Genomic DNA, 56,311 nt, shown 5'->3' with positions numbered 1-56,311 from the left:
AGTCGAGAACACGCGCTTCACTGCGACTGGCCCGCGCGGCATGCAGATCGAGGCATGCTTTCAGCAGCATCAAGATCCCGACCCGTTGCCCGGCCATCCTGCGCAAGGAGCAATATCGAATCTGCTGAACATGACCTTCGTGACCCGCAATTCATCGGGCCGCATGTTCTACAACGCTTTCGACTTGCAACTTGATCGTGCTTATGTCGCCCCGGTTTCAGCCCAGATCGAGGTTAAAGACCCGGATCCACTAGGTTTTCCGACAACAAAGTTTGACGCCGCCCCATTACAGTTGCAAACTGGGGAACGCCTTCCCGGTGCGTTCCGGGTTTGGTGCTCATGGGCGATGACCAACCCGTTGGATTCAAAACGGGTACGTCATGCGGCCATGGCGAGGGAGTGGGTTCGTCAAAGATCGATGAGGTAAGAATGCAGGCCACCAACTGTTTGTCATGCGCAGAGCCACTTGTTGAAGGGGCCCGGTTCTGCAGCAGTTGCGGGGCTGAAGTCATCGCGAATGCGGACAATCCTGAACTTCGGATTCTGACCATTCAGTTCATCGACCTTGTCGGCTCGACCGCTTTTGCCAGCTCGACCGAGCTTGAGACCTATGACGACACAATCGCCGCGTTTCACCAACAGGTAAATGACACCGTTGAAACCTACCGTGGGCGTGTACTGCAGCGCTATGGCGATGGTGTGTTGTCGTGCTTCGGTCTGGATCACGATGGAGAAGATTCAGCCCTTTCCGCAATCGCCTCTGGCCTGTCCATCGCGAAAACCATGCCCGAACGCGTGAACGGACAGCAAGTACGCGTTGGGATTGATACCGGGCAAATCATGTGTCGCGTCGGCCAGCAGGGCACTTTGTTCCCGCAACTGACCGGGCTGCATGTGAACAGAGCCGCCCGTTTGCAGGAACAGGCCAAAACCGGCGGCGTCGTGATATCGGGGCAAACGAAATCCTTCTTGTCGCGGCTGGCCCGTCTGGATGAGGCTTCACAAGATACCCGCAAGCTAAAGGGGATCGATGAACCTGTTGATTTGATCGAGGTTACCGGCTTCCATTTCGAAGAGGATCACACCAAGCAGTCGGAGCTGCTGGAGCGCGATAAAGAGCTTGCTCTGCTACAAGATGACGACAACCGCGCGCATGCGCTGATTGGCCCTGCTGGCATCGGAAAATCAGTTCTTCTGGATGCGTTTGATCGGGCGCAGACGGGTGCAAACGCAATCAAAGTTGATGCGCGTGCAAACCTTCAGCAATCAGCCCTATTCCCGATCACCGAAACCCTTCGCCACGAGCTATGCCTAAAGGGCCAATCCGCCCTGTCCGATCTGAATGCGAAACTAAAATCCATCGGGATCACCCTGTCAGACCAGGACCAGATGGTGATGGCGGGTCTTCTTGGCCTACAAGCGGCCCAACCGGTTTTGCTAACCCCAGAACAGTTGCAATCTCGTCGGGTTATGCTGGCGACCCGTGCACTTGCAGGTCTTGCAATCACACGTCGCGCCGCAATCACCTTTGATGACTTGCACTGGTTCGATGATGACACGATCACGGTGCTTGAAGCGCTTTTGAAAGCAGAAGGTGGCGCTCAGCGTATCGTGGTAACAAGTCGCCCTTCGGACAAGATCGATGCCTTGCTGGAGACTACCTCCATCGAAGCGGTCCACTTGTCACCACTGAGCGACGAAGCGGCGCAAACTGCGCTTTCGTCCTATCCAGAATTTGATGATACCCAACGCCGTCAGATTATTGATGCAGCCGAGGGGAACCCGCTGTTCCTGTCAGCCCTCGCCACCCACGCCCGACAGTTTGGGTCTGGTGACGCATCACAGCAGCTTCCACAGACGATTGAAGCGACGTTCCAAGCGATCATCAACGGGTTCGGGGCACTCCGCGACGTCATCCAATGTGCATCCGTACTGGGGCGCGAGTTCAGATCCGATCACGTGGCACATCTGTTAACGGATCGCCAGAACCTGGAAGATGAGCTTGGGGTTCTAACCATTCGCGGCATTTTCAACCCCCGCGCTGATGGGCTGTCATTCGATCACATCCTCCTGCGGGATGCGGCCTACGAAATGATACCAGGCAAACGCAGGCGTACCCTTCACAAGCAATTCGCCGATGCCATGCAGGTGCAGGACCCGGCCTATTGTGCGACCTACCCTCACCTTATGGCAGACCACCGCATCGCGGCACGGGACCATGAACAGCTTCCGGCGGCATGTATGCATGCAGGGATTCACATGCTGATGGCCGTGAATTTTGATCAATCCATGGCTTATCTGGATCACGCCCGGACCGATATGGAGGCGCAGGCCGCCCCTGAAAAAGTAACACGTATGGAGTACCTTCCGGTTCTGTCCCTTCTGGCCAGCGCCACAGTGCAACGCATGGGGTTTGCGCACCCCATAGTTCTTGAACGCTATCAGCTTTTGGAAGATGCGGTTGGTCATGCCGAGGGCACCGACCGGCAACGGATGACCGCGCTTTACGGCCTGTTTGCCCACCGCATAATCAATGGGCGCGTGCGCGAAAGCGGCGAATACGCCGATATGATGAAGGCCTTGGCCGAAAACGGAGATGACGAGCTTAAGGTCATCTGGCTGGTGAACGAAACTGCCCACGCTTTGTACTCGGGTCAATTTGATCGGGCTGCCATTGGTAGTGCTATGCTCAAGTCGCTTTACAAAACAGAAGAACATGGCCGCTTGTTCCTAGAACTTGGCGCCGACCCGCTTGCGTCGGTTCTATCCGCCGACGCGCATGTGCTTGCACGTAAGGGTGATCTGGATGGTGCTTTGGCGGCGATGTCAAAGGCACACGAACACCTAAATGCCATCGGAGCCGTGGCACAAATTCCGTGGATTCATATCTTCGGAGGTCAAGCGCTGCTTGCAGGTGGGCATCTGGACCTCGCGGAACGTGAAATCCAAGCAGGCATCGAGGTTGCGGACGAACAACAGGCGCAGTTCTGGTCGCTGAACGGTCGGCTTTGGCTGACAATCGTGCAAATCTATCAAGGCCACACCGCGGAAACTCCAGCCGCGCTAGAAATGATGGTCGAACAGGCCAGTATGATTGGCGCGGGTTTGAACGCCCCATTCTACAAAGCGGCTTTGGCGAAAGCCTATTTGGCGAATGGTGATCTGGAAACGTCACAATCACTTCTCGATCAAGCAAAAATTTTGTCTGATGAAGTGGGAGAGTATGAGTGGGACCACTCCATCCGCGAAATACGGACAGAGTTATCACAAACTCAAACTGGTGTGTCGGCGCCTCCGGGCCTGAGTTCCCAGAGCTGACGTAGCGCCTCACCACTCACGGCAGCCAATAATGGCACAACCAAACCCCGTCCGTCATCTGACAGGGGAAGACACTTAGGCGTCCCGGAAACCGGGTACAATTCTCACTCCAAAACGCCGTAAACAGCGCCACCCAAAGCGAGCTTTTAGTATCTAAGCGTGCTAAAATAACTTTCCCCAAAAGCTTTCAGCGTCTTCCCCTTTTGAATAGCACGCGGCATGCACACCACATGTGACGCACATCACAGTTAGGAAAATTACTTCACATTTTCACTATTTTCTACCTATGGGTGATTTTCAATAAAGCTCATGATTTGAGCTATTTATCAGTCTTCACCCTGCGACAGCTCTTCAAGGCGTGCCCGATCTTCGATCACAACATTACCCTTCTCAAACCGAGCAATTCCCTCTCGCGCCCATGCCTTAAGCTGCCTGTTTACGTTCTCTCGTGTCAGCCCCGCATAGGCGCCCAACCAGCTTTGACTGGCCTTAACCGAATTCTGTTCCGGGTTGTCACGCGCCGTGGATGCCAGAAGCCTAAGAAGGCATGCCGCCAAACGCGCCTGACCGCTTTGCATCGTTTGAACTTCGAACATCTCGGACGCATTGCGGGCCTTTTGACACAGGGCTTCAATCACCAGAATTGCACTGTCAGGGTCTTCTCGGAACATTTGCAAGACGTCGCCGCGCTGAACTTCTATGGTTTCCAGCTTTTCGAGCGCCACTACATCCGCGCTACGTGGTCCGCCATCCAAACACGCAATGTCGCCCAGAACGTCCCCCGGCGCGGCCAAACCAAGAATGGACTTCTGACCAAGCGCTGTTGTCACGCTGACTTCGGCTGTCCCCTCTTCTACAATCAGCAACGTCAGCCCGGGATCACCGAACCGGAACACCACATCCTTCTTCTTGAAGACGCGGCTATGACCACGCTGACGCAGCCGCTCAAATGCACCTGCTCCAAGAGAATTAAATACCATGTGTTCCTCACTACAAACCCAACCAGCCTCGCCCGATTGACCGTGTCTGACCCCTCCGCTACGCGCTCAGGGAACTGAAAGCAAATAAAAAGGCCTTGAGCGTGTTCCGCTCAAGGCCTTTTTGTGTGTCTGTTTGTGATCTTACGGGCGGTTTAACCGCCGAAATCATCCAGCATAATGTCTTCACGGTCGACGCCAAGATCCAACAGCATGTTGATCACCGACTGGTTCATGATGGGCGGACCACACATGTAGTATTCGCAGTCTTCGGGGTTCGGATGATCCTTCAGATACTCGTCATAAAGCACGTTGTGGATAAAGCCGGTGTAACCGCCCCAATCATCCTCGGGCAGCGCATCTGACAGGGCCACATGCCATGTGAAGTTCGGGAACTCTTCTGCCAGGCTGTCGAAGTCCTCGACAAAGAACATCTCTTTTTTCGAGCGTGCGCCATACCAGAAGGTAATCTTGCGATCTTTGTTTTTGAGACGCTTCAGCTGGTCAAAGATGTGCGAGCGCATGGGGGCCATGCCGGCACCACCGCCGATGAACACCATTTCCTTCTCGGTCTCGCGCGCGAAGAACTCGCCAAACGGGCCCGAGATGGTGACCTTGTCGCCCGGCTTCAGGTTGAAGATATAGGACGACATCTGACCGGGCGGAATGCCCTGCGAACCCGGCGGCGGCGAGGCCACACGCACGTTCAGCATGATCAGGCCTTTTTCATCCGGATAGTTCGCCATCGAATAGGCACGTTCGATCGGCTCTGCCACAGTGCTTTCGTACTGCCACAGGTTAAACTTGTCCCAGTCTTCATGATATTCATCGCCGATGTCGAACTCTTTATAGTTCAGTTTGTGCGAAGGCGCTTCGATCTGAATATAGCCACCCGCGCGGAAGTTCACGTCTTCGCCTTCCGGCAGCTCTAGAACCAAGTTCTTGATGAAGGTCGCGACGTTGTCGTTGGAACGCACGGTGCATTCCCACTTTTTCACGCCGAAGACCTCTTCCGGGACTTCGATGTCCATGTCCTGCTTCACGGCCACCTGACAAGACAGTCGATCGCCACAGGCCGCTTCACGCTTGGTGATGTGGCTTTCCTCGGTGGGCAGGATTGAACCACCGCCCGAGTGGATTTTCACCCGGCACTGAGCACAGGTGCCGCCGCCGCCGCAAGCCGACGGAACGAACAATTGCTGTTCAGCCAGCGTCTGCAAAAGCTTGCCGCCTGCCGGAACCGAGATCGTTTTTTCGCCATTGATGGTGATGTTCACATCACCGGTGGACACGAGTTTCGAACGCGCCGCCAAAATGATCGAGACAAGCGCCAGAACGATCAGGGTGAAAAGGATGATGCCAAGGCTAAAGGTTGCCATATCTTTCTTCCCTTACAGTTTTACGCCAGAGAAGGACATGAAGGCCATCGCCATCAGTCCAGCGGTGATGAAGGTGATCCCCAGCCCTTGCAGGCCGTCAGGGATGTCCGAGTATTTCAGCTTTTCACGCACACCAGCCATCGCGGTGATGGCCAGCGCCCAGCCGAAGCCCGACGAGATGCCGTAGGTCACCGATTCCGCGAAGTCATAGCTGCGTTCCACCATGAATAGCGAGCCACCAAGGATGGCGCAGTTCACCGTGATCAGCGGCAGGAACACACCCAACGCGTTGTAGAGCGGCGGGAAGTACTTATCCAAAACCATCTCGAGGATCTGCACCAGTGCAGCGATCACACCGATATAGGAGATCAGACCAAGGAAGGTCAGGTCCACATCCGCGAAACCAGCCCAGCTTAGCGCACCGGGCGCCAGCAGATAGGTCAGGATCAGATTGTTGGCCGGAACAGTGATCGCCTGCACGACCATGACCGAGATGCCCAGACCGATGGCAGTCGAGATCTTCTTCGAGACAGCGATGAAGGTACACATGCCAAGGAAGAAGGACAGGGCCAGGTTTTCAACGAAGATCGCCTTCACGGCGAGGGATAGGAGCGCTTCCATCAGTGGGCCTCGACCGTTTGAATTTTGTATTCACGTTCTTCCACCTGACCAGGTTTCCATGTGCGGAAGGCCCAGATAATCAGACCGATGATGAAGAACGCCGACGGGGGCAGAAGCAGCATGCCGTTGGGGACATACCAACCACCGTTGTTTACGGTTTCCAGAATGGTGATGCCAAACAGGCTGCCCGAGCCGAAAAGCTCGCGGATCACGCCGACCAGCATCAGGATCAAGCCATAACCCAGACCGTTTCCGACGCCGTCGATGAAGCTGTCGATGGGGCCATTCTTCATGGCGAAAGCCTCGGCGCGGCCCATCACGATGCAGTTGGTGATGATCAGACCGACGAAGACTGACAAGGTTTTCGAGATCTCATAGGCGAAAGCCTTCAGCACCTGATCCACCAAGATCACCAGCGACGCGATGATCACCATCTGAACGATGATGCGGATCGATCCGGGGATCTGGCTGCGGATCATCGAAATGAACAGCGACGCGAATGCCGTCACCAAGGTCACCGCGATGGCCATTACGAAGGCCACCTGAAGCGACGAGGTCACCGCGAGCGCCGAACAAATCCCCAGCACCTGCAAGGTGATCGGGTTGTTGTCGACCAACGGGTCGATCAGCATCTCTCTGCGTTTATGGGCCATTAGATATCCCCCGCTTTCAGATTTGCCAGGAAGGGCGCGTAGCCGCTTTCACCCATCCAGAAGTTCAAAAGGTTATGCACACCTACCGTGGTCAGGGTCGCCCCTGCCAGCGCGTCGATGTGGTAATCCGCACCCGCTGCCGGAACCGCTTTGGTCACGCTAATCTGCAGGTTACCGTTTTCGTCGGCCAGTTTCTTGCCGTTCCAAAGCGACTTCCAACGTGGGTTGTCCACTTCGGCGCCCAGACCCGGGGTCTCGGCGTGGTCATAGAATTGCAGTGCGAAGATGTCGTTGCCGTTCTCTTCCAACGCAATAAAGCCGTAAAGCGTCGACCACAGGCCATAGCCGTGGATCGGCAAGATCACCTTGTCGATTGCACCTGCGTCGTCGCGCAGCAGATAGACGGTAACAAATTTCGCCTGACGCACGATACCCGCCGGATCTTCATCCAGTGCAACCGAAGTTGCGGGATCGTCCGCAGCGGCGCGGTCATCAAAGCTGGCCACGTCAAACGCGTCGGAGAAGGTGCCCGTTTCCAGCTCAAGAATGCGTGGTTCGAACGCTTGGAAGCTTTCGACCACATCTTTGTTGGGATCGTAGATGCCTGCGACTTGCAGAATGTTGATCTGCTTGTCCTTCAGCGCGTTGACCTCTTGCAGCGGGCGCAAGGCCACGGCTGCGGCCGACACGATCATCGAGGCGACAAGGCAGAGCGTGACAGCCACGAAAACCGTTTTGCCAACCGAGTCAGCCGGCGCATCAAGAAAGCGGCGGATGGGGCCTTTGTTGGTGTTCAGATCGTTATCAGACATGGCGTTTTGCCCTGCGTTTGATGTTGGCCTGAACGACGAAATAGTCGATCAGCGGTGCGAAAACGTTGCCGAACAGGATCGCCAGCATCATGCCTTCCGGGAAAGCCGGGTTGATGACGCGGATCATCACGACCATGAAGCCGATCAGCGCGCCATAGATATAGCGGCCCATGTTAGTGTGTGCGCCCGAAACAGGCTCGGTCACCATGAAAACCAGACCGAAAGCATAACCGCCCAGCACAAGGTGCCAGTACCACGGCATCGCGAACATCGGGTTCGTTTCAGAGCCGACCCAGTTCAGAAGCAGAGAGAAGCCGATCATCCCGGCCAAACAGCCCACGACCATGCGGTAGTTGGCGATCTTGGTGATCAGAAGGAAGATCAAGCCAAGGATACAGGCTAACGTCGAGGTCTCGCCCATCGAACCGGGGATGAAGCCATAGAAACTGTCCCACCAAGTGATGCCGCGTGCGGCCAGGGCTTGTACGCCATCTGAAGCGGATACTGCCAGCGCGGTTGCGCCGGTAAAGCCGTCCACCGGCACCCAAACGCTGTCACCTGACAGCTGCGCCGGATAGGCAAAATACAGGAACGCACGGCCCGTCAACGCTGGGTTCAGGAAGTTCTTACCGGTGCCGCCGAAGACCTCTTTGCCGATCACAACACCAAAGATGATGCCCAGCGCGACCTGCCAAAGCGGCGTGGTTGCGGGTACGATCAGTGCATAAAGCATTGAGGAGACAAGGAAACCTTCGTTTACCTCGTGCTTGCGCACGGTGGCGAAGATGACCTCGAAAATACCGCCAGCGACCAGCGTGACGATATAGATCGGCAGGAAGTACAGCAGCCCGTGTGCCATGTTGGCGAAGACGCTGGCGGGATTAAACCCGATGCCCAGCGCCGAAATGATCGCCGCACGCCAGCCCGAGGGACCGAACTCGGCAATCGCCATGTTGGTCTGGAAGCCGGTGTTATACAGAGCCATCAGGATACAAGGGATCGTCGCGATGACCACATAGGTCATGATCCGCTTCATATCCACGTAAGACCGCGCATGTGGTGCAGCGGTCGTTACAGTCTTCGGCGTGTAAAGGAAGCTTTCCACCATCTCGTAGATGGGGAAGTACTTTTCCCATTTACCGCTCTTTTCAAAGTTCGGTTCGATCCGATCGAAAAAATTACGCAAGCCCAAAGGTCTACCCCTCTTTCTCGATCTTCGTCAGGTTGTCGCGCAGCGCCATCCCGTATTCATATTTCGCAGGACAGGCAAAGCCGACAAGACCGAGGTCTTCTTCGTCCAGTTCAAGCGCGCCCAGCGCCTGTGCCTGATCCGTGTCCATCACCAGAAGCGCACGCAGAAGCTGCGTGGGCAGGAAGTCCTGCGGCATCAGCTCTTCAAACGTGCCGGTAGGCACCATCGCGCGGCGACCGCCATTCATATTCGAGGTCAGCGGGAACTCGCGCTTGGCAAAGGCCGAGCCCAGAACTGGCTGAACCGCGTATTTCGCGAACATCGGGCGGATCCAACCCATCGGGATCTGCTTCGTGTCCTCTTCTATCAACGTGATCTGGCGGGCATAGCGGCCAAGGTAGCCATCAGCCCCTTCACCTGCCCGTCCACTGAGGACCGAGCCCGAGATCATGCGCACCGGCAGATCGGCGGGTTGGTCCCCTGCTGTCAGATCGGCCATCGACGCACCAGCAATAGTGCGGATGAGGCGCGGATTGGCGCATGCGGGGCCCGCCAAAGAAATAATGCAAGACGCATCATATTTTCCGGTCATCAGCAGGCGCCCAATGACGATCACATCCTGATAGCCGATGGTCCAAACGATCTTGTCCGCGCGCGGCGGCTCAAGGAAATGCATATGCGTGCCGGACAGACCCGCGGGGTGTGGGCCGGCAAATGCGGCAGCCTCGACACCGGCGACGTCCTGACCCGGCAGGGTCACACCATCGGCCTGACACAGATAGGTCTTGCCTTCGCTCAAGGATGCGACGGCTTCCAGACCCTTGGCAAATGCCTCGGCATCCTCGGCGATGATCACCGCAGGATCGGCGGCCAGCGGCTCGGTATCCATGGCGTTCACGTAGATCGCAGCCGGACGAGTCGCCGGATCGGGTGTTTTTGAATAGGGGCGTGTGCGGAAAGATGTCCAAAGACCGGCCGTACAAAGCTTCTGCGCCAGCCCTTCCGCGGTAGACGCATCCCCGACCTTCGAGAAGTCAACGGGCTTGGCCGCGTCATCCGCCACTTCAATCTCGACACTGATCAGCTTGCGCCGTGCGCCGCGATTGATGGCCTTAACGGTGCCTGCGACCGGGGAAACAACCTGTACGTCAGGCAGATCCTTGCTGACCAGAATCGGTGTGCCCGCGCCGACCACATCACCTTCGGCGACCGAGATTCGCGGTTTCCAGCCGATGTAATCATCCCCAAGAATGGCAACCGACTGCAGATTCGGGCCGTTCTCCACATCCGATCTGGGTGCGCCAGAAATCGGAATGTTCAATCCTTTGCGTAGCCTATACCGCTGCACAGTGTTCACCTCTTCAGATTGACTTGCCGCTATATGCAATGTGTACGCGGCGGACGAAAGGCCCTTTTTACATTGTGAATGCCATTTTCTTGTTGAAAAGACCATTATTGTCTAAGACAAGCCTGATTGAATTCAAATCACAGACCCTTCAAAGACTGAAAGAGGTTCATCCAGTGCCCGATCTGATCAAATTCTCACGCCGTTCCGTAATGTTCATGCCGCTGGCCTTGGCCGCGTGCAAAGGGGCTGCCCGTGTATTCAACCTGTCGGGCCTGACAATGGGGACGACTTACAACGTTGTCGCGATCGAGCCTTCGGGCGGTGCGGTCGAAGCCGATGTGAAAACTGCGATTGATGCGGCATTGGCTGAAGTGAATCAGCAAATGTCGAACTGGGACCCTAAATCCGAGATCTCGCGCTTTAACGCGTCGGCAAGCACCGAAGCTGTTTCCATCACCCCGGCGCTGGCCCATGTGATGAAAGCCGCTGATTCTGTGCATGCCGCCAGTGATGGCCGTTTTGACACAACAATGGGCCCACTGATCGAGCTGTGGGGCTTCGGTGCCCCCGGCGCGCAGTCCATGCCCAACGATGCTGAGGTTGCACAAACGCTGGCCTCCGTTGGTCACAACAACACGATCAGCGTCGATGGCGACATGCTTCAGAAAAAGCAGACAGGCGCACAAGTCTATCTGGCCGCGATTGGCAAGGGATATGGTGCGGACCGTGTTGGCCAAGCTCTCGAAGCCTTTGGTATCACGGATTATATGGTTGAAATCGGTGGCGACATCTATGCGTCGGGCCGCAACCCCAACGGCCTGCCTTGGCAGATTGGTATCGAAACCCCTGCCACTCTGAACAACGCTGTATTTGACGTTGTGGGTATTTCGGGTCTGGGTCTGGCCTCGTCCGGGGATTACCGGAACTATTTCGAAAAAGACGGCGAGCGCTATTCGCATGTGATTGATCCAGCAACCGGCAAACCCATCACACACCGCACCGCTTCGGCAACTGTCCTGGCAGAAAACGGAATGTTGGCAGATGCTTGGGCAACTGCGATGCTTATTCTGGGCCGCGAGCGTGGTCTGGAAGTGGCGGCAGCGCATGATGTGGCTGTTCTGTTCGTCGAGCGTGACACCGATGCGGCGTCACTTCAGTTCAAATCGGCCGCAAGCGACGCGTTCAAACGCCTTTCGGCATAACATTATCGGAGCACTGGCATGGCCACCTTCCTTCTGACCTTTGGCGTTCTGCTTGTCATCATGCTGGGCATGGCCCTTGGCGTGATCATGGCGGGCAAGACGATCAAGGGCAGCTGTGGTGGCCTGAACGCCATCAGCGATGCAGATCAATGCCTTGTGTGCAGCAAGGAAATTGATCCCAACAGCCCGCTGCGCGAGCGCCTATCGCAATGCCCGCGCAAAAAGAAGATGATGGAACAGGCGCAGGCCGAAAGCTGACCAAGCCTACTGGGCTGACGCCAATGGTACAAAGCCCAGTATCAGCAGCCCAACGGCTGCCAGCAGCCCGTAAATCCAAAGTAAATACCGCGGCCCCTCGGCTTTCCAAACACGCCGATATTGATAGCCGCAAAAGCACGCCAACACGAAGATCACCGTTGCCACCGGGGATGAAAGCGTAAGTGCGACCATTTTTTGTCTCCTGAAATCGATAAGCTGCGTTATGCTACCTATGTGTGCGAACAGCAATCCATTCAGGGAGGACAGCAGATTATGCCAACGTCGTATCAGGCCCCTATGCGCAAGGATCGCAAAGGATCCCAGAGCCACAGCCAAGACACTGCCAGCAACCTAAAGGCAAAAACCGCCGTGGTTGGTGATATTCTTGACAGCAAAGGCAGCAATGTGATCGCCATCCAGCCCGGTGAAACACTTGGACGCGCAGTTGAGATCCTACGGGACAAGCGGATTGGTGCTTTGGTTGTCACCGATGACACAGGCGCGTTGTGCGGAATCCTGTCCGAACGTGACATCGTACGCAAACTGGCGGACACACCGGGACAAACCCTGCCCCAACTGGTCGAGGACGTCATGACGAAAGAAGTTGAAACCTGCGGCATGAATGATCCGCTGGTCTCTGTCCTGAAACGGATGAGCGACGGTCGCTTCCGCCACATGCCTGTGATGGGCGATTCTGGTCCGATTGGTATGGTGACCATCGGCGACGTCATCACCCACCGCTTGAACGAGGTTGAGCACGAAGCCCTACAGCTAAAACAGCTGATCGTCGGTTAATTCAAGGCCACAGCGACTGCCAACACCAACCGTGTTGGCAGATCCAACCAACTGCCGCAGGTACTGAACCCGCGTAAGGTCAAAAGCAATCATGGGTTTTGGGGAATGGATGGTGCTGTGAGGGAGGATTGAACTCCCGACCTCGTCATTACCAATGACGCGCTCTACCACTGAGCTACCACAGCATCCTGTCGTGGGCGGCTGATTAGCCCTATTCTCAGATGGACGCAAGCGTATTCTGGACCCTTTTTTCAATCCACGTTACAGAAGACCCCATGGAGCGGAACAAGTCATCTCAAAAGCCCGCAAAAAAAGGGGCTGATCGTGAAGCGCGGCTGAAAGCTGCGTTAAAAGCAAACATGGGACGGCGCAAAGCGCAGGCCAAGGCACGTGCAGCGTCCGAGGGCGAAGCTGCGGAAAACACAGAGAATAAAAGGTAAGGCAGGCAGATGGATTCGATTGTAGTAACGGGTGGCGGAGAGCTGCGTGGCGAAATTCCGATCGCGGGGGCCAAGAATGCATGTTTGACGTTGATGCCCGCGACGATTCTCTCGGAAGAGCCTCTGACCCTGACCAATGCGCCGCGCCTGTCGGACATCAAGACAATGACGCAGCTTCTGGAAAGCCTTGGGGCTGAGGCCGCATCGATGCAAGAGGGTCAGGTTCTGACCCTGTCGAGCCATAACCTTGATAACCACGTGGCGGAATATGACATCGTGCGCAAAATGCGCGCGTCAAATCTGGTGCTTGGCCCAATGCTGACGCGCCTGGGACATGCGGTTGTATCGCTTCCCGGTGGTTGCGCCATTGGCGCGCGTCCGATGGATTTGCACATTCACGGGCTGGAAAAACTGGGCGCTGAGATCGAGCTGAAAGACGGTTATCTGCACGCCAAAGCGCCGCGTGGCTTGAAAGGCGCCGAGATTGAACTGGCTTTCGCCTCTGTTGGCGCGACTGAGAACATCATGATGGCGGCCACTCTTGCGAAGGGCACCACCGTACTTCGAAACGCCGCGCGTGAACCTGAAATTGTGGATCTTGCGGATTGCCTGCGCAAAATGGGCGCGCAAATCGAAGGCGATGGCACGTCCGAGATCGTCATTCAGGGTGTGGACCGACTGCACGGTGCGACCCACCCCGTCGTCACTGACCGGATCGAACTTGGTACATATATGCTTGCCCCCGCCATTGCAGGCGGCGAGGTTGAATGCATCGGCGGGCGTATTTCGTTGGTGGAAAGCTTCTGCGAGAAACTGGATGCAGCAGGCATTCAGGTGGAAGAAACCGCAAAGGGCCTAAAGGTCGCCCGTAAGAACGGTCGTGTATCCGCAGTGGACGTCACCACAGAACCCTTCCCCGGCTTCCCAACCGATTTGCAGGCGCAAATGATGGCGATGCTTTGCACGGCCGAGGGCACCTCGACCCTGCACGAAACCATTTTTGAAAACCGCTTCATGCACGCCCCGGAACTGATCCGTATGGGCGCGGATATCGAAGTGCATGGCGGCACTGCGACCGTACACGGCGTCGACAAGCTGAAAGGTGCGCCTGTCATGGCAACGGATCTTCGCGCGTCCGTGTCGTTGATCCTTGCTGCGATGGCTGCGGAAGGCGAAACCGTGGTCAGCCGCGTCTATCACCTTGATCGCGGCTACGAGAAAGTCGTGCGCAAACTGTCATCCATTGGCGCCAAAATCGAGCGCGTGAAGGAGTGAGCGATATGCAAGACGCCCGGTTCGAAGATGGAGGCGAAAGCGCACTGAAGCTTGTTGCGCTGGATGGCGAAGACCTTTCAGTCGTTTCGGCACTGGTTCAGGACGCTGTATTTCCCGCAAATGAAATGTCGTGGAATCCCAGCCGCCGCCGCTTTGCACTGCTGCTCAATCGCTTCCGGTGGGAGGACAAACCCGCCGCTGATGCCCGCGGACGTGATGTCGAACGGGTGCAATCAGTGCTTTCCGTCTCGGATGTTCTAAAAGTGCAAAGCCAAGGCGTTCATAAGGGCGACAAGGATATGATCTTGTCGGTTTTGTCTCTGTCGTTCACTCCGGGTGAAGACGGAATGGGCCGTCTTGAGCTGGTGTTGGCAGGTGATGGTGCCATTGCGCTGGATGTCGAGGCGCTGGATGTGACCCTTCAAGACGTCACGCGCCCCTATATCGCGCCCTCAAAACACACGCCGGAGCATGACCTGTCCGAATAATCCGCGACCCAGTGGCGCTTGAAGCCCTGTCGTACCGCCGCTAAGACCCGCTCAAAGGAGAGCGCCATGCCCCAATTTCTGAATAGCACCGACAGCGATTTCGAAGCGCGTTTCACTGAACTTTTATCCATGAAGCGCGAAGACAGCCCGGATGTGGACGCTGCTGTGGCTGGCATCATTGCTGACGTGCGTGCGCGTGGGGATGTAGCCGTAATCGAGCTAACCTCGAAATTCGACCGGCTGGACTTGACGCCAGAAACATTGCACTTTTCTGAGGCCGAGATCGAAGCGGAATGCGCGAAGGTTTCAGATGAAGACCGCGCTGCACTGGAGCTCGCCGCAGATCGCATCCGCGCGTATCACTCGCGCCAGATGCCGGAAGATCAGCGCTGGACTGATGAAAGCGGCGCTGATCTGGGCTGGCGTTGGAGTGCAGTTTCCGCTGCGGGGCTTTATGTACCGGGGGGGTTGGCCAGTTATCCGTCATCCGTCCTGATGAATGCCATCCCGGCCAAAGTTGCCGGGGTCGAGCGTCTTGCGATCACTGTTCCCACACCAGATGGGGCCACGAACCCTCTGGTTTTGTTGGCCGCCAAAATCGCAGGTGTGGACGAAGTCTATCGCATCGGTGGCGCACAGGCGATCGCAGCACTTGCCTATGGCACCGACACCATTGCGCCCGTGGACAAGATCACCGGGCCGGGCAACGCCTTTGTGGCCGCCGCCAAACGTCGGGTGTTTGGCAAGGTCGGCATCGACATGATCGCGGGTCCTTCGGAAATTCTGATCATCGCGGATGCCGATAATGACTCCGACTGGCTGGCCTTGGATCTGATGAGCCAAGCCGAGCATGACGAAAGCGCGCAATCGATCCTGATCACGACCGATGAAACCTTCGGCCACGACGTGGCCAAAGCGGTTTCCGCACGCCTTGAAACGCTGGAACGACGCGATATTGCAGGCGCAAGCTGGCGCGATTTCGGCGCGGTGATCACCGTGCGCGATTTGGACGAAGCCGCCGCGCTGTCCAATCGTATCGCACCCGAGCACCTAGAGCTGTGCGTGGCAGACCCCGAAGCCCTGTCAGACAAATGCGTCCACGCTGGTGCGATTTTCTTGGGCCAGTTCACACCCGAAGCCATCGGCGACTATGTCGGCGGCCCAAACCACGTGCTGCCCACCGCGCGCTCGGCCCGCTTTAGCTCGGGCCTGTCGGTGATGGATTTTCTGAAACGCACCACACTGGCCCGCATGACGCCCGGCGCGCTGGCTGCCATCGGCCCCGCCGCCGAAACTCTTGCCATTTCCGAAAGCCTTGAAGCCCACGGCCTGTCCGTTCGCGCAAGACTTGACGCCCTTAACGATTGACCCTCAGATAGTGCCAATGACCACGAACCGCATCACCCATATTGATATTGATGACACCGGCCTTGCCGCCCCCACGCCCGAGATCGAGCAGGAACGCAAGGTCGCGATCTTTGATCTGTTGGAAGACAACAGCTTTGATCTGGCCGCGCGCGGAGACCAACCTGTGCCGGACGGCCCCTATCATTTGGGGCTGGCCATTCGTGAAAAACGTCTGGTGGTAGATGCCAAAACAGAAGCAGGCGATCCTGCTGGCGAATTCCACCTGTCGCTTGGGCCGTTCCGGCAGGTGGTGAAGGACTATTTCGCGATTTGCGAAAGCTACTTTGATGCCGTGAAGAAGCTGCCCCCCAGCCAGATCGAAGCGATCGATATGGCCCGTCGCGGCATCCACAATGAAGGCGCGCGCGTCTTGCAAGAGCGCCTTGAGGGCAAAGCCGATATCGATATCGACACAGCCCGCCGCCTGTTCACCCTTATTTGTGTGCTGCACTGGGGGTAAATTTGGAAGCAGATCGTCCCCAATCCGTGCTGTTTTGCTGTGACCACAATTCTGTGCGTTCCCCAATGGCCGAAGGGATGATGAAAGCTTTCTATGGTCACGAGATATATGTGCAATCCGCTGGCGTTCATAGCGAGCTGGATATCGACGGCTTCTCAGTCGCGGTGTGTGACGAATTGGGCATCGAACTTTCGGCCCACCGCGTGCGTAGTTTTGACCAAATGGAGGAATGGGGCGACGACCTGTCCAGTTTCGATCTGGTAATTGCCCTGTCCCCCGCAAGCCAACGCCGTGCACTGGAACTGACGCGTGTGTTTCACCTTGATGTGGAATACTGGCCCATTTTGGACCCAACGGGGTTGGGCACCCGACGCGAGGAAAAATTGGTCAACTACCGGCAAGCCCGCGACCAGATCAAGGAACGTATCCTGGAACGCTTTGGGCGGCCGAATACGGAACTTCCGCGCCGTTAAAGCACTGCCTTAAAGGCCTGAAAGTTGCGCTTTTCTGGCAAAAGTCACGTAAGCACCGAATTCCCTTGAAAACCGGGACGTTTCCCCCCATTTATAGCGCGCCTACGATGGGTGGGTGAAAACACAGGAGTGAACATGGCCAAGGAAGAACTGCTCGAATTTCCCGGTGTCGTTAAGGAACTCCTGCCGAACGCGACATTTCTGGTCGAGCTGGAAAACGGCCATACGATCATCGCGCACACGGCAGGCAAGATGCGGAAGAACCGCATCCGTGTTCTGGCTGGCGACAAGGTGCAGGTCGAAATGACCCCCTATGATCTGACCAAAGGTCGGATCAACTATCGCTTTAAGTAAGCGCGGTCGCGCATGACGCGCCCCAAGCTGATTCTGGGCTCTGGTAGCCCAAGACGGGCCGAGTTGCTGGGGCAGCTCGGCCTTGTTGCGGATGATGTGCGCCCACCGGACGTGGATGAAACGCCGCTGAAGGGTGAATTGCCGCTGAATTATTGCCGCCGAATTGCAACCGCAAAGGCCGCAGCCATGACCGTAGCAGCAGACGAGATCGTGTTGTGCGCTGATACGACCGTCGCTTTAGGGCGCCGCATCATGGGCAAACCCGAAGATGCCGGACAAGCGGCCGAGTTCCTGATGTCCCTGTCGGGGCGTCGCCATCGTGTGATCACCTCGGTCGTGGTGCGCAATGCCTCAAGCTCGTGGTCGCGCGATGTGGTGACAGACGTCAAAATGAAACGCCTCTCGAACCAAGAGCTGAACGGCTATCTCGCCACCTGCGACTGGCAGGGTAAGGCTGGTGGCTATGCCATCCAGGGCCCGGCTGGCGCGTTCATTCCATGGATACAAGGCAGCTATACAGGTGTCGTTGGCCTTCCGGTGGCGGAAACTGCAGGCCTGCTGGTTGCAGCCGGATACCCCCTATACGGAGCAGAAACATGAACGGCAGCGTGATTGCGCTTGATCACTACCAAGGGCGAATGGCCGCGGCCCAGATTGTCGATGGCAAGCTTACGGATTTGCTGATCGAGGCTCCGGATAATGTCATTCAACCCGGTGCAATCCTTCGTGCCATCTGCGACCGCCCCTTAAAAGGGCAAGGCGGGATGATGTTGCGCTTGCCGAACGGCAAGTCCGGATTCTTAAGGCAGGGCAAAGGGTTAAAGCCCGGCGAGCGCCTATTGGTTCAGGTCACAGGTTTTGGAGAAGACGGCAAAGCCGTTCCTGTTACCCAGAAAGTGCTGTTCAAAAGCCGCTATGCCATCGTGACGCCCGGTGCGCCTGGCATCAATGTCAGCCGATCCATTCGCGATGAAGAGATCCGCGTGCAACTTCTGGAAACAGCGCATGCGGTGATGGACGGAGCCGAAGAAGGCCTGATCATTCGCTCAATCGCCGCACAAGCTGATCTTGAAGATGTGGCTACTGACATCACGGCCATGCTTGCCCTGTCGCGCGCTGTGCTTGCGGACACAGATGGCGACGCTGAACTTCTGGTGGATGGTCCTGATCCTCATGCGCTTGCGTGGCGGGATTGGTCTGAGCCCGATGTGCTGGACGCCGATATGGGCGCGTTTGACCGCCATGGCGTGCACGAGTTGATCGCCTCTGCGCGCGGATCCTATGAGCGGCTAACCGGCGGTGCATCGATGTTTGTCGAACCCACACGCGCGCTTGTGGCTGTCGATGTGAACACCGGGGGAGACACCAGCCCGGCGGCGGGTCTTAAGGCCAACATCACTGCTGCCCGCGCCTTGCCCGCCGCGCTGCGATGCCGGGGATTGGGTGGTCAGATCATTGTCGACTTCGCCCCCTGCCCCAAGAAAGATCGCCGGCAGATTGAACAGGTTCTCCGCGCCGCATTTAAGGCTGAGGGCATTGAAACAGCTATGGTCGGCTGGACCCAACTGGGCCTGTTCGAGCTGCAACGCAAACGTGAGCGCCTGCCCCTGTCGCGCTGTCTGGAGGACCGCTAATGGCTTGCCCGATCTGCGAAAAAGACACTGACCCCAAGTATCGGCCCTTCTGCTCGCGACGCTGCGCAGACGTCGACCTTGGCCGCTGGCTTAACGGTTCTTATGCCATGGCAGCAAACAGCCCCGAAGACCTGGACGAAGCCGCCGAGGCCGTGTCTCAGGCGCTTTCACAGGAAACTTCAAAGCCTCACTGAAAAACCTGCGAAAAACGGTGTTTTCCCTCTGGACACCGCCGCACCCCGCGTCTAAAACCCGCCCACCCGAACGATGAAACGTTCACCCGTGCCCGGGTAGCTCAGGGGTAGAGCAGTGGATTGAAAATCCTCGTGTCGGTGGTTCGATTCCGCCCCCGGGCACCACCTTTCTTAAAAAATACGTAAAGAACAAATCTTTAGTTGAGTTCGGCCTTATCCTATCCACCCGACGCCCCATCCCTTGGGCAGCGCTAGCAGCCGTTTGAAGAAAATTCTTGGATTTTTCTGAGGCTGGCGGGAAGCGGTTATTCGCAGCCGATCCAAAAACTTAGGCGAATTCCCCAAGCGGCCCTCTGCTAACGCCTACCAATGCCGTTGTTTCGGAGCGGAGCAGTCAGTCAAGCTGCATTTGAGATTTTGTAGTCCTTGTGGTGGATTCTCTACCATTTGGCAGCCTTTATTGCTTTAGTGATCGGATTCGTCACACTTTTGATAGTCTCTAGATCAAGACCTCGGCTGCTTGATGGTTTATCCTCAATTACACTTTCTTGCCCAAAGAGCTTTTCGCTTAGTTCTTGCCTTAACTTTTGTTGTGCTTCGACTGGTGGCGACGAAATAGAGGGGTCTATGGTGGCGATTTCAATTAAGAACCAGCTCAATCTTTGTTCTTTCATCGATTCACACGAGATTGCCTACCAGCGAACTGCGCCGCTACAAAACAACCGCTGCCACCGAAACCGTATTAACTATAAGCGGCCAGTCCGAACCGGTAATGTCGGCCGCTCAGATGGGACTGATCACGGCGACGGTGGCTGCGTTTGTGGCAACAAAATGCGCTGCGTGCTGCCTCTTATCCGTTCGGAAAGCTGTCAACATTGTGTCGATTTTTAGGCTTATTGACAGGAGAAAACCGCGTCTCTACCCTAACGTCACGAAGTTGGGGATGGGTGACCTAAAGTGCAGGAAATACTGCCGCGGCGCTCAACGTACTAGATAGATGAATTTGCGTTTGTTGCGCGCGTCCTGGGGTGGCTGGGGTGTCGCAAAAAGATTAACTTGTTATGTTTCCAGACTCGGCCTTTTGGCCGGGCTTAATGTGCTGGTTGGCACACCGATATGGGCCAATGACCCCTGCATCGAGGACAATGGCCACCCCGCCTCGGGCGCGATTGTTGAGGTCTTCTGCGAAGGCAACCAATCCAACGGCGTTCATTTTCCAAAATTCTCCTTTGGCCCCTTTGGCTCCTTGAATCTGGTCAATCCTTTCAATCCGAATACATTCTCGGAAATCGAGATCGCCTATCTGGATCGCCCGATTGTCACCAACAATGTCTCGGCCATTCGCTTACTCACCTATGCGCAGCCTTATCTGGACTATGCCCATGACTTCGAGGCGCGGCTTCTGCCGGATGGGGTCGGTCGATACATACAGGCCAACGGCGTCGGCGCCTCTGCGGTCGAGCTCAGCTCGTTTGGCGGATACCTGTTACAAGGGGATGTGAACTTCCCCTACCTTGATGAGCGCTTCGGCTTTTCCGGCAGCGATCTATCTCTGCGGATCGACAATTCTAACCCGACCCGTGGTTCAGGCGACGAGGCGATCTATTTCGACAACACGGTTTATGACTTCGGCCATGATCGCACCAATGCCCAATACACAAACTGGGCCATGGGCAACGCGTTCCAGATCGTGACCACCGGAGACCGCGGGCATGGCATCGTCATGGCAAGCGCGGGCGGCCACGGTTCGGGCGGATCCAGCGACCGTACATACGGTGGACCTGGCGGACGAGGTGGAGTGCTTAGTGCCATTATTCAGGGCCGTATCACCACATATGGAAACGATTCAGCTGGGATCCTGATGCGCAGTCTGGGTGGCAATGGCGGCAATGGTCACAACGGGACGGTATTCGGCGGCGGCGGCTCCGGCGGCGTTGGCGGGCGCGGAGAATACGTTGTGCTGAACAACATGGCCTCGATCAACACCCATGGGTTCCGAGCCTCGGGTATCGTGGCGCAATCGCTGGGCGGCGGAGGCGGTCTGGGCGGCAATGGCGGCTGGGTTTCTGGATCCGGCGGCGCAGGTGGTTCAGCCTCGCGCGGGGACATCGTGCAGGTGACCAACCAGAACTGGGCCAGCATCGTCACGCGCGGCGCGGGTGCCAACGGCATTCTGGCGCAATCCATTGGTGGGTTCGCAGGTACTGCCGGGTCCGGGGGCTATTTGTTCTCGGCTGGTGGGAACGGACGTTCCGGTGGCAACGGCGGCGGTGTCTTTGTGACCAACAATGCCTCGATCGACACATGGGGCTCCCATGACGCCGTCGGTATTCTGGCCCAAAGCATCGGCGGCGGCGGCGGTGCCGGTGGCGCGGCAGATGGCTACTATGCCATAGGTGGCACAGGTGGTCTTGGCGGCGACAGTGCCGGGCTTCAGGTCACCAACCGCGGCACGATCAACACCCATTGGGGACTGCGCAGCCACGGCATTCTTGCGCAATCCATCGGTGGTGGCGGTGGCGTCGGCGGCAATGCCTCGGGCGCGGCTGCCTTGGGTGGCAACGGCAATTCGGCCGGATCTTCGGGTCAGGCCATCGTCGAAAACACCGGCGCGATCTATACGGCCGGACAGGACGCCATTGGCATCTTCGTTCAGTCCATCGGCGGCGGTGGCGGTCACGGCGGCAACGCCAGCGGCATGGCCGCAATCGGCGGGCGTGGCGGATTTGGCGGGAATGGTGAGCGCGCCACCGTGCGAAACGATGGATATGTTTCCACCTGGGGGCACTATTCTACCGGCATTTCAGCGCAAAGTATTGGCGGCGGCGGCGGAACCGGGGGCTCGGCCACATCGTCCGGACCATTTGCATCCTTTGCCATGGGCGGAAGTGGCGGATTTGGCGGAAATGGCTCTCAGGTGAGCGTCACCAATACGAATGGGTTTGGCGGGTCAGCTAATATTAACACGCGCGGAAACTACGCGGACGGCATTTTGGCACAATCCATCGGTGGCGGTGGCGGCAATGGCGGCGCAGCGATGTCCAGCGCGTTCGGCGCAGGCTTCTCGGCGGCCTTCGCCATCGGGGCCAATGGCGGCGTCGGCGGCGACGCAGGCAGCGTGACCGTTGCCTATCGCGGGGCCATCCGGACCGAGGGCGAATGGTCCAACGCCGTGCGCGCACAATCGCTGGGTGGCGGCGGCGGCAATGGCGGCTACGCGGTCTCGGGGTCGGCGTCGTCCACCGGAGCTCTCAGCTTTGCATTGGGCGGATCAGGTGCGGCGGGAGGTCAGGCCCAAAGCGTAAATGTCTCGACATATCACAACCTTCTCACGCTCGGAGATCGCTCGTCCGCAATTCTTGCGCAGTCCATCGGTGGCGGTGGAGGCAATGGTGGCTTTGCATTCGCAGGCGCCATGAGCGGTGTGGGCAGCCTGAGCTTTGCTCTTGGCGGCAGCGGCGCACGTGGCGGCGGTGGCGCTAATGTCAATGTCGACAGTCATGGAAATATCGCGACACGCGGACTGATGTCCGCAGGCATCGTTGCACAATCCATCGGGGGTGGCGGCGGCAATGGCGGGCATTCGATGGCGCAAAGCTTTGGCGGCGCGGGCGCGGGATCGTTGGCCTTGGGTGGCAGCGGTTCGCTGGGGACTTATGCCGGGCATGTCTCGGTCACATCGCGTGGTCAAATCGACACATCAGGTGACGGGGCCCATGGGATCGTTGCGCAATCTATCGGCGGCGGCGGCGGCAATGGCGGCTTCGCGGTCGCAGGTGCGGCCAGTGGCGGCGGTGCCCTGTCGGTGGCCGTGGGTGGCGCTGCAGGCGCCGGCGGTGGCGGACGGACCGTCACAGTCACCACATATGACAGGATCGGCACCCAAGGGGACCATGCCACAGGGATCTTGGCCCAGTCGCTTGGTGGCGGCGGCGGCAATGGTGGAATGGCCCTTGCGGCAGGCGCCTCGGGCAAAGGGGCACTTTCGGTGGCTCTTGGCGGTGCAGGTGGCAGCGGCGGCTACGCCCAGCGTGTTGCGGTGACTGCGAATGGCGCCATCGTCACGGCGGGCGATATGTCGTCGGGCCTTGTGGCGCAATCCATCGGCGGCGGTGGTGGACGTGGTGGCATGGCTGTTGCGGGCGCGCTGTCCGGAGCCCTATCAGGCAGCCTGTCCATTGGCGGCTCGGGCGGAAGTGGCGGGCATGGCGGAAACGTCTGGGCCAATGCGGCCGGATTGGTTCTGACGCAAGGCGACGGCGCGACGGGCGTTCTAGCACAATCCATTGGCGGTGGTGGTGGAGACGGCGGCATGGCGATCAGCGCCTCGGCCAGCTTCACCGCCAGCGCGACAGCCAGCATCGGTGGTTCCGGCGGCATCGGCGGCAATGGTGCACGTGTTGACCTGCGCGCCTCGAACGGGGCGTGGACCTTTGGCGACAACGCAAACGCTCTGGTCGCACAGTCCATCGGCGGCGGAGGCGGCAATGGCGGCATGTCCAGCTCGGGCAGCTTTGCAGCGACGGGCTCGGTCGGGCTTAGCTTTGGCGGGGCTGGCGGTATTGGCGGACATGGTGGCCGGGTCGACGTCAACGTCGCGAACTCTGCCATTCCGGACAGGAACATTGAAACTCATGGTGACAACTCGACCGCCATCCTTGCCCAATCTATCGGTGGCGGTGGTGGCAATGGCGGGTTCACGGCTTCCAGCGCGAATGCAGGCACTGGAAGCGCCACAATGGCCTTCGGGGGGTCTGCCAGCATCGGCGGGCACGGCGGTTATGTCACTGCAAGCGTAACCGAAAGCATTCTGACCAAAGGGGACCTGTCACACGGGCTTGTGGCGCAATCGGTTGGTGGCGGCGGCGGCAATGGCGGCTTCGCCCTGTCAGGAGGCTTCGGCGGCAACCGGGCCACACTGGCGATGGGCGGATCGGGCGGCAACGGTCAGGTTGGTGGCGCGGTGTCGGTTTCGCTGGGGACCACGGCTTTTGACACAACTCTACGCACCGAAGGAGACGGCTCGGTCGGTGTTCTGGCACAATCCGTCGGCGGCGGCGGCGGCAATGGCGGATTCGCAATCGGGGCAGATGTCTCGAACAGCGCGTTTACCGCCGGAATGGCAATGGGCGGCTTTGGCGGCTCGGGTGGCAATGGTAATACGGTCTCATTGACCAGCCGCGCCACGGTTACCACGCTTGGCGATCACGCTACGGGCCTGTCGGCACAGTCGATCGGCGGTGGCGGCGGAAACGGCGGCTTTGCCGTCTCGGGCGGGGTAAACGCGGGCACAGCAGCGATCAATGTCGCGCTCGGCGGTTCTGGTGGTGCTGGTGGAGCGGGTAGCAACGTTGTTCTGACGAGCTACAAAGACATCTTTACCATGGGCCGCTTCTCGGGTGCGATCCTTGCACAATCAATTGGTGGCGGTGGCGGTAATGGCGGCATGTCGGCCTCGGCGGGCGTGTCCACAACAGCTGGCGGGGCCTTCACCCTTGGAGGACGCGGCGCGTCTGGTGGATCGGCTGGCGCGGTGCAGGTCAGTGCCGACGGCCGCCTACAAACGATCGGAGATCACTCGGCCGGTATTCTGGCGCAATCCATCGGCGGTGGCGGCGGCAATGGCGGCATGGCAATCACGGGTGGGTTCAGCAGAACGGCAGCAGCCTCGGTAGGCATAGGCGGGAGCGGCAGTTCCGGTGGCGCGGGTGGCACTGTCCGTGTGACCAACGCGGCCACCATCGAGACACAGGGTGACAATTCAATCGGCGTCGCCGCGCAATCCATCGGTGGCGGTGGCGGTAATGGCGGCTTCACCATCGGCGGCACTCTGGCCAGATCTGCCAGCATGGGCGTCACCATCGGCGGATCCGGCGCAGGTGCCGTCCAAGGCGGCACAGTCGAGGTGACGAACACCGGCGCCATCACAACACGCGGCGCGCAGTCGGACGGGTTGCTGGCGCAGTCCATCGGCGGCGGCGGTGGTAATGGCGGCATGTCGGCAGGTCTGGCAGGCGGAGGCAATTCAGCATCGCTGCGGTTGGGTGGCAGCGCATCGGGTGGCGCTTTTGGCGGCGCGGTAAACGTAACGCAATCGGCGCAGATCGTGACCTATGGTGATGACAGCGCAGCACTGCGCGCCCAATCCATCGGCGGCGGCGGAGGCAATGGAGGCTTCACGCTGGGTGGAACGGTCAGTTCTGGCCGCGCGGCAACAATCAGCCTTGGTGGCAACGCGGGCAGCGGCGGCTGGGGCGGCACCGTTACTGTCAACAACACCGGAGATCTGTTTACACAGGGCGACCGCTCGGCTGGGCTTATGGCGCAATCCATTGGTGGCGGCGGCGGCACGGCAGGATCGGCTGGTAGCCTTTCAGCAACCACGGGCAACGCGCTGACCCTTGCGCTTGGTGGTAGCGGTGGCAATGGCGGCAATGGTGGCGCGGTGACCGTGACCAACTCGGGCACCATTTCCACAATGGGCGAGGGTGCGCAGGCACTTCTGGCACAGTCGATTGGCGGCGGTGGTGGAATGGCTGGCGGAACCTTGTCCTTGCGAGCCGCGGGTGCGGCCTCGGCCAGCCTAACCATCGGGGCCAGCGGCGGCATCGGTGGTACAGGTGGCAACGTCGCACTGACCCAAACCGGGATTGCAGGTGGCGGCACCTCTTTGCAGACGCAGGGCCAAGGCTCCGACGCGGTGCAACTGCAATCAATCGGCGGCGGAGGCGGCAACGGCTCTTACATCATTGCGGGCGGTGGCAATAAAGGGGCTGGCGGCAGCCTTTCGGTCGGGTCCAGCGGTGGCGCGGGCGGCAATGGCGGCACGGTCTCTGGACGAATTGGTGCAGCAGGCGCGTTGATCAATGTCTACACACGCGGCGATGACGCAGCCGCGATCCGCGCCCAATCCATCGGCGGCGGAGGAGGCAATGGCAGCTTCACAATGGCGGCGCAGGGCACCAGCGGTGCAGGGCTAAGCCTGACCATGGGCGGTCGCGGCGGATCTGGCGGTTCAGGTGGTGCGGTCACATTGGATGAGCTGCACGCATACATCTACACGGCGGGCGCAGGCAGCGCAGGCGTCGTCGCCGAAAGTATTGGCGGCGGCGGTGGCTCGGCGAACCTGCATCTGTCTGGTGCATTCTCGAAATCGAACGCCTTGTCACTGCAGCTGGGCGCAGATGGCGGCACCGGATCGCGTGCCGGCGACGTGCGGGTTGTGTCCAATGGGCAGGTTGTTACGCAAGGCGTGAACGCAGCAGGCGTTGTGGCGCGCTCGGTCGGCGGCGGTGGTGGCAATGCCAGCGTAAACGCCGGGTTGGCGCTGTCCTCGAAATCCAACGGCGTTGCGGTGACGCTGGGCGGCACGGGCGGCAGCGGCGGGCATTCCGGAGCGGTCACGGTGGTATCTAATAGCGTGATCGACACGGCGTCGAATGGCAGCGGCGGCATCGTGGCGCACGCGATAGGCGGCGGTGGCGGCACCGGCGGCTTTGCCGGTGCATTTGCCGGGTCTTTTGACGACGGCAAAACGATGAGCCTGCAACTGGGGGGCAATGGAGGCACCGGGCATTTTGGCGGCACGGTGAACGTAGCCTCGAACGGGGCGATCCTGACCCGCGGCGCCGATGCGATCGGCATCAACGCTCTGTCGCTGGGCGGCGGTGGTGGCTCGGGCGGTGGTGCGATTGCGTTCAATTTCGCCATGGACAACGAAGCGACACAGCTGGCGCTGGCAAGCGGTGGATCTGGCGTAACGGGTGGCTATGCCTCGGATGTTTCTGTCACCAACACAGCCTCGATTTCGACTGGCGGCACGCGCAGTCACGGCATCACGGCCCAATCCATCGGCGGCGGCGGAGGCAATGGCGGACAGGCTGTGGCGGGCAGCATCATTGCGAAGAAAGCCGGATCGGGCGCGAACCAGTTCTACGTTGGCTTGGGAGGTTCCGGAGGCGACGGCAACCACGCAGGCATTGTCGACGTACAGAACCATGCAGGCGTCACCACGCTGGCGGCCGATTCCCACGCGATCCTTGCCCAATCCATCGGCGGCGGCGGCGGCACGGCCAACCAAGCGCTATCGATCGGCTTCTCGGGAGCCGACAGCACAGCCTTCGGCCTGTCCCTTGGCGGCGATGGCGGGACCGGTGGCTATGCCGATCAGGTCTCGGTCAACAACACGGCCGCATTGTACACCCAAGGTGTGCTGAGCCGCGGTATCCAAGCCCAATCCATCGGCGGTGGCGGTGGCGCGGGCGGCTTTACTGGCAGCGCTGCTTTGGGACGCGGGGGGGACACCACCCAATACGCGTTTGCAATCGGGGGTGCGGGTGGCGACGGAAACATCGGCGGCGCAGTCGATGTGACCCACTCTGGCTATCTGCTGACCACGGGGGCGTTCTCGGAAGGTGTATTGGCACAGTCGATTGGCGGCGGCGGCGGTGCGGGCGGCTCGGCGCTTGCGATGACTCGCGCGACCACACCTGCGACCGGTCCGAATGGCGACCCAGCGCGCAATCTTGCAGTTGCCGTCGGGATCGGCGGACAAGGTGGCACCGGCGCACACGGGGGTGCGGTGAATGTGGATATCGACGGCATCGTAAACACGTTTGGCCTGAATTCGCACGGCGTCATGGCGCAATCCATCGGCGGCGGCGGTGGCTCGGGTGGCAACTCGAAAGCGGTCACGATCTTTGCCGGGAAAGAAGATACGAACCAGCCCGACGGACCACAGAACAAATCGCGAGTACTGACGATGGGTGGCGACGGCGGCGCTGCTGGCAATGGCGGCGACGTAAATGTTGAAAATGACAGCTGGGTTGTGACCTATGGCGCAAATGCTTTCGGGGTTATGGCGCAATCCGTTGGCGGCGGCGGTGGCGTCGGGGGGCACGGCGAACATGGCAAACCCACAATCGACGAGCTTGTCGCCATCGGAGGCGATCTGGTTGCAAACCTGCCGACCATCCCGGCCCTTCCGGCCTTTCCGTCGGTGGGCTCCACACCCGGCTTGCCCGGTGTGACAGGCCTGCCTGGTCTTCCCAACATGCCTAATCTGGCTAACTTGCCAAGCCTGCCCAGCCTGAAGGATCTGGGCGGTCTACCTAGCTTGAATGGCGTTACGGTGCCCGGACTTCCAGGTCTACCCGGTTTGCCGGGCCTGCCAGTCGTTGCAGACCTTCCCCAAGCACCGGACGTTCCTGGCCTTCCGGCTGGCCCTGAGCCTCCTGAAGCGCCAGAAACACCCGAGGCGGACGAGGAAGAGGATGGCGTCAGCCGGTTCGAAATCGCAGTCGGTGGGCGCGGTGGTGCAAGCGGCGATGGTGGTCTGGTGACCGTGACAAACCGGGGCAATGTGATGGCACTGGGCGAAGGGGCCATCGGGGTCTTTGCCCAATCTGTTGGCGGTGGTGGTGGCCTTGGCGGCTATGGCGCTGTTGGTGAAACGGGCACCATCGGGCTTGGTGGCTCGGGCGGCGCTGGCGGTGAGGGCGGCGATGTCCTGGTCACGAATGATGGCCTGATCCTGACCGCCGGAACCGCAGGCTATGGAATCTTCGCGCAGTCGGTTGGCGGCGGCGGCGGAATGGCCGGCAATGTCGACCGCGGCATCAATGGCGAGGAAAATACAGACGCCTTGGCTTTTGGGGCCTCGGGTGGTGCGGGTGGCAATGGCGGCGACGTCACTGTGATCAGCAACGGTGCCATTGTGACGCTGGGCGACGGCGCCACCGCGATTTTCGCGCAGTCGGTCGGCGGCGGCGGTGGTGTTCTGGGCGAAGTCGGCGAAGGGACAGGGCTGGTTGGCAGCTCGGGAGCGATCGGGACTGCAGGCGATGTGCTTGTGGATCACACCGGCACGATCATTACAGCGGGCGACGGCGCACATGGCATCTTTGCCACTGCACTTGATGGAGCCGGAGCCCCGTCGGGCAGCGTGACCGTCAACTATACGGGCGACATTACCGTACTGGGCGACGACGCACACGCAATCCTTGCCCAAACCACGGCCATTGACGATCCGGCAAACCGGGTTGAGATCGGTATCGGCAAAGGATCGACCGTGACCGGCGGGACAGACACCGCCACCGTGTCCTTGGTCGGCGGAACCGACAACTCGCTTACTAATGAAGGTCAGCTACAATCCGCGGGTGGGTTGGACGCGACCGTGATCGAGGCCAAAAGCGGAAATGACGTGATCACTAATGCCGGTGTTTTCATCGGCACATTCGATCTGGGTGCTGGGCAGAACCTGTTCGACAACCAAGAGGGAGCACTGACGCTGCTTGGCGCGCAATCGCACCTTCATGATGGCAGTGCAGGCGCGTCGGGGCTGTTGACCAATTCAGGCGAACTGTCGTTTGGCGATACTGGCTATTTGAACTACGCCGCACGTCTAGCAGCGTATAACCCGGCGCAAAGGCCAACGACCCTAAGCGATCTGCACCTGACGGGCGACTTCCAGCAAGCCAGAACAGGTACCACCTTTATCGACCTTGATTTCGGCACCCGCACTGCGGATCACCTGATCAACACCGGTTCGGCAAACTGGGATGGCACTCTGTCCGTCCTAACCTATAACGCGACGCACCTGCGATCCGGCATCTCGCACGCCCTGTTCTCGACCGCCTCTGACGGAGCGGATATGGGCGGGTTGAACCTTGACATCGCACCGAGCGCGATCGTCGATTACAAGATCGCAGCCCTGTCCTCCAATGAACTGGCGGTCGAATGGGACGTGGATTTTGCCCCCGGAAAGGCCAACTTTAATCGCAACGAAACCTCGCTTGGCAAGCACCTGAATTCGGCCTTCATCAAGGGGGCTCCAATCGGGCTACAAAGGCTTTCAGCGGCGCTGTTCGCGGTGTCGGATGCAAGCCAGCTTCCCCTGCTGTATGACACTATGAACGCCGACGTGTATGCAGCCCGCAAAGCCTCGGACCACCGTGGTCTCTTGGACTTCTCTGAACGGTTTGGCCGCTGCGAGCTATCCGGGGAACAATCCAAATGCCTGACGTTCAGCTTTGGTAACGAAAAGGGCCAACGCGCGGGGGACTTCGAATACCAGGATCAGACGACCTCGCGTGCATCCGCACAGCTGAGTGCTGCACGCGAGTTGGACAATGGCGCACGCCTTGGCTTCGGGTTTGATTTCGGCTCGCACAGCACCATCCACACGAATACAGGTGCCCGCGCCACCGGGCGTCATGCGATGTTGGGGCTCAGCTATGATGTGGACCGGTACGGGATCGACTGGAGCTTTGGATTGGCCGCTGGTCGGGCCACCTCGGACGTTGAGCGCAACCCGTTCATCGGCGGCGCGACCAAAGGCACGCTGAACACCACCAGCATTGCTCTCTCTCTTGGGGCCGAAAAGCAGTATGATCTCGCTCAGGGCTTCTTTGTTCGCCCCGGCGCATACCTGAATATTGGTAAGACCGCCTCGAAAGCCACAAACGAAACAGGTGGGGATCTGGCACTGGGGCTGGAACACAGCGCCGACTGGTTTGTAGTCTTTACGCCATCCATCGAGCTCGGCATTGACGGTCCGCCGCAGAACGGCTGCCGCGCACAGTGCAGCACGGTCACCGGTGGGCTGAAGCTGTCGCGACAGACCTATCTGGGCAATCGTTCCGCCAGCTCGATCGGTCGATTCGTTGCTAGCCCGGCAGGCTCCGACCCGTTCATGGTCACGGATGCACTGGAAGACAGCTGGGCGGTTGAGGCATCGGTAGGCTTGGAACTGACACCGCTCACCTCGGCCGAGGTCGTAGCCGAGCGCCGTTGGCTAGGAAACTCGACCGCAACCAGCTTCGGGTTCCGGTTTGAACATGCGTTCTAAAGCAACCTACTTAGCGATCTTGATCGCGTTGAAGCTTTGCGCAAACCCATCAAGCTGAAGCGTAAAACTGACGTCCTGATCAGGTGCCATCCGAAAAATAAGGGGCTGGGAACCTCCGGCAAGGAACATGTCCGAAATCTCGCCCGAGAACGGCGTTTGTGCATAGCAGGCCGACGTGTCACAGGTCTCAAGCGCCAAGGTGATGTTGCCGAGTGTGACACCAGACGGGATATGCACACCGACGGGCAACTCAACAGACAACAGTGCATGGCCCGGAAGATCCAGTTCGTCGGATGTGACCACGGTGCTGCGCACGATTGGCGCCCCGCTCTGGGCGTCCACGACAGTCTGTGTTGCGCGGCATACCAATGGGGCACCGCGCGCTGCCGACGTGCACTGTTCTTGCCAATTCCGCGCCTCTTGTGCCTGAGTAATCAGGGGGAGCGTGGTGACAAGCAGGAAGGTTGCAACTAAACGGATCATCGGGGCCTCATATCAAGTATATCGCGCTGAACGCATGGTCTGGATCAGAAGGCGAGAAGCTGCTGCCAGTGTCAAGCTTTGCATAAAGAATCCCCGCAATTGTCAGACATTGTTGTGAAAAATGTTCGGAAGTCATGGCCCCGTGTGATGCTGGAAGAACGGCAAAACCCAAACCATGACCTGCTATACGCGCGACTGCCATGTGCTGTTTACACCTTATGTTTTACAGGGCCATCCAGACACAAGTTGCTACCTGCTGGCGCCCAGCTGCGTTACGTCGGAACTCCAAGGGTCTGGCGTCAGGCAAGAACCAATGGAAAATAGCATCTTGGATCTCTGGGCGCGGACGCAGTGCTGAAGCTTGGCCAGCCCAACATTAATCCGTGCTATGGGTTTGTTCCGTCAGACAAGCAGACCTCTTATCCGGCCTTGGGGGCCCGAAGCTGTTCAGACGCGCAGAGGGCGAAGCAATAGGAGAATACGTCAATTCAAACTCGCCACTACGGTCCAGGCGAGCGCCGCGTTTTCCATAGTTCGCACGCCTGAACTATCCGCTCTCGATGCATTGAACTTGCACCGCCAGAACCCTTACGCCGACGTCACATTGCATGTTTGTGTATATCGGGTGAGGTATTGAAACATCTATCTTTCGCCTGTAGTTATAGAATTATAACCTTTAGGTGAGAGTCGCGTTGATCCCTCCATCCCCACAAGCCTCTGCTCCATTTCTTCGGCCAAAGTTGATCGCAGTCTTTGCATTAATCTTTGGCGTGATGACGGTCTTCTCCGGAGGCAGCGTGCTCTTTGGGTCTGCCGAGGCACAGACATGGGCGGGCAACTACGTCTTGTTTGTGGTCTGGTTCAATTTCCTTGCAGGATTTGTTTATGTCGTTGCTGCCATCGGTTTGTGGTTTGGCAAAGGCTGGGCTGCCCGGCTTGCTGGCCTTATCGCCATTGCAACGGCGATTGTCGCACTGGGGTTCGTCATCGTGGTTTTTCAGGGAAGCGCGTTTGAATTACGAACTGTTGGCGCCCTGGCCCTGAGGTTCACATTCTGGGCGGCGGTCGCATGGATAGCAAACCGTGCGATCAGGCGAACATGAAGGCGCGTAGATCCTCCGGGGATCGCAAGGCCGAGATTCTAGCGGTGACGCTGGACCTGGCGTTCGAGGTTGGGCCGGGCCACGTGACGACCGGCATGATCGCGGGTCGGCTGGGTCTGACGCAACCGGCAATCTACAAGCACTTCCCCAGGAAGGAAGATATTTGGCGGGCAGCCACCGACACACTGTGCGCCCGGATTTCAGAGAATGCCCGGCTGGGCGTCAGCCCTTGCATGGCACCCTCGGAGAACCTGCGTAATCTGGTCCTACGTCACCTCCACCTGATCGCCGAATTTCCTGCCCTGCCGGAAATAATGGTTACGCGTGATCCAACCGGCGGGCTGGCCGAAACCCGCCAGCGGTTTCAAACCGAGATGGCTGGTTACCGCGCGGCTTTGGCGGGTTGTTTTAATGACCTGCGCGCCCACGGCGACCTGCGAACCGATCTGGGCATTGAGGACGGCGTGACGCTGTTGCTCGGAATTGTTCAGAGCCTGGTGCTACGGCTCATCGTGACCCGCAACCCGGCCCCTCTTGTGCAAGAGGGTGAACGCCTTCTTGATCTACAACTGAGGCTCTTCGAACGCGAAGGAAACACGCCATGAAAACTAGGTTTAAACTGGTCCTGATCACCCTGCCGATTGCCGCTATTGGCGCAGGTGTTCTGGCCTATGTTGTGTCCACTAGCCCGCCACCGGGACGCATCGCGCTTGCCGAGCGTGCCAGCCCGGTGCGCGTGATCGCCGCCGAAACCAGAGAAGTCACCCCGACGCTTGTCGGTTTTGGTCTTGTCGCTCCGGCCCGTACCTTTGCTGCGATTGCCGAGGTCGGCGGAACGGTGGAATATGTCAACCCGGGCTTGCGCGACGGGCAAATTCTGCCTGCGGGCGCGGTTTTGGTTCGACTCTCACCAACCGATTTCGATCTTGCCATCGCTCAGGCCACCGCAAACATCCGTGCCGCTCAGGCCCGGCTGGCCGAACTTGACGTGACAGAAGCAAATCAGCGCGCTGCACTTGAAATCGAACGCGAAGCACTGGCCGTCAAAGCGTCTGACTTGGAACGGGCCGAGACGCTGTTTGCCGCCGGAACCATGGCGCAAAGCGGCCGCGACATGGCGCGTGCGGCGCATCTGGCACAACGCCAGAAAGTGCAGGGCATTGAGGGCACGCTGGCCCTGTTTCCGACCCAACGCGCCGTTCAGACTGAACAGATAGCCGTCTATCAGACCAACCTTGCCACCGCCCGGCTGAACCTGGGGCGCAGTGAGCTGACCTTGCCCTTTACTGCAAGGGTCGCAACGCATTCGGTCGAGACCGGGCAGTTTCTGAAAACCGGGCAGACCGCAGCCATTCTGGACGGTATCGATCAGGCAGAGATCGACGTACAGGTGTCTATCGACAGCTTTCGCGGCCTGATCCGATCAGGTCAGTCAGCGACCGCAACGCTACCGATGGACCCGACGCGGATGACCGAAATTCTTCACGAATTCGGCCTGAACGCACAGGTCCGGCTGCGCTTGGGCGACGAGGCCGTGACCTGGCCTGCGACAGTTGACCGGATCGGCGACGGCATCGATCCGAAAACCGGTACAATCAGTGTCGTGGTGCAAGTCGATGACGCCTATAGCCTGACGAAAGCGGGCGACCGCCCCCCCTTGACCAAGGGCATGTTTGTCGAGGTCCTGCTCAGCTCTGACCCGGTGTCCGGCATTGTCCTGCCCCGCAGCGCCCTGCGCGATGGGCAGGTTTTTGTTGTGGATGATGATAACCGACTCAGGGTGATCACGGCGTCGCCGTGGCTGGAACAGGGTGGGATCGCACTGTTCACGGATGGGATTTCCGAAGACAGCCGTATCGTGCTCAGCCCTCCAACCCCGATGATCGAAGGCGCGCTTCTGGATCCGCATACGGATACTGAGGTGGCGAACCGACTTCTGACCGAGGGCGCCGCGCAATGATCCGTTTTTTTGCGGCGCATCCGACTATCGCCAACCTTCTGATGATCCTGTTCCTTGCCGCTGGATTGTTCGTCAGCCCGACTCTCTTGCGCGAGACCTTTCCCCGCGCCAACCTCAGCGAAGTCGAGATCAGCGTGCCGTATCCCGGCGCCCGACCAGAGGAAGTTGAAACTGCCATCTGTGAGCGGATCGAAAACGCGCTGGACGCGGTAACCGGTATCGACCGGCAATCCTGCGAGGCGCGTGAAAACTTGGCCCGTTCGGTTGTGAAAATGCGCGAGGGTAACAATTTCCAATCGTTTGTCGCTGATGTGAAGTCCGAGGTTGATGCCATCACGGATTTTCCGGAGCGGGCAGAAACCGCCACAGTCAGGCCGCTTGGCCTGACCGACTTTGTTGCCTCGGTTGCCATTACCGGCCCCAAGACCCGCACTGATCTGAATGCCTATGCTGAACAGATCCGCACCGACATGCTGCGCTGGGGTGGTATTCCCAGAGTGGAAATTCGTGGTTTTTCCAACCGCGAGTTGCAGATTGACCTGCGTCCCGCCGACCTACAGAAATTCGGAGTCTCCGTCGCCGATATTGCACGTGCGGTGCAGGCCAGCAGTCTTGATCTTCCCGCCGGGTCGATCGAGACGACCACCGAGACCCTTCTGATCCGCGTGGCCGAGGAACGGCGCAGCCCTGCTACGCTTGCCGCCCTGATTGTGCGGTCTTCGGCACAGGGCGGACAGGTCCGGCTGGGCGACATCGCTGACATCTCCGAAGGGTTTGCGCAGGATGACGACGTGATCCTGTTCGATGGCCAGCCCGCCGCCATTCTGGACATCACCAAAACCCGCGCCGAAGACAGCCTGCGCACGCTGGACGCGCTCAAGGCGTTTCTGGAAACCGAGCGCGCCCAGGCCCCGCCGGGCATAGCGCTCGAAATCACCGCCGATGGTGCCACGGTGGTGCGGGAACGGCTGACACTGGTTGTTGTCAACGGGCTACAGGGGCTGGCGCTGGTGTTTCTGGTGCTGTGGCTTTTCTTCGGATTCCGGTTTGCCTTCTGGGTCGCCATGGGACTGCCAGTTTCGTTCATGGGCGGTGTCGCGCTAATGGGGATGATCGGCTACTCGCTCAACCTGATGACTTCGCTGGCCCTGCTGATCGTGATCGGCCTGTTGATGGACGATGCCATCGTGATCGCCGAGAACATCGCCCGTCAGCGTGAAAAGGGCCGCAGCGCACTGGATGCAGCGGTCGAGGGGGCAGCACAGGTGTTTCCCAATGTGTTCGCCTCGTTCGGCACAACCGCGATGATCTTCGGCTCGCTCGCCTTTCTGGCGGGCGATCTGGGTGCCGTGTTGCGCGTCGTGCCGGTGGTGATGCTGTTTGTCCTGATGGTGTCGCTGATTGAGGCGTTCTTGATCCTGCCACACCACCTGATCCACAGCCTTGAGGTCACCAACCACGCCACCGGTATCGGCGCCAAAGTCGAGGCGGCGGTAAACTGGGCTCGCGAACGTCTGGTCGGGCCATTCGTCGATCTGACCATTCGCTGGCGTTATGCCGTGACCGGGCTCAGCTTCGCGGTGCTGCTGGTCTCGGTCAGCATGCTGGCAGGTGGCTATCTGAAATTCACCGCCTTCCCCGAGCTGGACGGCGACACCGTTGTCGCACGGGTGCTGATGCCGCAGGGCACACCGCTAACACGCACCGATCAGATCATCGCGCAACTTGAAGCCGGATTGGACGAGGTCAACGTCACACTGACTCCGGAACAACCCGATGGCGCCGCTCTGATCCAGCATATCTCAGTGTTCCATGGGCTGAACCGGGACGCCTTTGAAACCGGCGCCCATGTGGTGACACTTAGCGTCGATCTTTTACCCTCGGCCGAGCGGACAAGCAGCCCCGACGAAATCATGGAGCTTTGGCGCGACATTGTCGGGCCGGTGCCGGACGCCATCAGTCTGAAATATGCCGAAAGTACCATCGGCCCGGCCGGGATCGCGATTGATATGCATCTGAAGGGCGATGATTTGAGCGCACTAAAGGCCGCCTCGGTCGAGTTACAGGACTGGTTGTGGCAATATCAGGGTGTGACGTCTATTCTGGATGATCTGCGCCCGGGAAAACGCGAATTGCGCGTGACACTAACGGATGCCGCTGGCCCGATGGGGATTACCGCCGCGATGATCGCCGACCAGTTGCGGGCCGCTTATCTGGGCACGACCATCAGCGAAATGCAGATCGATGGCTCTCTGGTCGAAGTCACCGCCCAGTTTGGCCCCGGCGAGCGCGCCAGTCACGACGTGTTCGAAAACTTCAACGTCACCCGTGCCGACGGCTCCTATGTGCCGCTAAGCGTTGTGGCGAATGTCGAGACCGGTCAGGGATATAGCCGGATCAACCGCGAAGACGGAGTGCGCAGCGTGACGGTTCAAGGTTCGATCGACACGCGCATCGCCAATGCAAACGCCATTGTCGGCGATACGATGGCACGGTTCGTCCCGGCACTGCTACAACGCCATCCAACCGTCACGCTCGATGTTGAAGGCCAGAACGCCGAGGCCGGGAAGACCCAGAAATCTATGCTCAAGGGGTTCGTGATCGGGCTTTTGGGTGTGTTCCTGCTGCTCAGCTTCCTGTTCCGGTCGTATCTTGAACCCATCGTGGTGATGCTGGTGATCCCGCTATCGTTGCCCGGGGCGATCTTTGGCCATATGGCAATGGGGCTCGATTTCTCGATGCCCAGCATGCTGGGGTTCGTGGCGCTGGCCGGGATTGTGGTCAACAACTCGATCCTGCTGGTAGACTTCGTCAAACATGAACATGTGGATACGGTGAGCGTGGCTCAAGCAGCCTCGCGCGCAGCACGGGCACGGTTCAGGGCGATTTTATTGACCACCACCACAACCACGGTCGGTCTGTTGCCGATCCTGACCGAAACCAGCCTTCAGGCGCAGATCCTAATCCCGCTGGTTTCCAGTCTGGTCTTTGGGCTTTTGAGTGCTGGTCTTGTGGTGCTGTTTGTGCTGCCAGCAGTCTATGCCATCCTTGATGACCTCGGTTTAAGCACTCTGGCGAAGGGCTGACCTCATGAAAGGGAAATGAATTACTGACACGAGGCAGGACATACTGAAGAAAACCAAATGCAACCAGCATCAGGCTTGACGTCTATCGCAGTGGCGTTTGTTAAGCATGTGCAGTTTCACCCAGCGAGACGAAACTTCCGAAGAAACTCCATCCTCCAGTTCCACGATCTCTCACCGCCGACGAAACAACCGAATTCGAGCTGATGACGAAGATCTTCCGCTCGATCGATCTAAATTCTTGATCTAAAACGGAAAAGGGCGACCTAAAGGCCGCCCTGATATTCTAACTTAAAGCGCTGCTAGTTGGATCACTCCATCCACTCAAACGGACGTGTGAATTCCCCAAGGCAGTGTTTCACGGCCTCGAAATCGACATCGCCTGTTGCTTTCAGGCGCGCCACTAAACCGCGTTTTTTGTCATCGATCACTTCATAGACATGTGCTGCGTGACCAGCATCTTCCAGCGCTTTGTCATAAACGCGTGTGATCGCGGATTTGCGCAGGTCGGGTTTGAAAACTTTACCCACGGCTGTTTTTGGCAGCTCGTCCAGAATTTCCACATGCTTGGGCAGCGCGGCTTTCTCATGGATGTGTTTCTTGGCGTAATCCATCAGTTCTTCTGGGGTGACCTGCGCCCCGCCGACCAGTTCGACATAGGCGCATGGAAGCTCACCCGCATAGCTGTCCGGCTGGCCAATCGCGCCGACCATGGCGACGGCCTCGTGCCCGGCCAAAACCTCTTCAATCTCGGCGGGGTCAATGTTGTGGCCCCCACGAATGATCAAATCCTTTGCGCGGCCCGTGATCCATAGATAGCCCTCTTCATCCAGACGACCCAGATCACCTGTGCGCAGATGCGTGCCTTGCGCAAAAAGTCCTGCGTTCTTGGCTTCTTCCGTGTAGGTGCTGCCCGTGAAGACGCCAGGGTTGGACAGGCAGATCTCACCTACTTCATCCACGCCATGTTCTTTCAGAACAGTGCCTTCACCGTCGCAGGTCAGGATTTTCACATCCGTGTACGGGAAAGGAACCCCCACAGATCCAACCTTTTTGGCACCTGTCGGAGGGTTACAGGAGACAAGGCAAGTTGCCTCGGTCAAGCCATAGCCTTCTACGATGTTCACGCCGGTTGCCTCGACGAACCGATTGTAAAGCTCGATCGGAAGCGGCGCCGAGCCTGAAAACGCGGTTTTCAGGGAAGAGACATCTGCATCTACAGGCCGCTGCATCAGGGCTGATATCGCAGTCGGAACCGTAATCATGAAGCTAACTTTGTAGCGTTCGATAAGCTTCCAGAAGTTATCGAATACGCCGTCCCCGCGATATCCAGCCGGAGTTGGATGCACAAAATGCGCGCCGGACATCAGGCAAGACATCCAGATCACATGCACCGCGAAGACGTGGAAAAGCGGCAAGGGGCACATGATCACATCGTTCTCATCGAACAACAGATTTGCGCCCAGCCAGCCGTTATAAACCATGCCCGAGTTCTTGTGCTGCGCCACCTTCGGCGTGCCCGTGGTGCCACCTGTGTGGAAATATGCGGCAACACGATCTTCGGACTTATCCTCAAAATCCAAAGTGGTGTTCTGTCGTTTCATCTCTGCGACAAAATCCAACACCTTTGCATTGTGTTTCACCGGGTTCTTCGGGCGCAACAGCGGCACCAGCCAGCTTTTAGGCGGCTTCAGATATTTGTTCAGGTCAATTTCCAGAACGGTCTCGACGTTAGGGGCCATCGAAACGGCTTCATTTGCAAGTTGGGCAACTTCTGATTTCGGGAAGGCCTTCAGGGTCACCAAGACCTTTGCGCCCGTTTCTTTCAGAATGCCGGCCACTTGTTCGGCGTCCAAAAGCGGATTGATCGGATTTACGATCCCGGCAGTACCTGCCCCCATGAGGGTATAGATGGTTTCGTTCGAGTTCGGCAGAAGGTAGGCCACAACATCTTCTTCACCGATGCCCAAAGATCGAAATAGGTTGGCAGCCTGGCAAGAGCGCTCCAGCATTTCCCGCCATGTCACGGTCTCTTTTGGATCCGAGGGACCTGATGTGATCTGAAACGACGCCGCCGGGTGGTTAGGGAATGCTTTCGCAGTCCGCTCGAGCATCTGATAAAGTGTGCTTGGTTTGTCGCGCGCATCCCACGACATTTCGGCCTCGACCGCATCCCGATCAAACATCGACCCAAATTCATACATAGATTGTCCTCCCTTCGCCTGTTTTTACAGGCTGATATTAAGGAATGAGCATGGGCGTAAATGTGATTTCCCGCAAGTCTGACGTGACGTGGAATTGACGTTTACGGAAGGTAAATCACCGTGCATTACGGGCGCGAAGACGCAGCTCACCCGTGATTTGAGGCTGATCAGATGCCGTTGCGGCTTAGATCTGTCCTTCGGTGAACTGCAAGCGGGCCAAGCGGGCGTAAAGGCCGTCTTGGGCAACCAATTCATCATGCGTGCCTTGTGCAACGATGCGACCTTCATCAAAGACCACAATCCTGTCGGCCTTTTTCACGGTCGCCAGACGGTGCGCAACAATCAGCGTTGTGCGTCCCTGAGCAAGCTCATCCACAGCGCCCTGAACCAAGCGTTCGCTTTCCGCATCAAGAGCCGAGGTCGCTTCGTCCAACAGCAGGATCGGTGCATCACGCAGGATCGCACGCGCGATGGCGATACGTTGCTTTTGACCACCCGACAGCATCACGCCACGCTCGCCCACATAGGTGTCATACCCTTCTGGCAATCGAGACAGGAACTCATGCGCGGCGGCGGCTTTGGCGGCGGCTTCGACCTCGGCGTCCGAGGCATCTGGGCGACCGAAGCGAATGTTTTCGCGGGCGGAAGCGGCAAAGATTACTGCGTCTTGCGGCACAAGGGCGACGTATTTGCGGAAATCATCACGCTGCATATCGCGTAGATCGACGCCATCCATGGTGACTGCGCCTTGCTCCGGATCATAGAAACGTTGGATCAATTGGATGATGGTCGACTTGCCTGCACCAGATGGGCCTACAAGCGCCACGGTTTCACCCGCCGCAACATCAAGCGAGACCTCTTCCAACGCTGCTTGGTTGGGTCGGGCTGGATAGTGGAATGTCACCTTGTCAAAGCACAAGGCACCGGTCGGGCGCTGAGTGATCGCAATAGGGTACTCAGGGTCTTTCACCTGATCGTCCGCATTCAAAAGCTCAACCAGCCGTTCTGTGGCCCCCGCTGCGCGCTGCAATTCGCTCCAAATCTCAGACAAAGCGCCAACAGCGCCTGCGACCATGACCGAATAGATTACAAACTGCACTAGCGCCCCGATTGAGATGTCACCAGCCGTGACGTCCCGCATCCCGATCCAAAGCACACCTACGACGCCTGAGAAGATCAGCGAAATTACAATCACCGTCATTACGGCACGGGTGCCGATGCGCTGTTTGGCCGAGATGAAGCTTTTTTCGGTCAAGCCCGCGAATTCATTCCGGCTGAGGTTTTCATGCGTGAAGGCCTGCACTGTTTGAACAGACGACAGCGCTTCGGATGCATTGCCCGAGCTTTTGGCAATCCATTCCTGATTTTCACGGCCCAGAACACGTAAGCGACGCCCCAGAACGATGATCGGCACGATAACAACGGGTACGATCAACAACACAAGTCCAGTCAGCTTGGCAGACGTGAACAGCATCAGGACCATGCCGCCAAAGAAGATGAACACATTGCGCAGGGCGACAGACACTGACGAGCCGATAACCGACAGGATCAACGTGGTATCCGTGGTGATGCGCGACAGCACCTCTCCGGTCATGATTTTCTCATAAAAAGCAGGGCTCATTCCCACGACTCGATCAAAGACCGCCTTGCGAATATCCGAGACGATCCGTTCCCCCAACCGGGTGACCAGATAGTACCGAAGCCCTGTGCCCAGCGCGAGCAGCGACGCCACACCAAGTGCTGCCGTGAAGTACTTGTCCAAGAGTTGCGGTGTGGCTTCCCCGAATCCATCAACAACACGACGAACAGCGATTGGCAGGATCAGGGAGATTCCGGCGGTAAACACCAGCGCAACAAACGCGGCTAAGATCCAAGCACGGTAAGGGCGCATGAATGGCCACAGGCCCGACAAGGCACCGATACGTTTGGATTTCTCGCGTTCGTCCATCTCGACGCTGGACGCGCCTGCCTGTCTTGCCATGTCAACTGCTCCTTTGCAGCACGGATACCGAAACCGCCCAATACACACAAGCGGGATTGAATTTGTTTGCCACCTATCCGTCTAATCCGATCTGCTTTTGCAGGCTGTCGTTTCCCGCTATGATAGGATCACCGAAATATCGATTGGCAGGAGGGTGCTGAATGTTCGGAGTGAAAAGATATCGTGTCGCAGCCTTCGGAGCCATGTTGGCTTTGCTATCCGCATGTGCAACGCCCCAGCAGCAATGCATTGCGCGCGAAACCTCAGAATACCGGGCAGTTACTGCGCAGATTGCTAAGCTTGAAGAAACGCTTGCCCGTGGATACGCACTGCACCGGCAATCAGTGCCGTATACCGACACCCGCATTTGCTATACCAAGGACAAAAAGCCCTTCCCTTGCCGCAGAACACGTTTCCATACGATTGAAACGCCCGTGTCCGTAGACATGGATGATGTTCAAAAGAAACTGGCGCGATTGAAAGCACATCAAAGAAAGCTTGAACCGCGGGCAATTGCGGCGCGCGACGCCTGCGTTCGTGCCTACCGCGAATAAGACGCTTTCTAGTTCGGGACTGAAACCATGATCGCGGTTGGCTTTCCGCCCGCGCCCATGACACGGATCAGAACGGTCCCACCATTCTTAAACCGCTTGGCAGCTTTCGGGCCAATGCCGCCCTTTTCAAGCAAGGCTTTGATGTTCTTGCGGCTTTTATTGGACCCAAAATAGGGATCCCATTCGTCCCCCGGTTGGCTGACCCCAAACCGGTGATAATTCGCGCGATCCCGTCGTAAAATGCTTGCTGGGTCCGACAAAGCGGCCCCTTTGGCATTGGACAGATCGGGCTTGCCTATGAACACGGTGAATGCACCAATCTGCTCGCTGGCCACGGCAACTTGTGCGGCGATGGCGAAGCCAAATGCCAAGACACTGGTTTTTAGCAGTTTAAAGTGGCGAGCCATGATCCCGTTCCATCATAAGTGCCATTTTCTGGCACCTGCAAAGAATGGGGATCCCAAAGACCAAGGTCAATGGGGGCTCGCCTGACCGTTTTTAGTTCTCGCCCGTGACCGTCATACCCAGCATGCGCCAAGCATGCATGCCACCGCGGTAGTAATGGATCTTATCGGCGGGAAAGCCTGCTTCGATCATGCGCCGGGCGGCGGTTGGGGATTGCCCACACCAGTTCCCGTTGCAAAACAGCGCCACGGGCAATGCGGCTTCACAATCGAATCCGTCGAAATCAACCTCGCAGCCAAGTTCATCCAGTCGATCTGGCGCCTCGTTGTAAGGAATTGAGATTGCACCCGGAATTGTGCCGGTTTCATGATCCGAAGAAACGCGGCTGTCCACAACGATGGCCACCGGATCTTGAAGCATCTCGAGCAGTTCCAGCTCTCCTATCGGGGTCACACCCGGCGCGGGCACCATGGGCTGAACGCAGAAATTTGGACAAGGCCGCGAGGTGCGCGCCCATTCGCCCGAAAGCTCGTTTGCGGTATCCTGATTGCGCATAATTTCTACGGGGCCACCTTCTGTTTCGACTGTGACCGAGGACACGTCAGGGCGAATATTGACCCCCTCAGCAAACAAAGGCGTGGTGGCCAGAAAAAGGGAGGCAGCGGCGGTGAATGTTTTCATGGGGTCCTCGACTGACTTAGTTAAAGGTTTCAAAAACGTCATACATGACGGGTTCGAAGCTTTTGCACAAAGCAGCAATCTTACGATTACGCTCGCGCATTTCATCCGTTCGCAGCATGGCTTGAAAGTCTTCGCGTCGCTTCCACTGGCTGTAGTTTGCAATACGGGTCTGGGCATCATTCACATGAAGGCCAGCGCCCACAAATCCGGGCTGTTTTGAAATAAAATCCGTGTAGGCATCCGTCAGCGCATCAAGAAGATCCTGACAAGTGCCGGGTGTCATCTCGAACGTGGTGATAACGGTTTGGTAATCGGGGGCTTTGCTGATTTTGGGCATGGCTTCCTCCTTATGGAAAGAAGCCTAGCCGCAATTCGATCACATATGAATATGTGATCTTGCCTCGGGGTCAGTCAAAGATGTCAAAAAGCTCTGATAGGACCGATTTGCGGCGCTTCTTCTTGTAGCGCTTGGCGTGGCGGTACTCGTCGTCATCGTAGTCGTCATCGTCATATCGACGCTTACGTGATGATCCGGGCTTCATCCCGGCCCCGCGCTCCATCTCTTCGCGCGATCGCATGCGGCGGGGTTCGCCTTGGCGAACAGGCTCGGAGGGCGGCGGCGGGGGCGCGACATATGGATCGGGATCGTCCAGCTCGATCGCGGGGGTCGCTTTTTCGATGATCTTGTCCAATTCGCCCCGATCCAACCAGACACCACGACATTTGGGGCAATAGTCGATTTCCACCCCTTGGCGTTCTGTCATCAAAAGCTCGGTTCCATCCACGGGACACTTCATCATCAACCCTCCTGTCTTAAGGGGAATGTAGGCATGAAAAAGCGGGCCACAAGGGGCCCGCCAGTTGGTCACGCGAATAAGGGAGGGTATCAGCGTGAGACGTGAACAGCACAGGGGGCGTGGCGCACAACACGTGCAGCCGTCGATCCAAGGAAGAAATCGGTCAGCCCCGGACGGTGCGATGCCACCACAATACAATCAACCTTGTGTTCCTTGGCATAATCCACAATCGCGTGGCCTGCATGCCCAGAGACGACCGCGATAGAAACATCCGGCGATTCCGTTAACGCTTCCTTCAACCGGCTTTCCAGTTCGTGAATATTACTTTCAAGCTGCCCTTCCGGCAGGTATTGCGCCACGTATGCAGGCACCTCCTCCATGACATGCAGGGCGGTGATCTTGGCGCCATCAGCGGCGACAGCCTTGGCGATATGCAGGGCTTCTGACGTATCGCGGTCGTGATCCAAAGCGATCGGCACGAGAACATTTTTATACATCACTGAGCTCCTTTTTATTTTCAGTGTTCAGCATTTCTTTACGAATACCCTGCGCCTCTGCCCTCCACCATGACACAGGTCAAACACCACAGACGCTTTATCTGGCTTGGTTTTCCGCCTACTCTGCCCACATGAAGGTCCTGACAAACACGCAAGAGATGCTGATCCTTGATCATAAACCGTGGCTTCTTTCGCTTGGCATGATTGCCGGGTTGCTGATTTTTCTGGCCATCGGGGGGAGTGCCCTTCTGAACGGAGAGCTGCTGTTCGGTCTGATGTTCGCCGGGATAGGCACTGTCGTTTGGGGCATCTGTTTCATGGTATTTGCCAAGCGCGTGCAGTTGATCCTTGATATGGAGGCCGGACAGATCGTGAAACGAAAGCGTTCTGTGCTGGGATACGCACAAGATGTCTATCCATTGGACGCGCTCCGCGGGGCCGAGCTTGAAGAAACCCGAAGTGACGGATCCACCATGTATCGTCCGGTTTTGGTGATGAATGGGCAGCCCAACCTGCCGGTTGAGTCCTACTACACCAACGGGTCCGGACCGCGACGCACGGCAGACGCAATCAATGCGTGGATTGAAGCGCATTTAAGCCCAATGCAGCTTGACTCTGCACCCCGAAACCCGTAACTCCGCCCCAAATCTCGGAAGTGCGAAACTTCCGGTCCCATGGCCCAAGCCGGGATCGCCCCCTGTCAGCGTGTTACGCCCACAGGGGCGCTCATCGTTTGGAAGCCCGGTTTTGGCCTTGGGATACGCGCAACCCGCCCCTATCTTTGGGGGAAATGAAACGGCAAAGGAGCCGCGAAATGTTTGAGAGCCTGTCAGATCGCCTATCCGGTGTCTTTGACCGCCTGACGAAACAGGGTGCGCTGTCCGAAGATGATGTAAAAACCGCCCTGCGCGAAGTGCGTGTGGCGCTGCTTGAGGCTGACGTCTCGCTGCCAGTGGCCCGCGACTTTGTGAAGAAGGTGCAGGAACAGGCCACCGGTCAAGCGGTGACCAAATCGGTCACACCGGGCCAGCAGGTCGTCAAGATCGTGCACGACGCGCTGGTCGACGTCCTGACCGGCGAAGGCGAGCCCGGCGCGCTGAAGGTCGACAGCCCCCCTGCCCCGATCCTGATGGTCGGACTGCAAGGTGGTGGTAAAACCACGACCACGGCGAAGCTGGCCAAACGACTGACCGAGAAAGAGGGCAAGCGGGTTCTGATGGCCTCGCTCGACATCTACCGCCCGGCGGCTATGGATCAGTTGGCTGTTCTGGGCACACAGATCGGCGTGGACACCCTGCCGATCGTTCCGGGCCAGAAACCCGTCGACATAGCCAAGCGTGCCAAGCAGCAGGCGACGATGGGCGGCTATGATGTTTATATGCTCGACACTGCGGGGCGCCTGCACATCGACGAAGTCCTGATGGGCGAGGTGGAGGAAGTCTCGGCCGTGGTCAACCCGCGCGAAACCCTGCTGGTCGTCGATGGTCTGACTGGTCAGGTTGCCGTTGAGGTCGCACAGGAATTTGACGACAAAGTCGGCGTCTCGGGCGTCGTTCTGACCCGCATGGATGGTGACGGACGCGGCGGTGCTGCGCTGTCAATGCGCGCAGTCACTGGCAAGCCGATCAAATTCGTCGGCCTTGGCGAAAAGATGGACGCGCTTGAAACGTTCGAGCCCGACCGGATCGCGGGCCGCATTCTTGGCATGGGCGACATTGTTTCGCTGGTTGAGAAAGCCCAAGAAACCATCGAGGCCCAGCAAGCCGAGCGCATGATGAAGCGCTTCCAGAAGGGTCAGTTCAACATGAACGACCTGAAGATGCAGCTTGAGCAGATGATCAAGATGGGCGGTATGCAGGGCATCATGGGAATGATGCCGGGCATGAAGAAAATGGCCAAACAGGCCGAAGACGCGGGCATGGATGACAAGGTGCTGAAACAGCAGATCGCCCTGATCCAGTCCATGACCAAACGCGAACGCGCCAATCCCCAAATCCTGCAAGCTAGCCGTAAAAAGCGTATTGCCGCCGGGGCTGGCATGGAAGTCAGCGACCTGAACAAGCTTCTAAAAATGCAGCGCCAGATGGGCGACATGATGAAGAAGATGGGCAAAATGGGCAAAGGCAAGATGCTGAAACAGGCCATGGGCGGCATGTTCGGCAAAGGTGGCGGAATGCCCGATATGCCTCCGGGTATGGATCCATCCTCGATGGACCCGAAAGCGCTTGAAGCGGCAGCAAAAGCCATGGGCGGCAAGCTGCCCGGACTGGGTGGCGGCGGCCTTCCCCCCGGCCTGTCGGGCTTCGGAAAGAAGAAGTAACATGATTTCGCCCGTAACCCTTCCTTGCCCCGGCGCTAAAATCGCCGATGCTGCCAGATCGGCCCTGCCCGTTCTGCGCACGGAACGGCTTGTGTTGCGGGCACCTGTCCTGTCGGATTTCGAGATTTTCCAACGGCTCTTCTCATCACCTTCTGCGAAGTTTATCGGGCAAGAACCGGACGCAGAGGCAATCTGGGCACAGTTCACCAACTACACCGCTGGCTGGGTGTTGCGCGGCGATGGCATGTTTACCGTTTGCCACGATGACGTTGTGGTCGGCTTTGTCTTTGCCGGGGTCGAGCCGGGCGATCAAGCCATCGAGCTTGGCTTTTTCATTGCCCCTGAAGCACAACGCCAAGGCTTCGCATTCGAAGCGGCTAAGGCTGCCCTTGCACATCTGCGAAGCATTCGTCCCGAGGCGATCGTTAGCTATGTAGACCCCGCCAATGTCGCCAGCCAGGCGCTGGTGACCAAGCTTGGTGGCACACAAACCGATACGCTCGAAGGCGCGCTTGTCTTCAGTTATGCGCCGGAGGCTCGCCAATGACTTTGGCGCTTGATATCCCCCGGCTGGAAACCGACCGCCTGATCCTGCGCGCACCTTGCGAAGCAGATGTGGCGGCTGAGGCGGCGTTCTTCGCGTCTGACGCCTCGCGCTTTGTCGGCGGCCCTCTGCGCGAGGACGAGACTTGGCGCATGGTCGCCATGCTGTTGGGCCATTGGGCGATGCGTGGTTATGGCTTTTGGGGTGTGGAAGAGAAATCCACCGGCGCTTATGTGGGCCATGTCGGCCTGTGGAGCCCCTTGGGCTGGCCTGAGCCGGAAATCGGCTGGACGTTGATGAACGATGCGACCGGCAAAGGTTATGCGACCGAGGCAGCAACGGCCGCCCGTCTGCACGCCTATGATGTGTTGGGCTGGTCCACCGCCATATCGTTGATCGACACGGAAAACGAAGGCAGTAAAGCCGTTGCCAAACGTCTTGGCGCAGCATTCGAAGACCATTTCGACCATCCCGGATTTGGCAAGATGGAGATCTGGCGTCACCCTGCAGCCGATACCGATGGCGGACCGGAGGCTTATGCATGAGCCCTTTGTCCCTGAACACCGATCGCCTCACCTTGCGCAAACCCGAAGCGCGTGACTTCGATGCATTTGCTGATTTCGTTTCGCGTGACCGCTCGAAATGGGTTGGGGGGCCATCAACCCGAGAAGAGGCCAAGGAAGGCTTTGCCGAAAACCTGCGTCATTGGGATGAACACGGTTATGGCTATTTCCATGTCGAACGCCGTGAAGATGCTGCTGCGCTTGGGCGTGTTGGGATACGCAAATCAAATCACCGCCCGGAACCGGAAGTCGCCTATTCGCTGTATGCCGACGAGTTTGAAGGACACGGTTACGCAACCGAAGCTGCCATTGCCGTGCGTCATTGGGGTTATCATACCTTGGGACTGCCTAAACTCGTTTCGTATATCGACCCCGCCAACATCGCTTCGGCGGCCGTGGCCACTCGATTGAACGCAAGACCAGATGGCACTGCCCCTGGATGGAATGCCCATCCCGACCTGACTGTTTATCGCCACCCTGCACCGGAGGACTGCTTGTGACCGACACATCCACACGTGCCGCAGACCTGTTGAAAGAACATCGCGAGTCGATTGACCGGCTGGACGCAATTCTTGTCTACACGCTGGGCGAACGCTTCCAGCACACGCAAGCGGTCGGCAAGTTGAAGGCAGAACATGCCCTGCCACCGTCCGACCCCGACCGGGAAGCACGTCAAATCGAACGTCTGGAAGACCTGGCCACCCGCGCCAATCTGGACCCCGAATTCGCCAAGAAATTCCTGAACTTCATCATCGATGAGGTGATCAGGCATCACAAACAACATCAGGAATGACTGGGGCGCTGCCCCTCTCAAATAGCTAGTAAAAAGGAAAACTCTCATGGCTATGAAAATTCGTCTCGCCCGTGGCGGCTCGAAAAAACGTCCCTTCTACCGCGTTGTAGCAGCAGACTCGCGCATGCCGCGTGACGGCCGCTTCATCGAAAAGCTGGGCACCTACAACCCGCTTCTGCCGAAAGATTCGGAAGAGCGCATCAAGCTGGACATGGAACGCGTTCAGTACTGGCTGGACCAAGGCGCTCAGCCTTCGGACCGCGTAAGCCGCTTCCTGGAAGCCGCTGGTGTTCTGGAAAAGAAAGAGCGCGCCAACATGAAGAAAGCCGAGCCGGGCCAGAAAGCCAAGGATCGCGCTGAAGAGAAAGCTGAAAAAGCTGCTGCTGCTAAAGAAGCCGCTGAAGCTCCGGCTGAAACACCTGCAGAAGCTCCGGCTGAAGAAGCTGCTGCTGAGGAATAAATCCGGCGGGTTGGATCTGACATGCACGCCTTTTCAGACGAGTTTCAGTCGGATCTAGAAGATCTGATGCGTTGGCGGCGCGACGTGCGCCGCTTTCGCACGGACCCTGTGGACGAGGCATTGCTGACGCGATGCCTCGACGCGTTTCTGATGGCCCCTTCCGTGGGGCTGTCCGAACCTTGGCGTTTGATCAGGGTCAGCAGTAACGGCGCCCGTAAAGCCGCGCTGGAAAATTTTAAAGCTGCCAACGCCGAGGCTCTATCAGGCTATTCCGGTGAAAAAGCGCAGCTGTATTCAGGGTTGAAACTGTCGGGCATGGAAGATGCTCCGGTACAGTTCGCAATCTTCTGCGATGAAACAACCGACAAAGGCGCGGGACTTGGTGCAAAATCCATGCCCGAAATGCGCCGCTATTCGGTTGTGTCCGCTATTATGCTGTTCTGGCTTGCGGTTCGATCGCGCGGGTTGGGGTTGGGCTGGGTGTCCATTTTAGACCCCGAACAGCTTGCCCGCGATCTGGATGTGCCCAAAAGCTGGAGCCTTGTCGGGTACTTTTGCTTAGGCTGGCCAGAAGAAGCCACAGACAGCCCCGAGCTTGAAAAAGCCGGATGGGAATCACGGCGCGGCGCATTGCCGCTCGAGGTTAGGTAACGCCAAATGGGTTTGCTATTTCATCCTTTCAAGTTGATCATATTGGTCGGCGCAGGCTTCACAGCTGGCTTAGTCTATGAACGTAGTGTTCTGGGCGACAAATGCGTGGCCCGTGGCGGCCAGATGGAACAAGGTGTTTGCATAGGTGCAAAATGAGTGACGACCGGATTTGTGTAGGAAGCATCAGCGGCGCTTATGGCGTCCACGGTGAGGTGCGCATCAAAAGCTTCTGTGCAGAGCCTACAGCGATCGCAGACTATGGCCCCCTGATGTCTGAGGATGGAACAAAATCCATCTCTCTGACGCTTCTGCGTCCCATCAAAAATGGCTTCTCTGTTCGGATCGATGGGGTGGGCACAAAGGAAGACGCGGATGCCCTGAAGGGCGTGAAGCTTTTCGTGGATCGCGATGCGTTGCCCACTCTTCCCGACGACGAATACTATCATACCGACCTTGTAGGCCTGACCGTTCTGGACACAGGTGGGCAAGAGCTGGGGAAAGTCCATGCCGTACACAATCACGGTGCGTCGGATGTGTTGGAGGTCCGTTTGCCGGGCAGTTCAGCCACAGCGCTTCTTCCCTTCACGCTTGAGGCTGTGCCAACAGTCGATCTGGCGTCTGGCCGGATCATTGCCGACCCGCCTGAAGGTGTGTTTCCTGAATAACCAGCGCCTGTTTGGCTCTGGGCAACCCTTTCCCACGTGGATAAGCCTTCATCATGACTGATACGCCCGAGAAAAAGCCCCGCTCCCATGGCCGCATTGCCGTGTCAGCTTCGTTCAAACCGCGCGAGTTGGTGACGGACACGCCGCGTATTGCGGGCACGTGGACGGCGAAAGTCATTACGCTGTTTCCGGGCGCTTTTCCAGGTGTCCTGGGCGAAAGCCTGACCGGGAAGGCGTTGAAAGACGGAGGATGGGCCTTGGAACCCATCGACCTGCGTATCTTTGGTGAAGGCAAGCATCGCAACGTGGATGACACGCCTGCGGGTGGTGGTGCCGGCATGGTATTACGCGCCGACATTCTGGGCCGTGCCATCGACATAGCCCAGCGCGGTGTGCCTAAGGATCGCGCCAAATGGCCGATCGTATACATGTCACCGCGCGGCAAACCGATGGATCAGGCCACCGCGCGCCGCTTTGCCGAATGTGACGGCATGACCATCCTCTGCGGTCGCTTTGAGGGTGTCGATGAGCGCGTTCTGGAAGAATACGACATCGAAGAAATCAGCCTTGGTGATTTTGTCTTGACCGGAGGCGAGATCGCGGCACAAGCCATGCTGGACGCAACAGTGCGCCTATTGCCAGGCGTTCTTGGAAACGAGGCTTCAACCGAAGAGGAAAGCTTTTCAGCCGGAATGTTGGAACATCCTCAATACACCCGCCCGGCAGAATGGCGGGGCCGGACAATCCCAGAGGTGCTGACCTCGGGCCATCACGGCAAAATTGAAAAGTGGCGTCGCGAGATGAGCGAGAAGATCACGCAAGAACGCCGCCCCGATCTTTGGGCGGCGCATCAGGGTCGGTCCGAGGGTCCTGCCGACGACTAGATCGCGCGCTCGGCCAGTTTACACACCGCGTTTATCCGCTTGTCCACTTGCCCGGCTTTGGGATGAGAGGAGGGCGCAAAATGTGTGATCTTGGCTGGCTTCAAACCGCTAAACTCCAAGATCTGCCGCTTTAACTGCCAATAGAGCGGTCGGTGCAGCCAGAACCGGAAATACCACCAAGGGCTGTCTGATGTCATAATGACCCGCGCACTGCGCCCGGTCAGCAGAGGCTTCGGCAGCCCTGCCCCGCGCGGATCAAAGGCTGTTCCAGGCAGAAAGACCCTGTCGATCAAACCTTTCAGTTTTGCTGGCAACCCACCCCACCACATCGGGGTGGTCAAAACGAGGTGTTCACACCACCTGATATTCTCCAACACCCGCTCCAGATCAGGTTCAAGCGGCTTTTGCTGCGAATATCCAGCGAACCCATAATCTGGGTCAAACTCCAAATCCCGGATGTGAACCGCCCGCAACTCGTGGCCCTGCGCCTCGGCGCTCTGTGCATAGGCCGTGGCAAACTGATGAGACTGTGATTTCTCAGCAGGGTGACCATTCAATACGAATATGCGTTTGGGCATAATTTTCTCCAATATTGACCATGGTCATTTTCTTACCCCCTAAAATTGACCGTGGTCAACAACTAATTTGACCACGGTCAAAAATATGATAGAAAACCACCATGACAACGGCAATTCAACCCAGAACACTCAAGACCCGTGCGAAGCTGATCGACGCAGCGCGCGCCATTATCAATGACGTTGGATACTCAGCGATGCGTGTAGAACAGGTGGTGGCTGAAGCTGGGGTGGCCAAAGGCACTTTCTTCTCTCATTTCAAAGATAAAGATGCGCTTTTGGACCGCTTGATCGGTGAAGAAATCGATAAGCTTCTTGATCAAATTGAAACTCTACCCACGCCAAAATCGGTTGACGATATTGTCAGCGCGCTCGTGCCATACATGAACTTCATCAGCTGTGAACGCTTCGTGTTTGATCTTGTTCTAAGGCATTCTGGCGCTGCCAAGATCGAAGAGATCGGCCCCATCGCGATGACCTTCGAACGCTTTGCCGATGTCATTGCCAACTGGATCAAAGATGGACCCTTTCGCACCGATGCAATGCCCGAGATGCTCGCCAATGGCGTTCATTCATTTGTCATTCAGGCAGTGGCACTAAACTTCTGTGCCATCCACCAAAGCGAGCCCCTGAAAGGCCGCCTAACACCCTATCTGGATTTGTGGCTCAACCCGGCGCAATCTGCTTGATCTAAAGGCGCATTCCCCATATACACCGCCCGTCCGGGGCTTACATGAGTCGCACGGACCATTTCCTTTTGGGCAGATGCCTTTCTTCGGCAGCGCGACGCGCAAGGGAAATTGACAAAGAAACGGCGGACTACACTCCCGCGGGCGCCTGGATCACACCAGTGACGGACCCGATGAAGACGCGGAGCTCTTGTACGGCACCAACTTTGCGGAACAACCGCAAGCTTATAGGAGAAGATCAGATGGACCTGATCGCACAGATCGAGGCGGAACAAGTTGCCGCCCTGGGGAAAGACATCCCCGACTTCAAAGCCGGCGATACCATTCGCGTAGGCTTTAAGGTGACCGAGGGTTCGCGCACCCGTGTGCAGAACTACGAAGGCGTTTGCATCAGCCGTAAAAACGGCGTTGGCATTGCTGGCTCGTTCACCGTTCGCAAGATTTCCTTCGGTGAAGGCGTGGAACGTGTGTTCCCGCTGCATTCGACCAACATCGACAGCATCACCGTAGTGCGTCGTGGCCGTGTACGCCGCGCCAAACTGTACTACCTGCGCACCCGTCGCGGTAAATCGGCCCGTATCGCCGAAGACACCACATACAAGCCCAAGCAAGCCTAAGGAGCGTCGATATGAAAAAGGATCTGCATCCCGAATACCACCTGATCGACGTCAAAATGACCGATGGTACCATCGTTCAGATGAAATCGACTTGGGGCAACGAAGGCGACACGCTGTCGCTGGACATCGACCCGTCGGCACACCCGGCATGGAACGGCGGCAGCACCCGTCTTCTGGACACCGGTGGTCGCGTATCGAAGTTCAAATCGAAATACGAAGGCTTTGGTTTCTAAACCACGCCTCTTTCGAAATAGAAACGCCGCTTCTTTTGAAGCGGCGTTTTTCGTTTCAGGCGGATTGCGCCAAGACCAGGTGGCGGGTGATGCCGTAGATATACAATGCCGCAAACAGAACATTGATGTATTTAAGCTGCCTCTCAGTACGCAGCCATGCGCAGTATATCCAGATCAGGCAGAAGGGCAGGCTCAGGCACATTGCAGCCAATTGCCAACCCTGAACGATCGAGATCGTGCTGGCCAAACCAAGGCCAAACGCAATCCACTTCAACGGCTGCTCGTAAGCAGCAAACGTCATAAGCGTCATAGTTAGTCTTTCAGGTAAACAGCGCCGTGAACCCGGCGTTCTGCTAGTACCGATCTAACACCGAACCGAACATCCGACAATCTATTCGTCGATGCTTGCAACCCACTTCCCCGCTTGATCTGGCAACCATGCTTCAATGGCAGCCGTTGCCACCACATGGACCTGTCCGGCGCTTTCCGTGTTCAAGCCGCCCTTCACCGCGCGCACCTCGGCCCGGCCACGGGGCAGTTCGGCCCGCACAACTTCAAGGTCCAGCTTTTCCGGTTCTGCCACGCCGATGGTCACAGACACGCGCATGTCTTTGTGATCCAACCCCAGCGTTGAAAACAAGGTAATCGACGAATGATGCAGCGCATCCTGCACCGCGCGGCACGCCGCTTTGGTGTAGTCCTCACCATAAAGGTCGTTGCCCGTTCCCATTTCAAGGATCATGCGTTTTTCACCCATCACGCGGCCTCCATCATGAACGACACGGCAATGGCGACATTGGCGATCACTGTCGTGCCACCATGGGGCTTCTCAATATCCAACCCGCCGTGTTTCACCGCGAAAGAGATATTGCCATACGGGAAATCCTTGGCCAACTGACTGGTGTCGACCTGATCCGGCTTTTGAACAGCCACTTCGACATCCACGATCATATCGGTTTTCTCGAACCCAAACAGCTCTGCCATATTGACAGAGTTATGCCACAGCGCATCGCGGATCGCGCGGGCGGCGGCCTCGGTGTAGTCCTCGCGGCGCAGTGAGGTACCCATGCCGAATTCGACAAGTACACGTTTCTTTTCCATGGTCGCTCCTTCCCGGTTTCATAAGCCATAGCGCATGGCGCCGCCGATCATAGGGCCAGCTTTGAAATTCAGTTGACAAAATTGGATCTGCACCCTCTTCCCCCGGCAGTAGAACCGACATATAGTTGCCGGAAGAAGAAAATGCTCAAGATACTGGGGATACAGGCGTGGCGCATATAATTGTTGTCGGGAATGAAAAGGGTGGTGCAGGCAAATCAACCATGTCCATGCACGTGGCGACGTCTCTGTCGCGCATGGGGCACCGCGTTGGCGTTCTGGATCTGGACTTACGTCAGAAGACATTTGGCCGATTCATTGAGAACCGAAAGGTATCGATGGAACGTGCTGGGGTCGACCTGCCAACCCCCGAATATCATGACCTTCCCGAGGTAGACACGGCTGATCTGAAAGAAGGTGAAAACCCTTATGATCGCCGCTTGGCCATGGCCATTGCATCGCTGGAAAACAGTCAGGACTTTATCCTGATCGATTGCCCCGGCTCACATACACGCCTCAGCCAAGTGGCGCATTCGCTGGCCGATACGTTGATCACGCCGCTGAATGACAGCTTTGTTGATTTCGACCTTCTGGCACATATTGACCCATCCACGGGAAAGGTGACCGGGCCCTCTGTCTATTCCGAGATGGTTTGGAACGCCCGCCAGCTGCGCGCAAAGGCTGGATTGAAACCGGTTGACTGGATCGTTGTGCGCAACCGACTGGGCGCGCAAATGATGCACAACAAGAAAAAGATGGGGGACGCGATCGAGGATCTGTCGCGCCGCATCGGTTTCCGCGTCGCCCCAGGCTTCAACGAGCGCGTCATTTTCCGCGAGCTTTTCACCCGCGGCCTGACCCTTCTAGACCTGCGCGACATTGGCGTCATGGGACAGATGAACATCTCGAACGTCGCAGCACGCCAAGAGCTGCGCGATCTGATGAAGGCTCTGAAACTGCCCGGGGTCGAGGTGAAGATCTAACACCCAGCCGTGGTGTTTTCCCTTTCCGCGCATGCTGGTCGCAGCTAGGCTCGCCCTATGTTGCGATACCTGATCACCCGCGCCCTGTCGCTTGGCCTAAGCCTTGTTGTCGCCTCGCTGGTGATCTTCGCGATGATCGAGGTTATTCCGGGCGATCCGGCCTCGTTCATGTTGGGTCTGAATGCACAGCCAGAAACCGTCGCAGCACTGCGTGATGAGCTCGGGCTGAACGGATCATTGGTGACGCGATACCTAAACTGGATCGGTGGTTTGATCTCTGGAGATTTCGGGATCTCCTATACATACCGAGTGCCAGTCGCCGAGCTGGTTCTGGAGCGGTTGCAAGTCTCGCTGCCCTTG

Annotated in this window: 57 protein-coding genes and 2 tRNA genes (2 of these 59 running past the window's edge); 37 read left to right on the top strand and 22 right to left on the bottom strand. The window is 58.0% G+C overall.

The window, feature by feature from the left end; genetic code table 11:
- A protein-coding gene (locus MWU55_RS11010; protein WP_246936222.1) for an acetoacetate decarboxylase family protein crosses the window boundary here: on the top strand, window positions 1–427 show its 3' portion. 2,492 nt of this gene lie to the left of the window's left edge; 427 of the gene's 2,919 nt are visible here — the last part of the coding sequence; its start codon lies off the left edge, out of view; its stop codon occupies window positions 425–427.
- A 2-nt stretch (window positions 428–429) separates the two neighbouring features.
- Window positions 430–3,318, top strand: coding sequence for an adenylate/guanylate cyclase domain-containing protein (locus MWU55_RS11005; protein WP_246936221.1), 2,889 nt, complete (start codon window positions 430–432; stop codon window positions 3,316–3,318).
- A 326-nt stretch (window positions 3,319–3,644) separates the two neighbouring features.
- On the opposite strand, the gene MWU55_RS11000 is transcribed toward MWU55_RS11005, so the two are convergent.
- The 7 genes from MWU55_RS11000 to MWU55_RS10970 all read right to left on the bottom strand — a co-directional run bounded on the left by MWU55_RS11000 (window position 3,645) and on the right by MWU55_RS10970 (window position 10,300).
- On the bottom strand, window positions 3,645–4,298 hold the full coding sequence (locus MWU55_RS11000; RefSeq protein WP_246936220.1) for a Crp/Fnr family transcriptional regulator: 654 nt from the start codon (window positions 4,296–4,298) through the stop codon (window positions 3,645–3,647).
- Window positions 4,299–4,450: 152 nt separating this feature from the next.
- The gene (gene nqrF / locus MWU55_RS10995; protein WP_246936219.1) at window positions 4,451–5,674 is read right to left on the bottom strand and encodes an NADH:ubiquinone reductase (Na(+)-transporting) subunit F; all 1,224 of its coding nucleotides are present in this window, start codon (window positions 5,672–5,674) and stop codon (window positions 4,451–4,453) included.
- A gap of 12 nt (window positions 5,675–5,686) precedes the next feature.
- Complete coding sequence (gene nqrE / locus MWU55_RS10990; RefSeq protein ID WP_246936218.1) at window positions 5,687–6,295, bottom strand: NADH:ubiquinone reductase (Na(+)-transporting) subunit E; 609 nt, start codon at window positions 6,293–6,295, stop codon at window positions 5,687–5,689.
- A complete protein-coding gene (locus tag MWU55_RS10985) occupies window positions 6,295–6,948 on the bottom strand; it encodes an NADH:ubiquinone reductase (Na(+)-transporting) subunit D (protein WP_246936217.1) in 654 nt (217 codons plus the stop codon). Before MWU55_RS10985 ends, nqrE begins: the two co-directional genes overlap by 1 nt.
- A complete protein-coding gene (locus tag MWU55_RS10980; protein WP_246936216.1) occupies window positions 6,948–7,760 on the bottom strand; it encodes a Na(+)-translocating NADH-quinone reductase subunit C in 813 nt (270 codons plus the stop codon). The genes MWU55_RS10985 and MWU55_RS10980 overlap by 1 nt, the downstream gene beginning before the upstream one ends.
- Complete coding sequence (locus MWU55_RS10975) at window positions 7,753–8,952, bottom strand: NADH:ubiquinone reductase (Na(+)-transporting) subunit B (RefSeq protein WP_246936215.1); 1,200 nt, start codon at window positions 8,950–8,952, stop codon at window positions 7,753–7,755. Before MWU55_RS10975 ends, MWU55_RS10980 begins: the two co-directional genes overlap by 8 nt.
- A gap of 4 nt (window positions 8,953–8,956) precedes the next feature.
- Window positions 8,957–10,300 carry a Na(+)-translocating NADH-quinone reductase subunit A gene (locus tag MWU55_RS10970; protein WP_246936214.1) on the bottom strand — a complete coding sequence of 448 codons (1,344 nt, stop codon included), beginning with the start codon at window positions 10,298–10,300 and terminating at the stop codon, window positions 8,957–8,959.
- Between the two features lie 173 nt (window positions 10,301–10,473).
- Between MWU55_RS10970 and MWU55_RS10965 the strand changes: the two genes are divergently transcribed.
- Both MWU55_RS10965 and nqrM read left to right on the top strand, forming a co-directional pair.
- A complete protein-coding gene (locus MWU55_RS10965; protein WP_348646232.1) occupies window positions 10,474–11,502 on the top strand; it encodes an FAD:protein FMN transferase in 1,029 nt (342 codons plus the stop codon).
- Between the two features lie 18 nt (window positions 11,503–11,520).
- The gene (gene nqrM / locus MWU55_RS10960) at window positions 11,521–11,760 is read left to right on the top strand and encodes a (Na+)-NQR maturation NqrM (protein ID WP_246936213.1); all 240 of its coding nucleotides are present in this window, start codon (window positions 11,521–11,523) and stop codon (window positions 11,758–11,760) included.
- A 6-nt stretch (window positions 11,761–11,766) separates the two neighbouring features.
- Here nqrM and MWU55_RS10955 read toward each other — a convergent pair whose 3' ends face one another.
- Complete coding sequence (locus MWU55_RS10955; RefSeq protein ID WP_246936212.1) at window positions 11,767–11,952, bottom strand: hypothetical protein; 186 nt, start codon at window positions 11,950–11,952, stop codon at window positions 11,767–11,769.
- A gap of 81 nt (window positions 11,953–12,033) precedes the next feature.
- Here MWU55_RS10955 and MWU55_RS10950 point away from each other — a divergent pair, with 81 nt between their 5' ends.
- On the top strand, window positions 12,034–12,555 hold the full coding sequence (locus tag MWU55_RS10950; protein WP_246936211.1) for a CBS domain-containing protein: 522 nt from the start codon (window positions 12,034–12,036) through the stop codon (window positions 12,553–12,555).
- Between the two features lie 110 nt (window positions 12,556–12,665).
- On the opposite strand, the gene MWU55_RS10945 is transcribed toward MWU55_RS10950, so the two are convergent.
- Window positions 12,666–12,740: transfer RNA gene (locus tag MWU55_RS10945), tRNA-Thr, on the bottom strand.
- A gap of 36 nt (window positions 12,741–12,776) precedes the next feature.
- On the opposite strand from MWU55_RS10945, the gene MWU55_RS10940 reads away from it, so the two are divergent.
- From MWU55_RS10940 to MWU55_RS10890, 11 genes are all read left to right on the top strand, one after another.
- Window positions 12,777–12,995, top strand: coding sequence for a hypothetical protein (locus MWU55_RS10940; protein ID WP_246937956.1), 219 nt, complete (start codon window positions 12,777–12,779; stop codon window positions 12,993–12,995).
- Window positions 12,996–13,004: 9 nt separating this feature from the next.
- A complete protein-coding gene (murA, locus tag MWU55_RS10935; RefSeq protein WP_246936210.1) occupies window positions 13,005–14,270 on the top strand; it encodes a UDP-N-acetylglucosamine 1-carboxyvinyltransferase in 1,266 nt (421 codons plus the stop codon).
- A gap of 5 nt (window positions 14,271–14,275) precedes the next feature.
- Window positions 14,276–14,758 carry a DUF2948 family protein gene (locus MWU55_RS10930; RefSeq protein ID WP_246936209.1) on the top strand — a complete coding sequence of 161 codons (483 nt, stop codon included), beginning with the start codon at window positions 14,276–14,278 and terminating at the stop codon, window positions 14,756–14,758.
- A gap of 66 nt (window positions 14,759–14,824) precedes the next feature.
- Window positions 14,825–16,126 (top strand): histidinol dehydrogenase, encoded by a 1,302-nt coding sequence (hisD, locus tag MWU55_RS10925; protein ID WP_246936208.1) that lies wholly within the window; start codon window positions 14,825–14,827, stop codon window positions 16,124–16,126.
- A 16-nt stretch (window positions 16,127–16,142) separates the two neighbouring features.
- Window positions 16,143–16,625, top strand: coding sequence for a UPF0262 family protein (locus MWU55_RS10920; RefSeq protein WP_246936207.1), 483 nt, complete (start codon window positions 16,143–16,145; stop codon window positions 16,623–16,625).
- Window positions 16,626–16,627: 2 nt separating this feature from the next.
- A complete protein-coding gene (locus MWU55_RS10915; RefSeq protein ID WP_281501858.1) occupies window positions 16,628–17,098 on the top strand; it encodes a low molecular weight phosphatase family protein in 471 nt (156 codons plus the stop codon).
- A gap of 135 nt (window positions 17,099–17,233) precedes the next feature.
- Entirely contained in the window at window positions 17,234–17,452 is a 219-nt protein-coding gene (gene infA / locus MWU55_RS10910) for a translation initiation factor IF-1 (RefSeq protein ID WP_008186030.1), read from the top strand.
- A gap of 12 nt (window positions 17,453–17,464) precedes the next feature.
- The gene (locus tag MWU55_RS10905) at window positions 17,465–18,052 is read left to right on the top strand and encodes a Maf family protein (protein ID WP_246936205.1); all 588 of its coding nucleotides are present in this window, start codon (window positions 17,465–17,467) and stop codon (window positions 18,050–18,052) included.
- Entirely contained in the window at window positions 18,049–19,086 is a 1,038-nt protein-coding gene (locus MWU55_RS10900) for a ribonuclease E/G (RefSeq protein ID WP_246936204.1), read from the top strand. The genes MWU55_RS10905 and MWU55_RS10900 overlap by 4 nt, the downstream gene beginning before the upstream one ends.
- On the top strand, window positions 19,086–19,280 hold the full coding sequence (gene yacG / locus MWU55_RS10895; protein WP_246936203.1) for a DNA gyrase inhibitor YacG: 195 nt from the start codon (window positions 19,086–19,088) through the stop codon (window positions 19,278–19,280). The genes MWU55_RS10900 and yacG overlap by 1 nt, the downstream gene beginning before the upstream one ends.
- A 90-nt stretch (window positions 19,281–19,370) precedes the next feature.
- Window positions 19,371–19,445: transfer RNA gene (locus MWU55_RS10890), tRNA-Phe, on the top strand.
- Between the two features lie 275 nt (window positions 19,446–19,720).
- Here MWU55_RS10890 and MWU55_RS10885 read toward each other — a convergent pair.
- Window positions 19,721–19,939 carry a hypothetical protein gene (locus tag MWU55_RS10885; protein WP_246936202.1) on the bottom strand — a complete coding sequence of 73 codons (219 nt, stop codon included), beginning with the start codon at window positions 19,937–19,939 and terminating at the stop codon, window positions 19,721–19,723.
- A 422-nt stretch (window positions 19,940–20,361) separates the two neighbouring features.
- Between MWU55_RS10885 and MWU55_RS10880 the strand changes: the two genes are divergently transcribed.
- Complete coding sequence (locus MWU55_RS10880; protein ID WP_246937955.1) at window positions 20,362–31,128, top strand: hypothetical protein; 10,767 nt, start codon at window positions 20,362–20,364, stop codon at window positions 31,126–31,128.
- A 6-nt stretch (window positions 31,129–31,134) separates the two neighbouring features.
- Here the strand turns inward: MWU55_RS10880 and MWU55_RS10875 are convergent, their stop codons facing one another.
- Entirely contained in the window at window positions 31,135–31,611 is a 477-nt protein-coding gene (locus MWU55_RS10875; protein ID WP_246936201.1) for an invasion associated locus B family protein, read from the bottom strand.
- A gap of 773 nt (window positions 31,612–32,384) precedes the next feature.
- Between MWU55_RS10875 and MWU55_RS10870 the strand changes: the two genes are divergently transcribed.
- Genes MWU55_RS10870 through MWU55_RS10855 form a run of 4 tightly spaced genes read left to right on the top strand, consistent with a single transcriptional unit; the run spans window position 32,385 to window position 37,760 of the window.
- Entirely contained in the window at window positions 32,385–32,714 is a 330-nt protein-coding gene (locus MWU55_RS10870; protein WP_246936200.1) for a hypothetical protein, read from the top strand.
- Entirely contained in the window at window positions 32,681–33,319 is a 639-nt protein-coding gene (locus tag MWU55_RS10865; protein ID WP_246936199.1) for a TetR/AcrR family transcriptional regulator, read from the top strand. Before MWU55_RS10870 ends, MWU55_RS10865 begins: the two co-directional genes overlap by 34 nt.
- Window positions 33,316–34,674, top strand: a complete 1,359-nt coding sequence (locus MWU55_RS10860) for a hypothetical protein (protein WP_246936198.1) — start codon at window positions 33,316–33,318, stop codon at window positions 34,672–34,674. Before MWU55_RS10865 ends, MWU55_RS10860 begins: the two co-directional genes overlap by 4 nt.
- Entirely contained in the window at window positions 34,671–37,760 is a 3,090-nt protein-coding gene (locus MWU55_RS10855) for an efflux RND transporter permease subunit (RefSeq protein ID WP_246936197.1), read from the top strand. The genes MWU55_RS10860 and MWU55_RS10855 overlap by 4 nt, the downstream gene beginning before the upstream one ends.
- A gap of 308 nt (window positions 37,761–38,068) precedes the next feature.
- On the opposite strand, the gene MWU55_RS10850 is transcribed toward MWU55_RS10855, so the two are convergent.
- Window positions 38,069–39,961: an acyl-CoA synthetase gene (locus MWU55_RS10850; protein WP_246936196.1), complete on the bottom strand. Its 1,893-nt coding sequence runs from the start codon at window positions 39,959–39,961 to the stop codon at window positions 38,069–38,071.
- 184 nt (window positions 39,962–40,145) lie between these two features.
- On the bottom strand, window positions 40,146–41,942 hold the full coding sequence (locus tag MWU55_RS10845) for an ABC transporter transmembrane domain-containing protein (protein ID WP_246936195.1): 1,797 nt from the start codon (window positions 41,940–41,942) through the stop codon (window positions 40,146–40,148).
- 161 nt (window positions 41,943–42,103) lie between these two features.
- Between MWU55_RS10845 and MWU55_RS10840 the strand changes: the two genes are divergently transcribed.
- Complete coding sequence (locus MWU55_RS10840; RefSeq protein WP_246936194.1) at window positions 42,104–42,496, top strand: hypothetical protein; 393 nt, start codon at window positions 42,104–42,106, stop codon at window positions 42,494–42,496.
- 8 nt (window positions 42,497–42,504) lie between these two features.
- Here MWU55_RS10840 and MWU55_RS10835 read toward each other — a convergent pair whose 3' ends face one another.
- The 5 genes from MWU55_RS10835 to MWU55_RS10815 all read right to left on the bottom strand — a co-directional run bounded on the left by MWU55_RS10835 (window position 42,505) and on the right by MWU55_RS10815 (window position 44,876).
- On the bottom strand, window positions 42,505–42,903 hold the full coding sequence (locus MWU55_RS10835; protein WP_246936193.1) for a hypothetical protein: 399 nt from the start codon (window positions 42,901–42,903) through the stop codon (window positions 42,505–42,507).
- Between the two features lie 91 nt (window positions 42,904–42,994).
- Entirely contained in the window at window positions 42,995–43,582 is a 588-nt protein-coding gene (locus tag MWU55_RS10830; protein ID WP_246936192.1) for a rhodanese-like domain-containing protein, read from the bottom strand.
- A gap of 16 nt (window positions 43,583–43,598) precedes the next feature.
- Window positions 43,599–43,919: an antibiotic biosynthesis monooxygenase family protein gene (locus tag MWU55_RS10825; protein ID WP_246936191.1), complete on the bottom strand. Its 321-nt coding sequence runs from the start codon at window positions 43,917–43,919 to the stop codon at window positions 43,599–43,601.
- 70 nt (window positions 43,920–43,989) lie between these two features.
- On the bottom strand, window positions 43,990–44,382 hold the full coding sequence (locus MWU55_RS10820) for a zf-TFIIB domain-containing protein (protein ID WP_246936190.1): 393 nt from the start codon (window positions 44,380–44,382) through the stop codon (window positions 43,990–43,992).
- Window positions 44,383–44,468: 86 nt separating this feature from the next.
- Entirely contained in the window at window positions 44,469–44,876 is a 408-nt protein-coding gene (locus tag MWU55_RS10815; protein ID WP_246936189.1) for a universal stress protein, read from the bottom strand.
- A gap of 131 nt (window positions 44,877–45,007) precedes the next feature.
- Here MWU55_RS10815 and MWU55_RS10810 point away from each other — a divergent pair, with 131 nt between their 5' ends.
- The 10 genes from MWU55_RS10810 (at window position 45,008) to trmD (ending at window position 51,756) form a co-directional block, all read left to right on the top strand.
- Window positions 45,008–45,511: a hypothetical protein gene (locus MWU55_RS10810; RefSeq protein WP_246936188.1), complete on the top strand. Its 504-nt coding sequence runs from the start codon at window positions 45,008–45,010 to the stop codon at window positions 45,509–45,511.
- Between the two features lie 179 nt (window positions 45,512–45,690).
- A complete protein-coding gene (ffh, locus tag MWU55_RS10805; protein WP_246936187.1) occupies window positions 45,691–47,196 on the top strand; it encodes a signal recognition particle protein in 1,506 nt (501 codons plus the stop codon).
- A gap of 1 nt (window position 47,197) precedes the next feature.
- Window positions 47,198–47,743, top strand: a complete 546-nt coding sequence (locus tag MWU55_RS10800; RefSeq protein ID WP_246936186.1) for a GNAT family N-acetyltransferase — start codon at window positions 47,198–47,200, stop codon at window positions 47,741–47,743.
- The gene (locus MWU55_RS10795; RefSeq protein ID WP_246936185.1) at window positions 47,740–48,285 is read left to right on the top strand and encodes a GNAT family N-acetyltransferase; all 546 of its coding nucleotides are present in this window, start codon (window positions 47,740–47,742) and stop codon (window positions 48,283–48,285) included. The genes MWU55_RS10800 and MWU55_RS10795 overlap by 4 nt, the downstream gene beginning before the upstream one ends.
- Window positions 48,282–48,803: a GNAT family N-acetyltransferase gene (locus MWU55_RS10790; RefSeq protein ID WP_246936184.1), complete on the top strand. Its 522-nt coding sequence runs from the start codon at window positions 48,282–48,284 to the stop codon at window positions 48,801–48,803. Before MWU55_RS10795 ends, MWU55_RS10790 begins: the two co-directional genes overlap by 4 nt.
- Entirely contained in the window at window positions 48,800–49,096 is a 297-nt protein-coding gene (locus MWU55_RS10785) for a chorismate mutase (RefSeq protein WP_246936183.1), read from the top strand. The genes MWU55_RS10790 and MWU55_RS10785 overlap by 4 nt, the downstream gene beginning before the upstream one ends.
- Window positions 49,097–49,142: 46 nt before the next feature.
- A complete protein-coding gene (rpsP, locus tag MWU55_RS10780; RefSeq protein WP_246936182.1) occupies window positions 49,143–49,556 on the top strand; it encodes a 30S ribosomal protein S16 in 414 nt (137 codons plus the stop codon).
- Window positions 49,557–49,577: 21 nt separating this feature from the next.
- Window positions 49,578–50,207 carry a 5,6-dimethylbenzimidazole synthase gene (gene bluB / locus MWU55_RS10775; protein WP_246936181.1) on the top strand — a complete coding sequence of 210 codons (630 nt, stop codon included), beginning with the start codon at window positions 49,578–49,580 and terminating at the stop codon, window positions 50,205–50,207.
- Between the two features lie 152 nt (window positions 50,208–50,359).
- A complete protein-coding gene (gene rimM, locus MWU55_RS10770) occupies window positions 50,360–50,872 on the top strand; it encodes a ribosome maturation factor RimM (protein ID WP_246936180.1) in 513 nt (170 codons plus the stop codon).
- A gap of 53 nt (window positions 50,873–50,925) precedes the next feature.
- Window positions 50,926–51,756 (top strand): tRNA (guanosine(37)-N1)-methyltransferase TrmD, encoded by an 831-nt coding sequence (gene trmD / locus MWU55_RS10765; protein WP_246936179.1) that lies wholly within the window; start codon window positions 50,926–50,928, stop codon window positions 51,754–51,756.
- Here the strand turns inward: trmD and MWU55_RS10760 are convergent.
- Window positions 51,753–52,334: an NAD(P)H-dependent oxidoreductase gene (locus MWU55_RS10760; protein WP_281501856.1), complete on the bottom strand. Its 582-nt coding sequence runs from the start codon at window positions 52,332–52,334 to the stop codon at window positions 51,753–51,755. The two genes, trmD and MWU55_RS10760, sit on opposite strands and share 4 nt — an antisense overlap.
- Window positions 52,335–52,435: 101 nt before the next feature.
- Here MWU55_RS10760 and MWU55_RS10755 point away from each other — a divergent pair, with 101 nt between their 5' ends.
- The 3 genes from MWU55_RS10755 to rpmE all read left to right on the top strand — a co-directional run bounded on the left by MWU55_RS10755 (window position 52,436) and on the right by rpmE (window position 53,870).
- Window positions 52,436–53,020 (top strand): TetR/AcrR family transcriptional regulator, encoded by a 585-nt coding sequence (locus MWU55_RS10755; protein WP_246936178.1) that lies wholly within the window; start codon window positions 52,436–52,438, stop codon window positions 53,018–53,020.
- Between the two features lie 242 nt (window positions 53,021–53,262).
- Window positions 53,263–53,637: a 50S ribosomal protein L19 gene (gene rplS, locus MWU55_RS10750; RefSeq protein WP_246936177.1), complete on the top strand. Its 375-nt coding sequence runs from the start codon at window positions 53,263–53,265 to the stop codon at window positions 53,635–53,637.
- 11 nt (window positions 53,638–53,648) lie between these two features.
- Window positions 53,649–53,870 carry a 50S ribosomal protein L31 gene (gene rpmE / locus MWU55_RS10745; protein WP_246936176.1) on the top strand — a complete coding sequence of 74 codons (222 nt, stop codon included), beginning with the start codon at window positions 53,649–53,651 and terminating at the stop codon, window positions 53,868–53,870.
- A 55-nt stretch (window positions 53,871–53,925) separates the two neighbouring features.
- Here the strand turns inward: rpmE and MWU55_RS10740 are convergent, their stop codons facing one another.
- From MWU55_RS10740 to MWU55_RS10730, 3 genes are all read right to left on the bottom strand, one after another.
- Complete coding sequence (locus MWU55_RS10740) at window positions 53,926–54,180, bottom strand: peptidase (protein WP_246936175.1); 255 nt, start codon at window positions 54,178–54,180, stop codon at window positions 53,926–53,928.
- Window positions 54,181–54,261: 81 nt separating this feature from the next.
- Entirely contained in the window at window positions 54,262–54,627 is a 366-nt protein-coding gene (locus MWU55_RS10735) for a Lin0512 family protein (protein WP_246936174.1), read from the bottom strand.
- Window positions 54,627–54,971 carry a Lin0512 family protein gene (locus MWU55_RS10730; protein WP_246936173.1) on the bottom strand — a complete coding sequence of 115 codons (345 nt, stop codon included), beginning with the start codon at window positions 54,969–54,971 and terminating at the stop codon, window positions 54,627–54,629. The genes MWU55_RS10735 and MWU55_RS10730 overlap by 1 nt, the downstream gene beginning before the upstream one ends.
- 167 nt (window positions 54,972–55,138) lie before the next feature.
- Between MWU55_RS10730 and MWU55_RS10725 the strand changes: the two genes are divergently transcribed.
- Window positions 55,139–55,951, top strand: a complete 813-nt coding sequence (locus tag MWU55_RS10725) for a division plane positioning ATPase MipZ (RefSeq protein ID WP_246936172.1) — start codon at window positions 55,139–55,141, stop codon at window positions 55,949–55,951.
- Window positions 55,952–56,008: 57 nt separating this feature from the next.
- On the top strand, window positions 56,009–56,311 hold the 5' portion of the coding sequence (locus tag MWU55_RS10720) for an ABC transporter permease (RefSeq protein ID WP_246936171.1). It continues 645 nt past the right edge of the window; only the first 303 of its 948 coding nucleotides appear in the window; the start codon lies at window positions 56,009–56,011; the stop codon falls past the right edge of the window.

It is taken from the genome of Aliiroseovarius sp. F20344 (assembly GCF_023016155.1).
Taxonomy (GTDB): domain Bacteria; phylum Pseudomonadota; class Alphaproteobacteria; order Rhodobacterales; family Rhodobacteraceae; genus Aliiroseovarius.
This window is presented reverse-complemented; position numbering and strand designations above follow the sequence as displayed.

Bases quoted from the DNA above. Each gene is read 5' to 3' on its own strand.
- MWU55_RS10830 (WP_246936192.1), bottom strand. From the start codon at position 43,582: ATGAAAACATTCACCGCCGCTGCCTCCCTTTTTCTGGCCACCACGCCT.
- MWU55_RS10795 (WP_246936185.1), top strand. From the start codon at position 47,740: ATGACTTTGGCGCTTGATATCCCCCGGCTGGAAACCGACCGCCTGATC.
- rpsP (WP_246936182.1), top strand. From the start codon at position 49,143: ATGGCTATGAAAATTCGTCTCGCCCGTGGCGGCTCGAAAAAACGTCCC.
- MWU55_RS10940 (WP_246937956.1), top strand. From the start codon at position 12,777: ATGGACGCAAGCGTATTCTGGACCCTTTTTTCAATCCACGTTACAGAA.
- bluB (WP_246936181.1), top strand. From the start codon at position 49,578: ATGCACGCCTTTTCAGACGAGTTTCAGTCGGATCTAGAAGATCTGATG.
- MWU55_RS10905 (WP_246936205.1), top strand. From the start codon at position 17,465: ATGACGCGCCCCAAGCTGATTCTGGGCTCTGGTAGCCCAAGACGGGCC.
- trmD (WP_246936179.1), top strand. From the start codon at position 50,926: ATGACTGATACGCCCGAGAAAAAGCCCCGCTCCCATGGCCGCATTGCC.
- murA (WP_246936210.1), top strand. From the start codon at position 13,005: ATGGATTCGATTGTAGTAACGGGTGGCGGAGAGCTGCGTGGCGAAATT.
- MWU55_RS10950 (WP_246936211.1), top strand. From the start codon at position 12,034: ATGCCAACGTCGTATCAGGCCCCTATGCGCAAGGATCGCAAAGGATCC.
- MWU55_RS11005 (WP_246936221.1), top strand. From the start codon at position 430: ATGCAGGCCACCAACTGTTTGTCATGCGCAGAGCCACTTGTTGAAGGG.
- MWU55_RS10800 (WP_246936186.1), top strand. From the start codon at position 47,198: ATGATTTCGCCCGTAACCCTTCCTTGCCCCGGCGCTAAAATCGCCGAT.
- MWU55_RS10875 (WP_246936201.1), bottom strand. From the start codon at position 31,611: ATGATCCGTTTAGTTGCAACCTTCCTGCTTGTCACCACGCTCCCCCTG.
- rimM (WP_246936180.1), top strand. From the start codon at position 50,360: ATGAGTGACGACCGGATTTGTGTAGGAAGCATCAGCGGCGCTTATGGC.
- MWU55_RS11000 (WP_246936220.1), bottom strand. From the start codon at position 4,298: ATGGTATTTAATTCTCTTGGAGCAGGTGCATTTGAGCGGCTGCGTCAG.
- MWU55_RS10820 (WP_246936190.1), bottom strand. From the start codon at position 44,382: ATGATGAAGTGTCCCGTGGATGGAACCGAGCTTTTGATGACAGAACGC.
- MWU55_RS10840 (WP_246936194.1), top strand. From the start codon at position 42,104: ATGTTCGGAGTGAAAAGATATCGTGTCGCAGCCTTCGGAGCCATGTTG.
- MWU55_RS10810 (WP_246936188.1), top strand. From the start codon at position 45,008: ATGAAGGTCCTGACAAACACGCAAGAGATGCTGATCCTTGATCATAAA.
- MWU55_RS10730 (WP_246936173.1), bottom strand. From the start codon at position 54,971: ATGGAAAAGAAACGTGTACTTGTCGAATTCGGCATGGGTACCTCACTG.
- nqrE (WP_246936218.1), bottom strand. From the start codon at position 6,295: ATGGAAGCGCTCCTATCCCTCGCCGTGAAGGCGATCTTCGTTGAAAAC.
- rplS (WP_246936177.1), top strand. From the start codon at position 53,263: ATGGACCTGATCGCACAGATCGAGGCGGAACAAGTTGCCGCCCTGGGG.
- yacG (WP_246936203.1), top strand. From the start codon at position 19,086: ATGGCTTGCCCGATCTGCGAAAAAGACACTGACCCCAAGTATCGGCCC.
- MWU55_RS10825 (WP_246936191.1), bottom strand. From the start codon at position 43,919: ATGCCCAAAATCAGCAAAGCCCCCGATTACCAAACCGTTATCACCACG.
- MWU55_RS10920 (WP_246936207.1), top strand. From the start codon at position 16,143: ATGACCACGAACCGCATCACCCATATTGATATTGATGACACCGGCCTT.
- ffh (WP_246936187.1), top strand. From the start codon at position 45,691: ATGTTTGAGAGCCTGTCAGATCGCCTATCCGGTGTCTTTGACCGCCTG.
- MWU55_RS10790 (WP_246936184.1), top strand. From the start codon at position 48,282: ATGAGCCCTTTGTCCCTGAACACCGATCGCCTCACCTTGCGCAAACCC.
- nqrF (WP_246936219.1), bottom strand. From the start codon at position 5,674: ATGGCAACCTTTAGCCTTGGCATCATCCTTTTCACCCTGATCGTTCTG.
- MWU55_RS10980 (WP_246936216.1), bottom strand. From the start codon at position 7,760: ATGTCTGATAACGATCTGAACACCAACAAAGGCCCCATCCGCCGCTTT.
- MWU55_RS10870 (WP_246936200.1), top strand. From the start codon at position 32,385: ATGACGGTCTTCTCCGGAGGCAGCGTGCTCTTTGGGTCTGCCGAGGCA.
- MWU55_RS10735 (WP_246936174.1), bottom strand. From the start codon at position 54,627: ATGGGTGAAAAACGCATGATCCTTGAAATGGGAACGGGCAACGACCTT.
- nqrM (WP_246936213.1), top strand. From the start codon at position 11,521: ATGGCCACCTTCCTTCTGACCTTTGGCGTTCTGCTTGTCATCATGCTG.
- MWU55_RS10855 (WP_246936197.1), top strand. From the start codon at position 34,671: ATGATCCGTTTTTTTGCGGCGCATCCGACTATCGCCAACCTTCTGATG.
- rpmE (WP_246936176.1), top strand. From the start codon at position 53,649: ATGAAAAAGGATCTGCATCCCGAATACCACCTGATCGACGTCAAAATG.
- MWU55_RS10835 (WP_246936193.1), bottom strand. From the start codon at position 42,903: ATGGCTCGCCACTTTAAACTGCTAAAAACCAGTGTCTTGGCATTTGGC.
- MWU55_RS10955 (WP_246936212.1), bottom strand. From the start codon at position 11,952: ATGGTCGCACTTACGCTTTCATCCCCGGTGGCAACGGTGATCTTCGTG.
- MWU55_RS10740 (WP_246936175.1), bottom strand. From the start codon at position 54,180: ATGACGCTTATGACGTTTGCTGCTTACGAGCAGCCGTTGAAGTGGATT.
- MWU55_RS10845 (WP_246936195.1), bottom strand. From the start codon at position 41,942: ATGGCAAGACAGGCAGGCGCGTCCAGCGTCGAGATGGACGAACGCGAG.
- MWU55_RS10850 (WP_246936196.1), bottom strand. From the start codon at position 39,961: ATGTATGAATTTGGGTCGATGTTTGATCGGGATGCGGTCGAGGCCGAA.
- MWU55_RS10860 (WP_246936198.1), top strand. From the start codon at position 33,316: ATGAAAACTAGGTTTAAACTGGTCCTGATCACCCTGCCGATTGCCGCT.
- infA (WP_008186030.1), top strand. From the start codon at position 17,234: ATGGCCAAGGAAGAACTGCTCGAATTTCCCGGTGTCGTTAAGGAACTC.
- MWU55_RS10865 (WP_246936199.1), top strand. From the start codon at position 32,681: ATGGATAGCAAACCGTGCGATCAGGCGAACATGAAGGCGCGTAGATCC.
- MWU55_RS10760 (WP_281501856.1), bottom strand. From the start codon at position 52,334: ATGCCCAAACGCATATTCGTATTGAATGGTCACCCTGCTGAGAAATCA.
- MWU55_RS10985 (WP_246936217.1), bottom strand. From the start codon at position 6,948: ATGGCCCATAAACGCAGAGAGATGCTGATCGACCCGTTGGTCGACAAC.
- MWU55_RS10815 (WP_246936189.1), bottom strand. From the start codon at position 44,876: ATGTATAAAAATGTTCTCGTGCCGATCGCTTTGGATCACGACCGCGAT.
- MWU55_RS10900 (WP_246936204.1), top strand. From the start codon at position 18,049: ATGAACGGCAGCGTGATTGCGCTTGATCACTACCAAGGGCGAATGGCC.
- hisD (WP_246936208.1), top strand. From the start codon at position 14,825: ATGCCCCAATTTCTGAATAGCACCGACAGCGATTTCGAAGCGCGTTTC.
- MWU55_RS10755 (WP_246936178.1), top strand. From the start codon at position 52,436: ATGACAACGGCAATTCAACCCAGAACACTCAAGACCCGTGCGAAGCTG.
- MWU55_RS10930 (WP_246936209.1), top strand. From the start codon at position 14,276: ATGCAAGACGCCCGGTTCGAAGATGGAGGCGAAAGCGCACTGAAGCTT.